General features: G+C 52.8%; 36 protein-coding genes, 1 tRNA gene and 2 rRNA genes (1 of these 39 running past the window's edge). 24 read left to right on the forward strand and 15 right to left on the reverse strand.

Annotated features, from left to right (window positions below; translation table 11 throughout):
- Positions 1–143 precede the first annotated feature (143 nt).
- A complete protein-coding gene (locus OU789_RS16595) occupies positions 144–614 on the forward strand; it encodes a tyrosine-type recombinase/integrase (protein WP_446719196.1) in 471 nt (156 codons plus the stop codon).
- 438 nt (positions 615–1052) lie between these two features.
- Here OU789_RS16595 and OU789_RS16600 read toward each other — a convergent pair whose 3' ends face one another.
- Complete coding sequence (locus OU789_RS16600) at positions 1053–1955, reverse strand: LysR family transcriptional regulator (RefSeq protein ID WP_274656891.1); 903 nt, start codon at positions 1953–1955, stop codon at positions 1053–1055.
- A 137-nt stretch (positions 1956–2092) separates the two neighbouring features.
- Here OU789_RS16600 and OU789_RS16605 point away from each other — a divergent pair, with 137 nt between their 5' ends.
- From OU789_RS16605 to atzF, 5 genes are read left to right on the forward strand one after another with little or no spacing between them, the layout of a single operon-like run.
- Positions 2093–3715: an ABC transporter substrate-binding protein gene (locus OU789_RS16605; protein ID WP_274656893.1), complete on the forward strand. Its 1623-nt coding sequence runs from the start codon at positions 2093–2095 to the stop codon at positions 3713–3715.
- Positions 3715–4734 carry an ABC transporter permease gene (locus OU789_RS16610; protein ID WP_274656894.1) on the forward strand — a complete coding sequence of 340 codons (1020 nt, stop codon included), beginning with the start codon at positions 3715–3717 and terminating at the stop codon, positions 4732–4734. Before OU789_RS16605 ends, OU789_RS16610 begins: the two co-directional genes overlap by 1 nt.
- A complete protein-coding gene (locus OU789_RS16615; protein WP_274656896.1) occupies positions 4734–5627 on the forward strand; it encodes an ABC transporter permease in 894 nt (297 codons plus the stop codon). Before OU789_RS16610 ends, OU789_RS16615 begins: the two co-directional genes overlap by 1 nt.
- A 3-nt stretch (positions 5628–5630) precedes the next feature.
- On the forward strand, positions 5631–7259 hold the full coding sequence (locus OU789_RS16620) for a dipeptide ABC transporter ATP-binding protein (protein WP_274656898.1): 1629 nt from the start codon (positions 5631–5633) through the stop codon (positions 7257–7259).
- Between the two features lie 19 nt (positions 7260–7278).
- On the forward strand, positions 7279–9045 hold the full coding sequence (gene atzF, locus OU789_RS16625) for an allophanate hydrolase (RefSeq protein ID WP_274656899.1): 1767 nt from the start codon (positions 7279–7281) through the stop codon (positions 9043–9045).
- 1361 nt (positions 9046–10406) lie between these two features.
- Here the strand turns inward: atzF and OU789_RS16630 are convergent.
- The 9 genes from OU789_RS16630 to OU789_RS16670 all read right to left on the reverse strand — a co-directional run bounded on the left by OU789_RS16630 (position 10407) and on the right by OU789_RS16670 (position 20093).
- Complete coding sequence (locus OU789_RS16630; protein ID WP_274656901.1) at positions 10407–10931, reverse strand: LamG-like jellyroll fold domain-containing protein; 525 nt, start codon at positions 10929–10931, stop codon at positions 10407–10409.
- Between the two features lie 467 nt (positions 10932–11398).
- The gene (locus OU789_RS16635) at positions 11399–12124 is read right to left on the reverse strand and encodes an SDR family NAD(P)-dependent oxidoreductase (protein WP_274656903.1); all 726 of its coding nucleotides are present in this window, start codon (positions 12122–12124) and stop codon (positions 11399–11401) included.
- The gene (locus tag OU789_RS16640) at positions 12121–13794 is read right to left on the reverse strand and encodes an SMP-30/gluconolactonase/LRE family protein (RefSeq protein WP_274656905.1); all 1674 of its coding nucleotides are present in this window, start codon (positions 13792–13794) and stop codon (positions 12121–12123) included. The genes OU789_RS16635 and OU789_RS16640 overlap by 4 nt, the downstream gene beginning before the upstream one ends.
- Positions 13795–13801: 7 nt before the next feature.
- Entirely contained in the window at positions 13802–14923 is a 1122-nt protein-coding gene (locus OU789_RS16645; RefSeq protein ID WP_274656906.1) for an ABC transporter ATP-binding protein, read from the reverse strand.
- Positions 14924–14935: 12 nt separating this feature from the next.
- Positions 14936–15769: a carbohydrate ABC transporter permease gene (locus OU789_RS16650; protein ID WP_274656907.1), complete on the reverse strand. Its 834-nt coding sequence runs from the start codon at positions 15767–15769 to the stop codon at positions 14936–14938.
- Between the two features lie 11 nt (positions 15770–15780).
- Complete coding sequence (locus OU789_RS16655) at positions 15781–16674, reverse strand: carbohydrate ABC transporter permease (protein WP_274656908.1); 894 nt, start codon at positions 16672–16674, stop codon at positions 15781–15783.
- 71 nt (positions 16675–16745) lie between these two features.
- Positions 16746–18008 (reverse strand): ABC transporter substrate-binding protein, encoded by a 1263-nt coding sequence (locus OU789_RS16660; protein WP_274656909.1) that lies wholly within the window; start codon positions 18006–18008, stop codon positions 16746–16748.
- A 20-nt stretch (positions 18009–18028) separates the two neighbouring features.
- Positions 18029–19198, reverse strand: coding sequence for a mandelate racemase/muconate lactonizing enzyme family protein (locus OU789_RS16665; RefSeq protein WP_274656910.1), 1170 nt, complete (start codon positions 19196–19198; stop codon positions 18029–18031).
- Complete coding sequence (locus tag OU789_RS16670; RefSeq protein ID WP_274656912.1) at positions 19188–20093, reverse strand: dihydrodipicolinate synthase family protein; 906 nt, start codon at positions 20091–20093, stop codon at positions 19188–19190. The genes OU789_RS16665 and OU789_RS16670 overlap by 11 nt, the downstream gene beginning before the upstream one ends.
- A 91-nt stretch (positions 20094–20184) precedes the next feature.
- Here OU789_RS16670 and OU789_RS16675 point away from each other — a divergent pair, with 91 nt between their 5' ends.
- The 18 genes from OU789_RS16675 (at position 20185) to OU789_RS16760 (ending at position 38275) form a co-directional block, all read left to right on the forward strand.
- The gene (locus OU789_RS16675) at positions 20185–21096 is read left to right on the forward strand and encodes a 2-dehydro-3-deoxygalactonokinase (protein WP_274656913.1); all 912 of its coding nucleotides are present in this window, start codon (positions 20185–20187) and stop codon (positions 21094–21096) included.
- Positions 21093–21479: a VOC family protein gene (locus OU789_RS16680; RefSeq protein WP_274656914.1), complete on the forward strand. Its 387-nt coding sequence runs from the start codon at positions 21093–21095 to the stop codon at positions 21477–21479. Before OU789_RS16675 ends, OU789_RS16680 begins: the two co-directional genes overlap by 4 nt.
- Positions 21476–22924 carry a sulfatase-like hydrolase/transferase gene (locus OU789_RS16685; protein WP_274656915.1) on the forward strand — a complete coding sequence of 483 codons (1449 nt, stop codon included), beginning with the start codon at positions 21476–21478 and terminating at the stop codon, positions 22922–22924. Before OU789_RS16680 ends, OU789_RS16685 begins: the two co-directional genes overlap by 4 nt.
- A complete protein-coding gene (locus tag OU789_RS16690; RefSeq protein ID WP_274656916.1) occupies positions 22924–23796 on the forward strand; it encodes a DMT family transporter in 873 nt (290 codons plus the stop codon). The genes OU789_RS16685 and OU789_RS16690 overlap by 1 nt, the downstream gene beginning before the upstream one ends.
- Complete coding sequence (locus tag OU789_RS16695; protein ID WP_274656918.1) at positions 23793–25238, forward strand: sulfatase family protein; 1446 nt, start codon at positions 23793–23795, stop codon at positions 25236–25238. Before OU789_RS16690 ends, OU789_RS16695 begins: the two co-directional genes overlap by 4 nt.
- A 775-nt stretch (positions 25239–26013) precedes the next feature.
- Entirely contained in the window at positions 26014–26424 is a 411-nt protein-coding gene (locus tag OU789_RS16700; RefSeq protein WP_274656920.1) for a hypothetical protein, read from the forward strand.
- Positions 26421–26804, forward strand: coding sequence for a hypothetical protein (locus tag OU789_RS16705; RefSeq protein WP_274656921.1), 384 nt, complete (start codon positions 26421–26423; stop codon positions 26802–26804). The genes OU789_RS16700 and OU789_RS16705 overlap by 4 nt, the downstream gene beginning before the upstream one ends.
- A gap of 285 nt (positions 26805–27089) precedes the next feature.
- A complete protein-coding gene (locus OU789_RS16710) occupies positions 27090–27296 on the forward strand; it encodes a helix-turn-helix domain-containing protein (protein WP_274656923.1) in 207 nt (68 codons plus the stop codon).
- A gap of 164 nt (positions 27297–27460) precedes the next feature.
- On the forward strand, positions 27461–29161 hold the full coding sequence (locus OU789_RS16715) for a tyrosine-type recombinase/integrase (protein WP_274656924.1): 1701 nt from the start codon (positions 27461–27463) through the stop codon (positions 29159–29161).
- On the forward strand, positions 29158–30207 hold the full coding sequence (locus tag OU789_RS16720; protein ID WP_274656925.1) for a hypothetical protein: 1050 nt from the start codon (positions 29158–29160) through the stop codon (positions 30205–30207). The genes OU789_RS16715 and OU789_RS16720 overlap by 4 nt, the downstream gene beginning before the upstream one ends.
- The gene (locus tag OU789_RS16725; protein WP_274656926.1) at positions 30204–31847 is read left to right on the forward strand and encodes a recombinase family protein; all 1644 of its coding nucleotides are present in this window, start codon (positions 30204–30206) and stop codon (positions 31845–31847) included. The genes OU789_RS16720 and OU789_RS16725 overlap by 4 nt, the downstream gene beginning before the upstream one ends.
- A gap of 189 nt (positions 31848–32036) precedes the next feature.
- The gene (locus tag OU789_RS16730) at positions 32037–33221 is read left to right on the forward strand and encodes a tyrosine-type recombinase/integrase (protein WP_274656928.1); all 1185 of its coding nucleotides are present in this window, start codon (positions 32037–32039) and stop codon (positions 33219–33221) included.
- Between the two features lie 860 nt (positions 33222–34081).
- Positions 34082–34579 (forward strand): hypothetical protein, encoded by a 498-nt coding sequence (locus OU789_RS16735; protein ID WP_274656930.1) that lies wholly within the window; start codon positions 34082–34084, stop codon positions 34577–34579.
- Between the two features lie 86 nt (positions 34580–34665).
- Positions 34666–34905, forward strand: coding sequence for a helix-turn-helix domain-containing protein (locus OU789_RS16740; RefSeq protein ID WP_274656931.1), 240 nt, complete (start codon positions 34666–34668; stop codon positions 34903–34905).
- Between the two features lie 122 nt (positions 34906–35027).
- The gene (locus tag OU789_RS16745; RefSeq protein ID WP_274656932.1) at positions 35028–35246 is read left to right on the forward strand and encodes a hypothetical protein; all 219 of its coding nucleotides are present in this window, start codon (positions 35028–35030) and stop codon (positions 35244–35246) included.
- Positions 35247–35421: 175 nt separating this feature from the next.
- The gene (locus OU789_RS16750; protein ID WP_274656933.1) at positions 35422–36570 is read left to right on the forward strand and encodes a hypothetical protein; all 1149 of its coding nucleotides are present in this window, start codon (positions 35422–35424) and stop codon (positions 36568–36570) included.
- A gap of 107 nt (positions 36571–36677) precedes the next feature.
- Positions 36678–37715 (forward strand): hypothetical protein, encoded by a 1038-nt coding sequence (locus OU789_RS16755; protein WP_274656934.1) that lies wholly within the window; start codon positions 36678–36680, stop codon positions 37713–37715.
- Positions 37712–38275 carry a hypothetical protein gene (locus OU789_RS16760; protein ID WP_274656936.1) on the forward strand — a complete coding sequence of 188 codons (564 nt, stop codon included), beginning with the start codon at positions 37712–37714 and terminating at the stop codon, positions 38273–38275. Before OU789_RS16755 ends, OU789_RS16760 begins: the two co-directional genes overlap by 4 nt.
- A 142-nt stretch (positions 38276–38417) precedes the next feature.
- Here OU789_RS16760 and OU789_RS16765 read toward each other — a convergent pair whose 3' ends face one another.
- From OU789_RS16765 to OU789_RS16785, 5 genes are all read right to left on the reverse strand, one after another.
- Positions 38418–39137: an HNH endonuclease gene (locus OU789_RS16765; RefSeq protein WP_274656938.1), complete on the reverse strand. Its 720-nt coding sequence runs from the start codon at positions 39135–39137 to the stop codon at positions 38418–38420.
- A gap of 1 nt (position 39138) precedes the next feature.
- On the reverse strand, positions 39139–40257 hold the full coding sequence (locus OU789_RS16770; protein WP_274656940.1) for an SH3 domain-containing protein: 1119 nt from the start codon (positions 40255–40257) through the stop codon (positions 39139–39141).
- 173 nt (positions 40258–40430) lie between these two features.
- Positions 40431–40507: transfer RNA gene (locus OU789_RS16775), tRNA-Met, on the reverse strand.
- Between the two features lie 99 nt (positions 40508–40606).
- A 5S ribosomal RNA gene (rrf, locus tag OU789_RS16780) occupies positions 40607–40721 on the reverse strand.
- Between the two features lie 131 nt (positions 40722–40852).
- A 23S ribosomal RNA gene (locus tag OU789_RS16785) occupies positions 40853–42500 on the reverse strand; it runs 1182 nt beyond the window's last position.

A 42500-nucleotide genomic window follows, 5' to 3' on the forward strand; every position in this document is an offset into this window, starting at 1 on the left:
CTTCGTTCGGTAGACGATTAATTTCACGTACACCGGCCGCCAACACTAAAGCGTAAAAGATGTCCGGTATGGGCTCAATGCGGACCTAGGAGGCGGCGCAGCATCCCGTGATATGGTGGCCAAGTCAACGTCGGGTTGTCGCTGTGGGAGGGAGTGGCGGGTCGGAAGATCCACCATGCAAACACCAAACTTACCTGCCATTCGCGCATGCCGCCCTGCCTGAAACAAAGGTCGCATTGTCGTACAGAAACGTCCGATTTTGTCAAAGCAAGACACAGAAACCTGTCCGCTTCGAGATTACCAAGGGTGCGCGGCAATCGCTTTTAAGATGGATGGAGGAACCACTAATGGTCGGCTCCGAATTCCTTTGGCCAGGGCGCTTCCACGAACGGCTTCACATTTCGACGCGGCAATATGTGCGTTTGGTGCGAGACTGGGTGAAATCAATCGGTCTGGAACCGAGCGCGTATGGGACACATTCAATGCGGCGGACGAAGGTTGCGCAGATCTACCGGAAGACCGGCAACCTGCGTGCTGTTCAGCTCCTGCTTGGACACACCAAGATGGACAGCACAGTCCGTTACCTCGGTGTCGAACTGGAAGACGCGTTGTAGATCGCTGAGGCGGTAGAAATCTGAAGGCAAAGGGCCGTCTTCGAGGGCGGCCCAGAGCGGACTTTCAACCATTGTAAATGGGAACCCGAAAGCGGCCCTTCGTGCTCAGCGCAGAAAAATCGGTCTAGCACTTTGTGAGTTGGCTAAACTATTGTAATTGTTACTGTGACTTAATTGCTGAAGCAGCATTCATTTGCTCTTGCAGCAAGATCATCTATGGCTTGCGGTCTCTGTAGCGAGAGCGGTCATTCAAAACTGGTCCGACAATTCATACCGCCTTTTCACCACCAGTTCGTCAATCTAGGACGGAGCTGTCGTCAGCTTTTGCTTTGTTAAGTCGGGTGGCTACTTTAGGTAGTTTTCAGCAGTCGCTTACGCTGTTTGTATTCATAATGATTAGGTTAATGATCGACGTTCGCTTACAGAAATGGATTTGGCTTACATAGATACTTGCTGCGATAAGGCTGTGCAGACTTGAGTGGCGAATTTCAGAGCCGCTACAGGCAATGTCCGGCCGCGAAGATGGCCGAGATACAGCTCTCCGCCCGAAACGTCTCTTTCACAGATGGGGACAAATGCCATGTCGGGGCGAGCCAAAGCGTCTAGACCAACCGGAATCTGGAAACCGATCCCTTGCCCATATGAGGCAAAATGTCGAACCATATCGAAGCTGTCGGTCTCGAGCACGGGTTCAAGCTTTCTTCCCAGCCGTGCCGCCGACTGATCCAGCAAGACGCGCACCCCAAATTGGGATGCAGGGAGCACGAGATCGTACTCCAGGCAGTCACGAAGTCGAAGACTATCCCTGTCTGCCAAAGGATGCGCCGCCGACATCACCGCCATCACGGGCTGATGGACAGCATGCAAAACCTCAAAATCCACCAAGTGAGCGGGTTCGAAAACCAAAGCCAGATCGCTCTCGAAACTGACCAGATCGCGCTCAGCCTGAATGCGGTCACGCACGTTCACCGTGAACGTCACGTCGGGAAACTCGGCGCGATACTTGGAAATCTCGCGCGGCAGGAAATAGGGCAACAATGCTTGGGAGCAGGCAATTTTGACCTGCCCGCGCCGAATACCTGAAAGATCTGCTACCTGCCCGTGGACCCGCGCCATATCCTGACGCTGGAGACGTATATGATGGAGCAAAAGCTCTCCTGCCGGATTGAGGCGCATCCCGCGCGGGAGGCGCTCGAAAATCTCAGAGCCGAACTCTTCTTCGAATGCCTGAATGCGTCGGTTGAGTGCAGATGCCGTGATGTTGGTATCTTCAGCTGCTTTGCGGATCGAACCGGACCGGTGAACCGCTTCGATCATGTCGTAGATTAGGAGATGTCGCATGGCATTTTGGTTGCTCTACAAAGGATTAATTTGACTGCTGCAAAAAATGCAGCACTACGCTGACTTATTAACATTTGTTTGCATCACTTTGTAGTGGCAGGATTTGGAAAAGTTTTCCTCCGAAAAAAGGACATGCCATGACAGACACTTCCCGCCGAAATTTCCTGAAACTGACCGGCGGTACGGTCGGTGCGGCCATGCTGCCGTTCCTCAAGGCTATGCCAGCACACGCACAATCAAAAGGCCGTATCGTTGTCGTGTCCGGTCAGACGATCAACAGCCTTGACCTGCATCGCACCGGGACGAACCGGGCTTCTTACCAGGTTGCCGTGAACTGTTATGACCGCCTCGTCAGCTTTGGCACGAAAGATGCGCCCGGAGGCGGGCTCTCGTATGATTACTCGGTGATCAAGCCAGAACTGGCCGAGAGCTGGACCATCTCCGATGATGGCCTGACCATGACCTTCAAGATTAAGTCGGATGCTACGTTCTGGGATGGGCGCAAGGTGACAGCCGCAGACGTGAAATGGTCGTTCGACCGCGCCGTGTCCTCCGGTGGTTTTCCAACTGTTCAGATGAAGGCTGGTGGGCTTGAGCGACCAGATCAATTCGCGGCCGTGGATGAGGAGACTTTCGTAATCACTCTCGACAAACCTTCCAAGCTGACGTTGCCTGATCTGGCGGTCCCGGTGCCGTTTATCATCAACTCGGAAGTCGCCAAGGCGAATGCGACCGATGACGACCCTTGGGCAATGGAATACCTGCATACGACGCCTGCAGGGTCTGGCGCTTTCAAGGTTGTTCGCTGGGATCAAGGTCAACAGTTGGTCTATGAACGCAATGACGCGTGGGTCGGCGGTCCTCTTCCAAGCTTCGAGCAAGTGATCGTTCGCGAGGTGCCTAGCCCAGCAACACGACGCGCGCTTGTTGAACGCGGCGACGTGCAGATGTCATTCAACATCCCCAACAAAGATGCGTCGGAACTGGACGCAATGGACGGAGTAGATGTCTATTCCACGCCGATTGAGAACTGCATCCACTGCCTTTGCCCGAACTTCAACTTCGAGCCGTTCCAGGACGCAAATGTCCGCAAGGCGTTGGCTTATGCCATCCCGTATGAGGCAGTTTTCCAGGCGGCAGCCTATGGTCGTGGCGTGCCGATGTGGGGTGGAGAGGCTGAAATCAATGATATCGCATGGCCGCGTAAATCGCCCTTCTTGACCGATATGGCCAAAGCCAAAGAGCACATGGCTGCGTCTGAGTTCGCATCCGGCTTTGAAGTGCCGCTCTCGATCAGCCTCGGGTTGGCAGACTGGATGGAGCCAACCGCGCTCTTGATACAGGAAGCCTTTGCCGAGATAGGGATCAAGACCGAAATCGAGAAGATCCCTGGGGCCAACTGGCGTTCTGCCGCGCTCGTTGAAAAACGCCTACCGCTGCATCTTGAGAACTTTGGCGGCTGGCTTAACACGCCGGACTACTACTTCTTCTGGGCATACAAGCACGGTCACCTGTTCAACTCTTCGAACTATCTCAACGAAGAAATCGAACAGCTAATCGACACAACGCTTCACATTCCGATGGATGATCCGGCCTACGCGCCCAACATCAAGCGGATGTTCGAGATTGCCTTTGAGGACCTACCACGCATTCCGCTTTGGCAACCCGCGCTCAACGTCGCCATGAATGGTGCGACCGGGTACGAGTTCTGGTTCCACCGGCAGCTCGACGTGCGTCCGCTTACTACGGCATCGACCTGATGAGCACCCGTTCGAAAATGATCCTGGGTCGTGTGGCCCAGGCAATCCCTGTGGTGATGGGCGTCGTGGTGATCTCGTTCCTGCTTACCCGCGCCTTGCCCGGAGACCCTGCGGCCTACTTCGCTGGCCCGGCAGCGGATGAAGCATCTATTGCCGAGATCCGCGAAGCGCTTGGCCTCGACAAGCCTCTCTTCCAGCAATTCTTCTACTACGTTGGAGATCTGGCGCGCGGCGACTTGGGAACCTCACTCACAACCGGTCAGACCGTCATGTCCGACTTGGCAGCGCGTTTGCCTGCATCACTTGAATTGACACTCGTCGCACTTTTGTTGTCCTGCGCGATCGCCATTCCCTTGGGCGTTCTCGCCGCAACGCGACCAGGAACCTGGGTGGATCATCTATGCCGCGTTCTCGTGACCGCAGGCGTTTCGATGCCAACCTTCTTTACCGGGATCATTCTGATCTATGTTTTCTACTATCTGGCCGGACTTGCACCATCCCCACTTGGGCGACTCGATTTCATCTATCTCTCGCCACCGCATGTCACCGGGTTTTACCTTATTGATGCATTACTTTCTGGGGACTTGGAAACATGGTTCGGAGCGTTAAAGCAACTGATCCTACCCGCCACGACTCTCGCGCTCTTCACCCTTGCTCCAATCGCCCGGATGACCCGTGCTGCCATGCTGTCGGCCCTCTCATCGGACTTCATAAGGACCGCACGCGCTGCAGGTCTTGGGAGCCGCAAAGTTCTTTACGGCTACGCCTTTCGCAACGCGCTTTTGCCAGTTGTGACCACGCTCGGCATGGTTTTCTCCTTCACACTCGGCGCAAACGTGCTCGTTGAGAAAGTCTTCGCGTGGCCGGGGATCGGCTCCTATGCCGTGGAGGCGCTTGTGGTGTCTGACTATGCCGCGGTCCAAGGCTTCGTCCTCGCCATGGCACTCCTGTTTGTCGTGCTGAACCTCATCATCGACATCGCTTACGCGCTGATCGACCCACGTATCGGATTGAAGTGATGGCCGATATGACAGCTTCTCAACCTCCCCGCACCGCCGCGCAAAAAGGCGACACGACGCTTGGGCACTTCGTCTACGTGCTCAAAGACAACCCGGTCACAATGCTCGCCTTTGCGATGCTGGCTTTCTTTCTGGTTTGCGCTTTCTTCGGCCCAGCTCTAGTGTCCTATGACCCGCTGGAAACCAACGCGGCACGCGCGCTTGAGCCACCCAGCTGGGATCACTGGTTTGGCACCGATAATCTTGGCCGCGACGTGCTCAGCCGGGTCATCGTTGCAACCCGTCTCGATCTCACCATATCCGTCGCAGCCGTCGCTCTTAGTTTCTTGATCGGCTCGATCCTCGGGTCCATCGCAGGATACTGGGGCGGCTGGCTTGATGCGGTGCTTAACCGGTTCCTCGACACGATCATGGCCTTTCCGCTGTTTGTTCTTGCCATGGGCGTTGTGGCCGCCCTCGGCAACACCGTCGCAAACATCATCTACGCCACCGCCATAATCAACATTCCCTTCTATGCGCGCCTCGTGCGGGCGGAGGTCAACATCCGCCGCAATGCCGGATTTGCCCAAGCGGCCAAACTGGCCGGCAACAGCGATCTGCGCGTCTTGGCAGTTCACATCTTCCCCAACGCGCTTCCGCCCATGATGGTGCAGGTCTCGCTCAATCTGGGCTGGGCGATCCTGAATGCGGCTGGCCTGAGCTTCATCGGTCTGGGAGTGCGTCCGCCGACCCCGGAATGGGGGATCATGGTGGCGGAAGGTGCGAATTTCATAGTCTCTGGCGAGTGGTGGCTCGCGGTCTTCCCCGGCCTGTGGCTGATGCTGGCGGTCTTTACCTTCAACCTGCTTGGCGACGGTCTGCGTGACATCGTTGACCCTCGGAAAAGGACCTGAGCAATGCTTTCCATCAAAGATCTCACTGTCTCATTCAAGACCCGCAAGGGCGAGGTGAATGCCGTGCGCGGCATTTCACTGGACGTTGGCAAAAGTGAAACCCTCGGGATCGTGGGCGAAAGCGGCTCCGGCAAGTCCGTCACATCCTATGCGCTCATGCGCATTCTTGACGAAGGTGGAGATATCCGAAAAGGCGATGTGATCTACGGCGGGATTGATCTACGCGCGGCGCCTGAGAAGGACATGCGCGACATCCGAGGGCGGGAAATCTCGATGATTTTCCAAAACCCGCGCGCCGCGCTGAACCCGATCCGGCGGGTTGGCCATCAGGTCGAAGATATTCTAATCCGCCATGCTCAAGCCACCCGGCAGGATGCTAAGGCAAAGGCGATTGTCGCACTTGAGGCGGTCAAGATCAACGACGCCGCCGCACGCTACGAGGCCTATCCGTTCGAGCTGTCGGGCGGGATGTGCCAGAGGATCGTCATTGCCATCGCGCTGGCGTGCAAACCACAGCTTTTGATTGCAGATGAGCCAACGACAGGCCTCGACATCACCACCCAGAAAGCGGTGATGGACCTTGTCGGCGAGCTCGCACAAGAGCGTGGCATGGGAATGATTCTGATCACCCATGATCTCGGGCTGGCCTCGCAATACTGCGACCGGATCGTGGTCATGAAAGATGGGCTGATCGTCGAGGAGGGCGAACCATCCAAGCTCTTCACCGATCCTAAACATCCCTACACACGCAAACTGGTGGATGCGACACCCCGGCTTGGTGCATCGATCCGCAACCTTCTGCCGCCGGAGGTGCGAAGTCCGGAACCAGTCCACACTGTACACACGCGCCCCTTGTTGGAAGTGCGCGGTCTGGTGAAGACCTATCCAGGCAAGGCGGGCCCTGTGCAAGCCGTTAAAGGCATTTCGTTTGACATCAATGCCGGACAATCACTCGGTCTTGTCGGTGAAAGCGGCAGTGGCAAATCCACCACGTCCGAGATGGTCGTTCGACTGCAAGACCCAACGTCGGGCCACATTTTATTTGATGGACACGACATCACGTCAACGCCCTCGGGACAGTTCATGCGTCACGCCGCCCGCCGGGACATTCAGATGGTGTTCCAGGACGCCACCGACAGTCTAAACCCACGCGGCACAGCAGCATCGGCGATTGCGGAGCCCCTTGCCCGTATCGACCGGATGCGGGGGGCAAAGTTGCAAGCCCGCGTCTCGGAACTGGCCGACCTTGTTGGCTTGCCGCAAACGCTTCTCAGCCGGTTTCCGCATCAATTATCCGGAGGTCAGAAAGCGCGTGTCGGCATCGCCCGTGCTATTGCTTTGGAGCCGAAACTCTTGATCCTCGACGAACCCACAGCGGCGCTGGACGTGTCCATCCAAGCGCTTGTGCTCAACCTGCTTGTGGACCTGCGTGCGCAGATGGGCATGTCGTACTTGTTCGTCAGCCATGACCTTAACGTTGTTCGGCTGCTCTGCGATGAAGTCCTCGTGATGAAACAGGGCGAAATCGTGGATAGCGGCCCCACCGCTACCGTGATGGACAATCCCAGCCACCCTTATACCCGCGCATTGATTGAGGCGGCCCCGCAGCCCCCCGAACCTGTTGCCGCTTGAAACTGGAAAGACCAAGACCATGACAAAAGATAAGGCACTGACACTCGACGTTGTACGCAATGCCTACGACTCCGGCGCAACCCCCGCAGACATTGTGCGAGAAGTCTACCGGCGCATCGACGCCGTCGCCGACCCGGCGATATTCATTCACCTACGGCCAATGGATGACGTGATCGCCGAGGCCGAGGCGTTGCCCGCACGGTCTGATGCTCAACCGCTGTGGGGCGTACCCTTCGTCGCCAAGGACAATATCGACGTGGCTGGCATTCCCACAACCGCCGCCTGCCCGGCCTATGCCTACACGCCCGAAAAGGACGCGTTTGTTGTGGCGAAGCTACGCGCAGCAGGCGCTTTGGTCATCGGCAAGACCAATCTGGACCAATTCGCAACCGGGCTGGTAGGCGTGCGCTCGCCCTACGGCGTGCCGAAAAACGCCGTTGATCCCGAAATCGTGCCTGGCGGATCGTCAAGTGGTTCGGGCGTAGCTGTCGGCCATGGCTTTGTTACGTTTTCGCTTGGTACGGATACGGCAGGCTCAGGTCGCGTGCCCGCAGCTCTTAACAATATCGTTGGCTTGAAACCCTCACTGGGGGCACTATCCGCGACGGGCGTTGTTCCCGCTTGCCGCACGCTGGATACCATTTCGATCTTTGCAGCCAACGTGTCCGACGCCTTTGCGGCCTTTCAGGTTGCCTGCGCTGAAGATCATGAGGATGCCTATTCCAAGAAGATCGCAGCCGGGTCGCTGGATGCCGTCCCCGCAGATTTTAAAATCGGCGTCCCAGACGTCAGATCCCGCATCTTCTTTGGCGATGAGGTGCAAGCCGCAAGCTTTGCAGGCAGTCTCGACACGCTAAAATCCCATGGCGCCACGATTGTAGAGCTCGATTTCTCTCCTTTCTATGCTGTGGCAGAGATGCTGTATGAGGGGGCTTGGGTGGCAGAGCGCTACGCAGTTGTCGAAGATCTGATGCGGGACGAACCCGATACATTGCACCCGACCACAGCGAAAATCATCGGAGCTGCCGAAAAGCTTTCTGCCGCGGATGCGTTCCGAGGCATCTACCGCCTCAAACAGCTCGAAAGCGCCGCGCAGGACCTGATGGGTCAGGTGGATCTGCTCTGTGTTCCGACAATCCCGACCTTCTATTCGGTCGCCGATCTTGAAGCCGATCCAGTAACCCCAAACTCGAACCTTGGCACTTACACGAATTTCGTGAACTTGCTGGACATGTGCGGTATCGCCGTTCCGTCAATGCGCCGCAGCGACGGACGCCCCGGCTCGATCACGTTGCTAGCGCACAGTGGTCAAGACGCGCTGGTGGCTAGCATCGCCGCAAACTTCGCTGGTGAAACCATTGCTGCGGCGCCAAATAGCGCGACTGACACCGAAATCGCTCTCGCAGTCTGCGGCGCACACATGTCCGGAATGGCCCTTAACCATGAGCTGACGTCTCGTGGGGGTCGGTTGCTTGAGGCGACACGTACTGCGCCGCGCTACCGCCTCTATGCTTTGGCTGGGGGACCACCGCAAAGACCAGGACTTCTTCGGATCGAAAAGGGAGCGAAGATCGACCTTGAAGTATGGGCGCTACCGAAATCAGCTGTGGGTTCATTTCTTGAGGGAATCCCCGCACCGCTTTCGATAGGAACGGTGGAGCTTGAAAATGGCTCAAAAGCGCATGGCTTCCTTGTAGAGACCACCGGTGTTCAAGGTGCGGACGACATCACTCATATCGGTAGCTGGCGAAAGTATCAGAAGCTCGAACATCAAACAGTGGATTAATGCTCGCGCACATCCACCGTGCGGAATTAAGACCAGCAGTCCGTTTAATCTGCATGCCTTTTTGCCGTTTGGAACCTTTTGCGACGTTATAGGTTATCCGAGTATATGCGTACTCGCAGCGCATAGATGGTTTTTGTCCTACGCCTTAACAATGACCGTATTTCCCGCCACATTGCCGTGCCATGAACCGAGCAAATGCAGCAATTTTGGTGCTGCGAGCGCGCGCAGCGAGAGAATGCAATGACCGCTTTGGGCTCAAGCCGACATTCGAGGCAAAGAGTACGAAGGTCGGGAATGGGCCGTTTTACCTGTCTTTACTAGGTTATACTTTTCTCTCTTGCGTAGCACCAAGTGTAAACAACAACGCGAACGGCCCCGTGAGCGGGGTTCGTAAGTTATTGTGATTATAGTGTTTTGTTTGGTTGCGGGAGGGCGCAACCACCGTTGTCGAACAGAACTGTCCTGTCGGGTATGAAACCTCTCTGCTCATTTGGCGAAATGGGAGGAAAGCATGACTACAGCCTCAAAGTAAAAAACGTGATAAGATAAAAAATTCATCCCACGCCTTCAGGCTATTCGATTTGCCCGTTTCGATCCTGATCCATCTCACCGTAAACTTGGCAGCAAACCTGGCCATATTTGCAGGGTTCCGGGATCCAAATTCGTGCTTCAGTTGTAGCCTTTTGCCATACACCGTCATCGCCGTAGTTGCGGTCGGATTTGTATCCTTTAGGACCGGTCAGTCCGGCGTGAATTGGCTGGATTTTTAGAAGAGGCCCTTCGTGTCTCACGCAGTATCAGTTCCTTTGAGCTCAAAGCCGCCGACCTCCGCGTCGCAGCGATCCGCGCTGTCCTAGTCATGCACGACCTTCATCGGCCCGAAGCCGGCATTCGTCTCACCTCGCAATGCTGCTGTCTGCTTCCACAAAGCAGACATTAGTCTAGGCCTGCAGCAATTTAGCAAAACAAGGTTTGCTTCGTGGGACTTTTCTTGCAGTTCGCCGCACCTGTTTAGTTTGCCCGCACGAGCGAAATTACATCGAAGGAAGGGCGCAGAGATGATTTGCAATATTGCAACTATGTTACTGAAGGAGCCATACGCGAATGGCCGTTCATCTTAGGTGCAACGTTGATTTTCGATTCCGCTGCTCGTATTGGATCGAAACCAAACAAAATGAACACCAATAAGGGAACTAGGCTCACCAGTGTTGAGCGGTTTCGGGCCAAGTAAGACAAAAGTCTACGTCAGGTTCGCCTCTCGGTTAATGGCTGTCACAGTTTCCTTTTTCTTGCCCCGTAAGCGAACCAGGCCGGCAATGCGCCGGCCTGCTCAAGTCGTAATTGAATGTCACACGATTGCGTCACGAGCCAGCCAAAGAGACGAACACTTCGCCAAGATTACCTTCGAAGTCAAACGGTTCACTGTAGTCGTAGGTTATGGGCGCACCGATGTCCTGGTTCTCAGACAGCGAGAACTTCATCGGTACCGTTTGATCCACGGTGCCAGTTCCGACTTGCTGACCATCCACGTACAACGTGATAGTGCCGCTCTTTCCGATCTCGCCTTCGCCTCCGTCATAGGCTAACTCCATCTTTAGTTCATGCTCTCCTGCCGCGATAGCGTCATCGCTTGTCGCCGTATACCGAAGGATGTCCAGATAATTTTGGGTCGCTGCTAGCTTGCCATCGAGCAGATAAAAGCCCCAACCGTCCGTATTTCCGCCTTGAGTGAAGATCATGCCGTGTGCATTGTCATCGATCGTGACCTTCGCCGTGATCGAGAACGACTTGTTTTTTAGGTCACGCGCAGAGGCTTCAGGGAGTCCCACAATTGGCTGGGAGTACACGAACTCAGAACGGCCTGCGGCAAGATTAGGCTTTCCCATCAGCGCTTTACCTGTCTAACGTCAGGACCCTTGGGACAGAATTGTTGATTTGAGTGAGGAGGACTTCCGGTTCATCGAAGCCATTATGGAGCGAAGATAAACAAGAAATCCGGAACATCAACGGACGCCGCAGACAAACTGGTCAGAGTTATCAAGCGCAAGACGCGGAAATCTGTTCGTGGCGTGCCCCATCTGGTAGTCAAATTTAAGTGTTAGCGCATAATGCTCTAAGTTCCGTCCGGATGAAGGCTCCCTGAGTTAGCGGGCTGTTGCCAAAGGCACAATGTGGCCTTTTTTGAACAGTATTGTTTCCTACATTGTTCGATTTGGTTTTGTGTCTGCCGCAAGCTGCAGAGGACTTCGCCATCGAGCAACTCGTCGCAAAACCTTGCGTCGAGGTTTTCAGAGAAACGGTATAATCAATCCAAGGAGCGTCTTCCGAATAACCGCAGCGTTCCCCATGGAACCTAAACGACGCCACCATCCACAACGAGCGTTTGACCGGTGACCATCCGTGATCCCTCTGATGCCAGCCACATAGCTGCTTGTGCAATATCATCGGCTAGGGCCAACTCGGGAATACACTGCAGTGTTTTCGTCTCGGCAACCCAGTCTGGGTCATCGACATTTGTGCGTTCTGTTACCACCCGTCCGGGTGCAATCGCATTTACGCGAATACCTTCTTGGCCAAGGTCGCGCGCCATGCCGCGCGTTAACCCCATGATCCCTGCTTTGGCAGAGTGATAAGCCGTCAGATTTCCTGCCATTTTCATCCACGCACTGGAGGAAAGATTAATGATAGCCCCGCCACCCGCTTCGATCATCGCAGGACGAACAGTTTGCCCGAACACTGGAAAATGCGAGATGTTGACGTCCAACATCCAACGCCAGTCCTCTTCGGTCATATCGCCAAAGGCAATGCGTTGGTCAGAGCCGGCATTATTGATCAGCGTTGTGATTGGCCCGTGTTCTCTTATCAAACCACTCACAAGGTCTCGGACCTTTTGGGTATCAGTTACATCGCATACAAACTGGCGGACACCTTGATCAGCTTCGCTTATAAAGCTGAGGTCCAGTGCAAAGACTTCAGCGCCGGCTTTGGCAAAACCCTGAGCAATAGCAAGCCCAATACCGCGGCCGCCCCCGGTGACAAGAACACGTTGACCGCTGAAATCATAAGAAATGTTATTCATAGCTTAACCTCAACAGTTTGCTGGCCGGGGACATCAACTTCGACACTAAACAAACCGCCGGAAAGTGGCGCTTCCTCAAGAACATCCGCAGGAAGGCGGATTGAGGCGCTTGTAATATAAAGTGTTTTCAGGTCCTTACCACCGAGGCAAACAGATGTAGGGCGCGGCACAGGCATATCAATTTCGCGCAACAAATTCCCATTCGGGTCGTAACACGCGACGCGCCACCCATCCCAGAGCGCAACCCAGATATTACCTGCGCTATCAACGCAAAGCCCGTCTGGCTTGCCCTCGTCTGGCGGAAAAACAAGAAAATTGCGTTTGCCGGTTATGCCACCGCTCTCGAGATCGAAATCATAGGCGAAAACCGTCCCCAACGCGCTATCGACAAAATAGAACGTCTTGTCATCCGGACTCCACCCCATGCCGTTTGAAACCTGCATTCCTCCATCCATCGCTCTTGCGGATGAAACATTGTCAAAGCAATAGAGTGATCCAGACGGCATCGCTGCATCAAGGCTCATTGTCCCTGCCCAAATGCGACCTTTTCGATCTGTTTTTGCGTCGTTAAACCGGTTGCTCGGCATATGGGCTTCAGGGTCATATATCTCTTGCAACGAGTTGGTAATCGGGTTGTAGCGCTCTACACCGTTCTGCGAAATCGCAAGCATACCTCCGCCCTCACATGGCAGAACCGCACTGACAAGGTGCGGTGAATTGGCCGTGTGGTCTTTGCCTGTTTCCGGATCGAACACATGGAACGCGGGCGCCGTCACATCAACCCAATAGAGCAAATTGGTGCGGTGATCCCAGACCGGCCCCTCACCTACGATTGCGCCGACTGGGCAAACACATGTCAAAGCTTCATCAACATGTCTACTGCGGCGCGGGTTGGGTGTAATACTCACTGGAGCGCTCCCGATATTGCCCATCACACGACGGGCGGCTTCCATTAAATCGCGGCCGATTACATGCCGCCGCTCAAGAGGGATACGATCGGCCAGAGCGGTTACGACGATTGCGCCATTCCCCATCTCGCTTGGCCCGAAAACAGGCACCGCAATAATCAACACGCCTTCGATGGTTTTACTCTCTGAAATCGTATAGCCGCGTGCGCGACTTATTGCGAAACTGGCGAGCAATTTCGCACGCTCGTCTTCGGGCATTCCAGCTAGGAACGGGTTCACTTTGTGTGGCGGCAATGACGCGAGAATTGCCTGCCCCGAAGCCGAACCGACAGCCGTAAAATTTCGCCCGATGTCGATCTTGACGGCCAAAGGGTTTTCCGGCTGCCGCACGTCAACATGGATTGTACGATCTTTCTCCATGACAGCGAAACTGACGGTTTCGTTCAATTCTTCTGCAAGCCGCGAAAGTTCGTATTCGGCAGCACTACGCAAATCACGTGCGCCTGCGGTTTCTCGGCCCAACTCGATCAGACGATGCCCGAGCGCATAGACTTTGTTCTGTTTGTCATGCCGAACAAATCCGAACTCAACCATTGCACCGAGTAGTCGATAGAGCGTCGCTTTCGGCAACTCGGTTTGCTTAAGCAGTTCTGTCGACGTACAGGGCTGTTTTCTGGCGGCAAGGTACTCAAGGATTTGGATACCCTTTACAAGAGTCCCCGCCCCCGGAAAACGTTTTGCGACATCATCGAATTGACTCATACAATATTCATTTCACTGCATTATGCGTTTCAACATCGAATACATGAATTTTCGTTGCCGGAAAATCCATTTGCACAGCTTCACCGTCGCGATACTTCTGATCGTCAATAATGCGTGCGCGCATCCCTTGAACATCGCGCCCGTCGTCATCGTCGACTTCGACTTCGGCGTTATCGATCCACTGACCGTTCGGAATCTGGAAGTGCAGGATTTTCTCAGTGCCAAGGCTTTCAACCAGAGACAGGCCAGATTGAACCGGACCCACCCCCACGCGGATGTGTTCCGGCCGGATACCAAAAATTGCTTCTGAGCCAGCACGGCTTGCGAATTTCGGCTCTAGCGCGATCTCCGCGTCGCCGAATTTTGTAAACACACGATCTCCGCTGCTTTGAATGGTCCCGCGGAAGAAGTTCATTCCGGGCGATCCGATAAAACCAGCGACAAAGAGATTGCGCGGATTGTCAAACAATTCTTCGGCGGTGCCAACTTGCTGGATAATGCCAAGCTTCATGACAACGATTTTCGTCGCCATCGTCAGCGCCTCGACCTGATCGTGGGTCACGTAGACCGACGTCACACCCAGCCGCTTCTGCAGTTTGACAATTTCGGATCGCGTGTGCACACGCAACTTCGCATCAAGGTTAGACAGTGGTTCGTCCATCAAGAATGCTGCTGGTTCGCGCACAATTGCGCGGCCAAGCGCCACACGCTGCCGTTGCCCACCAGAAAGCGCACGCGGTTTACGATCAAGGTAAGGCGTGAGTTCAAGGATTTTTGCCGCCTCTTCTACCTTTTGATTGATCTCATTCGCAGGATAGCCCCGCATTTTGAGACCGAACCCCATATTTTTGCGCACGCTATAGTGTGGATAAAGCGCATAGTTTTGGAACACCATTGCGATATCACGTTTGCCTGGCCCAAGATCTGTGACATCCCGCCCGCCGATGTGAATTTCACCAGCCGTTGTTTCTTCTAGGCCAGCGAGCATCTTGAGCGCCGTAGACTTCCCGCAACCGGAAGGTCCAACAAAAACACAGAACTCCCCATCTTCTATTGAAAGGTTAAAGTCCTTGATTGCCTCAACGGCACCGTATGACTTGCCCACTTGGTTGAATTCGATAGTAGCCATTGTACAAGCCCCTTATTTTTCTGCGCCAGCGGCAAGCCCGCCAACCATGTAACGTTCGAGGAAAAGGAAGACGACGATAATCGGGAGTGACGCCATCAATGACGCGGCCATCACGATATTCCAGTCGGTTATCCATTCCCCTTTGAAAGAAGAAATGCCCAGATTGAGTGTCCAGAGACTTTCTGACGTCACTACAAAAGTCCGAGCAAAGAGAAAGTCTGACCAGCTTAGGACAAAGCTATAAAGACTGGTCGCAGCAAGTCCTGGTGCCGAGACGGGCAAAACAATCCGAAAGATAGTTCCAATTGGCGAACACCCATCAACGATTGCGGCTTGTTCAAGTTCAACAGGAATAGTGTCGAAGTAGCCTTTGAGCATCCATGTCGCAAACGGGATAATCATTGTTGCTTGCGCAATAATCACCGACCAGAGAGAGCCAATCAGCCCCATCGAACGGAAAATCACAAAGAACGGAATGATGATCAGCGTGCCAGGCAGCATTTTGGCTGTCAGGATAAAGAGCCCCATCCCTTGCCCGCCCTTGAGACGGAACCGCGAAAGCGCATAGGCCGCCAAAACCGATACCGTAAGCGAGATGATAAGAACAGCAATCGCTATCTTAAGCGAGTTCATGAACCAGACATCAAAAGGATGCTCGGCAAGAAGTTGTGAGAACGTTCCCCACTGCGGGTCTTTTGGAATGAACCGCGGCGGGAAACTGCGAAGCTCGGTCGACTTCGAAAGAGACGTCAGGATCATCCAGTAAACAGGGAACAGGAAGATACAACCGAGAGTGATGAGCGTCCCGTAAAGGGCAACTGAGTTGAGTGTTTTTCTTTTTGCCATTTCTTAAACTCCTAAGCCACGGATTTCGCAAAGCGGCTCACGAGAGCCCGGCTAAGAATTGCGCAGATCACAAGTGTTACCACCCCGACTGCCGCACCACGGCCCATGCGGAAAAATTGGAAACTCTGTTCGAAAGTCATGATCGCAAGGGATTTTGTCGCCCCGATTGGCCCGCCTTCGGTCAGAACAAAGATGATTGCAAAGTCACGGAACACCCACAGTGCTGTCATTACGAAAGACACACCAAGCACTGGCAGCATATTCGGAATTGTCACGTGCCAGAAGCGGCGGAAGACATTGGCACCATCGACACTTGCCGCTTGGTATTGCTCCGAAGGGATAGACTGAAGACCAGCAAGTAGCATGATGCATATGAATGGGTAGCCTTTCCAGATCATTACCGCACACACAGAGTAAAAAGCGGCAGTCGGATCAGCGGAAAAAGCAATCGGCTCACTGATGATATTGGTGCGTTGCAGCATCCAGTTAAACACACCGAAGGAACTGTCGAGCATCCAAGACCAGATCACAACGGCAACAACTTCTGGAACAGCCCAAGGGAGGATCATCAACAGGCGGGCAATCGACCGTCCTTTGAACCTCTGGCTCAGCAAAAGCGCGGTGCCAAAACCAATGACCAGAGCCGCGCCGCCGACTACAACAAGCAGCTTAACCGTGACCCAAAGCGACTTATAAAATTCAGCAGAGCTGAACAGCCATATATAGTTTTCGACGGTCGTTGGCTTACGATCGCCGCCGACACGCGCAATTTTGACATCCTGAAAACTTATGTCGACAGACAGGATAATCGGCAAAACGATGATGAGGGCCATCATAATCAGCGCGGGCGCGATCAATAGATAGCCGAGTTTGTGGCGATGACGCGGAGAGCTGAAATCGATCATTGGAGGCTCCGGATTAACGTGAAGGGTGGCGCCATAGAACGAGCGCCACCCAATTATTTGCTATTGCTCGACTAGTCGAACGCCAGCACTTTCTCTTGGATTGTCGCGGCCACTTGTGCCGGATCAAGATCCTCTGCGAGCATGCGCTGTGTCTCGGTAAAGATCACTTTGGAAAGCTGGCTATTGTAGAGCTCAAGCCCCTTTGGAAGACGGTCAACCTTGGCTTCCGCAGCGCGGCGTGTGGCCTCGATAAACGTCTCGAAGGTCGCATCAGCTTCAATATTATCAGCATAGTCGAGGCCAGGGCGCGGTGCCGGGTTGCCCGAATAATCCGCAAATTTATTCTGGAAATCTTCGGATGCGATAATCTCAATGAAGTCCCAAACAAGCGCTTTGCGCTCATCAGAAATTTCGCTAGGCATCGTGATGATATTCGATGTTCCCCCAAGTGGTGGGCTGAGTGGCGAATATGTGATCTTGAGTTTCGGGCGCATTTCCTCGCTGGCTTTGTTCAGGACGCCATAGATCCAAGGGCCGTCAATATACATACCGAGGTTGCCTTCGATCATAAGCTGGCGCAGATCGTTGCCTTTAGCTTGCTGCGGTGTCAGGCCCGCTTGCACGATGGATTTCCACTTTGCAAAACCTTCAACCGTAGCAGGATCATCAATGATCGGCTTGCCGTCGCGCGTCCAATCACCACCGCTATCAAGGGCAAAACCCTGAATTTGGTGCATAACGGTCGCTGGTTCGGTCATCGACAAGCCAACACCGTATTTATCAACAATGCCGTCACCATCGGAATCGCCAGTGATCGCTTCAGCGGCCGCGATATATTCTTCGAAAGTTGTTGGTGGCGTATCCCAACCCGCAGCCTTTAGAAGCTCTTCGTTATAAGCCATCACAAAGCCAGCATAGAATAGCATCAAACAGTAGGTTTCACCGTTGCGCTCACACGTGGGCTGCCCTGCCCACCCCGTTAGATCAAGTCCGCTCTTCTCGATCCAAGGACCAAGTGGTTCAATCCAGCCCTCTTCTGCGAACGGTTGATACTCAAATGCTGCGAGATGCACGATGTCAGGCGGGGTGCCACCCGCGAACATGGTGAAGAGTGTATCGGCATATTCCTTACGGCCAACCTGTGTCATCTCGATCGTCACACCGGGATGCTGGGCTTCAAAAGTCTCAACTGCTTCTGCCCACCATGCGCCATAGGCGGCGTCGGTTTTTTGCCATGTAACAAAGCTCAGGGTCTCGGCGGATGCCGTAGTAGCGGCAACTGCTGTCCCGAGCGCCAGCGCACTTGTCAGCGCTGCTTTCTTTAGTTTTAGCATGTTCTCCTCCATTGGTATTGCTAAGTTTTTATAGGTGTCAGGTATTGGAAGGCATCGTCGTTTGGCGTGACGCCATGACCGGGGGTATCAGGAATTTCGAAATACCCGTTTTCACAGCTTGCTGCCCCTTCTAGCAGCGCTGCGTTTCTGTGGTAAATTGTGTGCTGGAACTCATGCGACGAAGCGCCCGCGGCTAAGGAAGCGCGCAAACTGGCTGCCATGAATATGCCAAGACCGATTGTCGCGTGCGGGATAATCTCTGCACCGTGTTCCTGAGCCATGCGTCCCATGCGCATGAATTGCGTGATACCGGTGTGGCCCATCTCCGGCTGGATAATATGGCATGCATCGGTCCGATAACGGTAATCCCACTCCGTGCGCCACTCCTCCCCTAACGCAAGCGGTGCCTTAATCGATTGCGCAATCTCCTGTTGCGCAGCGATATCTTCCGGCTTGGTTGGCGCCTCAAGAAACCAGGGATTCATACCCTGCAGCGCTGCATCTAATTCGATCGTTTCCTTCGCCGTTTTCGTCCAGTGGATGTCGAGTGAAATCCGGTGCTCATCACCAAGCGCATCACGAAGTGCATTCATCTCGCCAACGACATCGCCATCATCCACAGCGCCGATTGGAAGCTTCACACTGTCAAATCCGCGCTCTTTCCATGAAACAGCCAAGTCCACGCGCTCCTGACGGGTCTTAGGTGGCAAACCTGAAACATAACCTGCGAGCTGCCCGCCTCCTTTGCGGCCAAGTGCAGACTGGATGCTTTCCCCTTTCGATTTTGCAGCTAAATCCCATAAGGCGATATCAAGCGCCGCAAGCGCATCACCAAGGAAACCACCCCAGTATCCACGCACACGTTGCAACTCATAAAGCTTATCCCAAACCTGGTCGGGGCGGTCAGGGTCGAGCGTTTTGAGATAGGAACCGAAAAGGTCATCGATCAATGCAACAACGGCCTTTGGAGCAACCAATCCATAGGTCTCTCCCCATCCTTGTGCACCGTCACTATCCGTAAGGCACACAACGATTGAACGATCCCGTTTCGGATAAATCGTGCCATTGAATTGCCGCACGAAATAGTCAGGACCAAGATCAACGACCCCGTTTGCAGTATCCCCGAGATAGGGGCGATCAGTTTGACGGTCAAAGGCAAAGACCTCTAGTTTTTCGATCCTACGAGGCACAGGACATCTCCAGACTTTGGTTAAGTAGGGCATATTGCTCAAGCACAAGCGCTTGCAATTTAGCATCAAGCGCTGGCAGCGGTTCACGTGTAAAATCGCTCTTGATCATGCCGCGATGCTTAAGGATTAGCTTGGTCATCCGCATGCGATACGGTGCCTGAATTAGCAGCAACGGCAGCGACCTTGTATAGAGCTCGAGCGCCTCGGCGCGACGACCAGCTGCATAGGCGTTCATGAGCTGAACGTGTGTCTCAAGCAATTCAATCGCAGGCATAGTGGCCACGGCACCGCGCTCCAGCTCCTCAAAGAGATACCGCGCACCGCCCCCGCCAATGACCGCATCCAAATCCGCTCCAACCGCCGCCACGAGCTCGCTTACGCGCTCACCAGACGGAATGCACTCTTCCTTTACAAACCGGACAGCCGGCACAGCATTCGCAAGAGCGATCATTTCTTCCGCCGACAGATCCGCACCGCGCGGCGCAAAAAGGTTCTGTAGAACAATCGGCAAGCCTTCGGTCGCATCCGAGATGCGGTGGAACCACTTGCTCCAGTCTCCACCCATATCTGGAATTGCCATTGCCATTATCATATCGGCCCCAAGGTCTGCGACCTGTTCTGCCATTTGCACCATGCCTTCAGCGGTTGTGGCATTCACACCGCCGATAACTGGAACCCTGCCCGCATTCTGATCGACAACAGCGCTCAGGCACGCTTTGCGTTCTTCCGAGCTGAGCTGAACATCTTCGCTGGCAACGCCGGGATAGACCAACGCACCAACACCTGCATCCACGCTGAAATTCACAAGATTACGCAGCGATTCAATATCAACCGCACCATCTTCGAAAAAGGGCGTGGGAACGACAGGAAGAACACCTGAAAGCTTCTGTTGCATTCTATTCCCTATATTTGAGACTTGTGTAACATAATTGAAACCTACACTCGGCTGTGCTAACTTGTCAACAGGTTCAACAATGGAGATCATAATGACCAGCAATTCACAGACCCTTGCGTTTCATTGGGGCGGCAAATCCTTAAGAGGTTGGGCAATTGCCGAAGGCGGAAAAATTGTTGAAGAGTTCCAAGCAGATACTGCACTCAATGACGCAAAAGAGAGAGGCTACGCCTCAACTTTTGAAGATATTACAAGTACTTTCCTATCAAACCACCCACATGCAGAAATCGTAATCGCCGGCATGGCTGGAGCCAAAGGCGGCTGGATTGAGGCTCCATATGCGCCCTGCCCGATCTCGCCAAAAAGCTTAATCCGCGCGGCAGTCAGATTTGACGTTTGCGGGCGCAAAGCAATGATTCTGCCCGGAGCAACCTATAGAAATTCACAGGAAAACTCTGATGTAATGCGCGGAGAAGAGGTCCAGCTTCTCGGGGTTTTGCATTTATTGGGAATGAGTGAAGCAGTTGTCAGCATTCCAGGGAAACACTGTAAGCAGGCAATTCTTAAATCCGGACAACTCGATCACTTCCGCAGCTTTGTGACCGGCGAACTGTTCGAGCTCCTGCTGGCGAATAGCCTCGTGGGTGCGCTCGCCGAAGGGGATGAATTCTCACCTGCCGCTTTTGAAACAGGTGTGGAGCACGGCGCGGCGACTCCGCTTGCCAATGCGGTATTCGCAAGTCGTGCCAACACCCTTGCCGGTGATTTGCCGCCTGCGCATGTTTCGTCTTTTTTGTCCGGCGTCTTAATCGGCCACGAAGTTGCGCAACTGTCACCAATTGAAGGCGCACCTGTGGTCTTGATGGCCTCCGGTGTGCTTGCAGATCGATATGCGAGCGCGATGAAGACTCTGAACATTCCGTTTCAAGCAATAGACGCCAGAGACTGTATGCGCGCGGGCTTGAGCGTCATCAGCGAAGCAATGGAGCCCGCATTCGAATGAGCCAAATACCACCCATCAAAATCATACATGCCGCGCTTCCGGTTTCCGACATGGCGACAGCTCGGAGCTTCTATATCAAACTTGGGTTGAAACCAAAGTTCGAGCGACACGACCCTGATACAGGTGAGCATCTACTTCAACTCGCCTGCTCTGACGGCAGTTTTGTCGAGCTCATTCGCACCTCAGAAAAGCAACCACACCCACAGTGCCAACATTTAGGATTTCAGGTCTCTGACATCCATACCGCCCACGAAGCCCTAAGCAAAAGCGGCATTCCACCTCAAACCGAACCGAATAGGGGCGCTTCAGGCGTTGATTGGTTTTTCGTTTCCGATCCCGACGGCAACCAACTTGAATTCACATCAAAGGTAACCGCAGAATGAGCAAGGCACGAAATATACTTGTGATTTGCTCGGATCAGCATCGGCGCGATGGAATGGGCTGTGCGGGGAACCCGCTTGTCGACACACCAAACCTAGACGCCCTTGCGGCACGTGGCACGCGCTTTTCACACGCATATTGCAATGCCCCGATCTGTGTCCCCTCCAGAGCGAGCTTTGCGACCGGATTGCAGATTCACGAGATTCCGTCATGGGATAACGCTGACCCTTACCATGGTCAGCGCCGCTCCTTCATGCACCGTTTACAAGATGCGGGATTACATACGGCGTCTGTTGGTAAACTACATTTCCGCGACACAAAGGACGACGTTGGCTTTGACGAGCAAATCATTCCCATGCATGTGCGCAACGGCACCGGAACATTCTATTCCCCACTCCGCTCTCCGATTCCGCGCATCGTTGCAGGACGGAAAACGCTGGAAAAGGCCGGCGCAGGCGAAACCGAATATACCGCATATGACACGGATATCGCCGAACACGCGGTTCAGTGGATTTCCGATTATTCCGGCAAAGGCGACCGAAAGCCATTCTTGCTAAATGTCTCTTTCGTAAACCCTCACCCACCCTACGTGGCACCAGATGAGCTTTTCCATAAGTACATGGCAAAAGAGCTTCCTATGCCCGAAGCCGAGGATTGGTTTGAGCATCGCTCTCTGGAAGGCGTGAGAAAATATTTTGATACGGAAAGTATGCTCCCCCGTGAACGGCACAAAGCGGTGATTGCCGCTTACTACGCCAACATCGAGTTCTTAGACCAAAAAGTCGGCATGGTTCTGCGCGCATTGAGAGATGCTGACCTCGAGAAGGAAACGCTCGTTCTCTATTTTTCTGACCACGGAGAGTCTCTGGGCGAGGCCGGGCTCTACGGCAAATGCAACATGTTCGAAGGCTCGGTGGGCGTGCCACTTGTTTTGGCAGGCCCTGGCGTGGCCGCCGAAAGTGTTTGTCAAACACCTGCACAACTCACCGATATCTACCCTACGGTACTCGACGCGGTCGGCGCCTCTCCCAAACCGTCTGATACTGCCCGAAAAGGAGAGTCCTTGATCAAGATCGCCAGCGCGCTCACAACCGATCGTTGGATATTGATACAGAACCATTGTGCTGGCGCTGAAACGGCGACATTCACACTGACGAATGGTCGCTTAAAATATGTTCATCATCTCGATTTCCCGCCACTTCTATTTGACCTTGTAAAAGACGCAGCCGAGCGGGACAATCTCGCAGACCAACCAGAATACGCAAAAGAGGTAGAACGTCTGCGAACGCTGTTGCATGACATGGTTGATACGACAGCAATCGATCAGGCCTGCCGAACCTCTCAAGAAGCGCGCGTTCAGGCACAAGGTGGCTATGACAAGATCATGGCAAAAACGCAAACCCGCGCATACTCACCACCACCCGAAAAAACTCCAGCATCCAAATGATGCACGCCTTAACAAAAAATGGCTCTCTACTCGCCGCAATTTCGATCTTCTGCGGCGTAGCGGGCGGCGTGACCCTCAAGCTCGCCGGGACCAACTCAAACGCTCTCGCAGTCGCACTGCGCTCGATCATCGTCGTATGTCTTGTTTTCCCTTTCGCAGTTTGGAACCGTGAGAGGTTTACGAGGGCTTTGAACCGTAAAATGTTCCTGCGGTCGTGCCTTGAGGCGGCGGCGATCCTTACGCTGGCCCTAACCTTTTTCCAGCTTCCAATCAGCCTCATCATGGCCGCCCTTGCCGCACTGCCTGCGTTTTCAACATTCGGGGCGGTGAAACTTTTGGGCGAACAAACAAACCGCACCGCTTGGATTGGCGTTGCAGGGGCGTTCGGTGGCTGCATACTCATTATCAAGCCTGCCATAGAGGTATCGGCATTAGGTGGCGCGCTCTTGCTCTGCGCCATTTTCTTCTATGCAGCGCGCGACATTTACACACGGAAATACGCCGCCAACTTGGATGCCGGCGTTTCTGTCGCTGTTTCGAACACAATCGTAGCGATATTGTCTTTGCTTCTAGTGCCGGCTGCCGTTTGGCAAGCGCCTGATCTTGGAAATGTTGTGATGCTCTTGCTTTCGGGTCTGGCGGCAACGGGGGCGGGTGTCATCATCTTGCGTGCGCACCAATTGGCGCCGGTGTCAAAACTTGCCCCCTTACGCTTTACGAGCATCTTATGGGCGCTTGCATTTGACTGGCTCGTTTGGGGCTTTGTTCCTGATCCACTTGCGTGGCTCGGCATAGCTATCATCTCTTTTTCGGTGCTCTTGATTTTCAAGGCTGGCCGAAGCAGCAACTTTCCTAAAGGACCAATAGGATGACCAAGAAACCAAACATACTTTTCATTCTTACAGATCAGCTCCGGTATGATTTTCTCGGCTGCTATGGTGCCCGCTTCCTAAAAACTCCGACAATTGACAGTTTGGCGGAACAAGGAACACGGTTCGAGACCTGTATCTCTGCGTCACCAATCTGTGTGCCCGCACGGGCGTCGATGTTGACGGGATTAGATGCGCATGTGAGCGGCGTCGTTCACAATCTTCAATGGCTACGGCCCGACCGGAAGGAAATGGGCGTAAAATCATGGCCTGAACACCTGAACGATGCCGGATATCGCACCAGTGCAATTGGCAAGATGCACTTTTATCCTTGGGACGCCTCGGAAGGATTTCAAGACCGGATAATCGCCGAAGACAAACGGCATATTCATATCAAGGATGACTACCACGATGCATTGGTCGACTCTGGCCGTGCCAAACAACACGCGTCTACCCTTGAGGGATATCATGAGAACAAAGGGGCGTGTTTTTCCGACCTGCCCGACGACCTTCAGGTTGATCGCTGGGTGGGGAAACAATCCGCCAATTACGTGCGGAATCATACATTTGATCAGCCCCTCGCCCTTATGGTTGGCTTTCCGGGGCCGCATTGCCCGTATGACCCACCCAAAGAAGCAATTCGCAGTATAAACCCTGATCAGCTTCCAGAAGCGATCCCCGAAACAGCTGAAAGCAAAACGCATCAGGCAGATTTTTTGGCGGCTTACAAACGCGAATGGGCCGCACTTGATTACGAAGGTTTCAACGCTTCCCACGTCAAGACCATCAGACAATATTATGCTGCCGCCGTCGAACGCATTGATGCCGATGTTGCCGCTATACTTTCTGCCTTTGAGGAGCAAGGCGAGCTCGACAACACCATTGTCATTTTCACTTCGGACCACGGCGACTATCTCGGAGATTTCGACAAAGTCGGAAAGGCAACATTTCACGAACCTTCGATACGTGTCCCCATGATTGTCACAGATTTTCGCAAGACAGCCGGTGATGTCTCCAATGAGTTGACGAGCCTAATTGATATCTATCCTTCAATTCTGCGTTGGGCAGGGGCAAACCCAGATCCGAATGCGCGCGGCGTTGCGCTTGGAGAAGCAACCGAAGGACGAACAATTGTCGGCACCACCAGCCAAGGCTCAATGGTTCGAAACGCCAGATGGAAACTCGTGAGTTACACCAACGGCACAACCGCCCTATTTGATTTGGGTGCCGACCCAACAGAGCAAACGAACTTAATTAATGAAGAACCAAAAGTAGCGACGCAGCTTTTCAATTACCTCACTTCATCCTTAGTCGATAGCATCGCTGCAGGACACTCCGACTTATTGGTGAACGAAGTAAAGGAAACTCCCCCCCATCCATTCTTCAATCGCGATTGGAAGCGCCAGTATCCAAGCAAAATGGGGCCCCCAAAGTACGGAAAGTAAAGCGCCTACAAAGCTATAGGCACCTCAGCCAACAATGCTTTCTTGCTGTGCGCGACGGAACGATCCGAGGCAACGGAGCGGAAGTTCGATCATTCGACGGTGATCGTGTCAGGCGTATCTTGATCGGGGAAAGCAAAAATTCAGGCACCGCCAAGACTGGTCTTCAAATCATCTATTCGGCGAAGAAGATCATTAACCCGGCACTGAAAGCCCAATACACGTCAACCAAATTATCTCTTCGCCATACCACTGACATCGATACTTTAGAGTATGCGTGCTGTGAGGAGCGGCATTCGCAACAAAAATGATCTCGTATGGGAAGAAAGTCAGCCAACCATCCTGCAATAATGAACTCTACTCTATCGTCTTCACAACAGTTTAAACACCAGCTGTCTATAAGAAATTAAACGAGAAATCGAAGATCAGCGGAAACCCGATGTGCAAGATGTGGACCAAAGCGATTTAGAATGGACGAACATTTTACCGATCCTCTTGGACCTGGCAACCATGAACTTCTACTTCGACTATCAAAGCAGACATTGAAGACTTATGCAGCGAATGTCCGCTTTCCGCCCATAATTTATCAGTTTCATTTTATTGCCACTTCGGGCGCTCAGCGCGGCGAGCGTTCGGTACCTTTCGCCGTGCTCATCAGGATTGATAGGAATCCAGACACCTCACATGGGCAAAATAATCTTCCCTCGTTTTCCTATTTCGCCGCACAAGTGTGTTTTCGCCATTTACGCTGTTTTTGTTTTTCACAAAGGAACAGAGTATGGCCAAACGAACGCCACCAACCACTTATACCACCCCGGGCCTTGACCTAGACTTCGCACCGTATAGCAGCATCCTGCAGGAGATCATCAAGCAGGTGGGGTTCCCGGCCTCGAATGCTGAACGGGCGTATCTGGATGGTATCATCACCCGCCTCAACGCCGCTGCGACTCTGCATCGATTTGAGTTGGACCGGGCCTCTGAGCCAACCGATCACATGAATGAACGCGTTCTTAAGCAAGTCGCGCGGGTCACACAATCGCTCCACAGCCTTCTCCCCATAGTGTCTGATGAAGGCGGGTTTACGGAGGACGCTTGCAACCCGTGTGTATCCGACGGCATAGCACGGTTGCTGGAGCCTAGCCTAAGAACCGCCTTGTCGCTATCAATAATGAGCAAGCGGGAACGGTGAGCGCCGAGGAACTCTTCGGAGCGCGTTCCCCAGCAGAGATCCTACTTCAACTGTCAGAGCATTGCGCCCTTCTTGCGGAGGCTGCGACCTATCAGCTTAAGCAGAACCAAACTGACGCAGACCCAGACAATGCAGGCGACGAGAGCCCTGATGCAGATACCAACCAAATCGCAAATGCAAAATTCACCTTCGAGCTGATTAAGGTTTATGTCGACCTGTTCGCGCGTTCACCTGGCGTTTCTAAAAGCTCAATCGATGGCAAGCCCTCAGGTCCACTCATTCGTTTTTTGCGCGCTTGCTTTAACCATATTCCAAATCAGTCCCCTTCAGATGAGACCTTTGTCAGGTGGATTCGTGAAGCCAAGACAAGGTCTGCCTGAAGCGCGTTTGTGTCGTGATGCGCGTAGAGGTGAGGCCAGCAAAATCGAGCACAGCGGCGCGGGGTCACGGCAGATACAAAAGTTTCTGCGCTGACCATTTAGCTTTTGGGCGGAGTGTCCTTCAGGGTTCCTGTATGGACCGGAAGCCCCAACATACCCCTGCCAATGCCTTCAGCAAGAAGCCTCCTCATGTGGGGTTACAGGCTCTGGTTCGGCTTCTTGCTCGCCAAGCTGCGCGAGACGCTATGGCCTCTGGTCTCTCTCAACAAGAGGATAGCTCAGACCATGCAGACCAAGACCAAACCCCGCATTCCAAATGACCCGCTCTTTACCGTGGCCGAGATCGCAGAGCGTGATCGGTGCTCACAGAAGACTGTGCGACGCGCCATCGCCATTGGCTATCTCAAGGCTATCAGAGTTGGCCCGGGACGGCGCTCCATCCGCATCACAAAAAGCGCCCATGAGCGCTATCGCCACCTGATGTCCTCCTGACCTCAGGCGTCACAAATAGTCCACTAAATCAATACTTTATCAATATGTCGGGAACACCTCTGCCCTGCAACAGCAAACTATACTGTGGCGATGTAATCCCGATTCGACCCCCCTGTCTCACGGTGTCCACCCGAGACCATTTATGCACAAAGGACCGTAACCCGATGGCTTATTTCGAGCGCAAAACACTGGAAACCGCATTTGTAAAACCAGGAACGCCAATGCTGTCGGACTGCTTGGAACGGCTGCAACATGACGCCGAGCTATCTCCCACCAGAGCGCGGGATTTAGCCTCGGGCCTGCGCGGCATTGGCAAAGCCCTCAACCGTCCTCTCAACGAGATCCCCGCAGATCCGATGTGGCTGCAACCCCGCCTTGGCCGCATTGAACCTGCCGCCCTCAGCCTGTCACCCAAGTCTTGGAGCAACACCGTCAGCAATGCCCGCGCAGCGCTTGTGCGCTGCGGCATCGTGCAGAAGCGGGATAGTCGACGCTCCGACCTTTCGCCCCCTTGGCGCACAATCTGGGAAGACGTCCTCGCCACGAAGAGCCAATCCCTCGCGCCTGCTTTGGGCCGGTTCGTACATTTCCTCAACCGCCTCGGAGTTGCCCCCGCGGAGGTTTGCGATGCACACACCGAGGCCTATCGTCAGGCGCTCGCCATCAATGAACTGCGCAAGAACCCCGAAGACGCCATGCGTCAAGCCATCTATGGCTGGAACCATGCGGTGGGGCGCCTGGAGGCGTGGCCCAAGCAGAAGCTCACCATGGTTAACAAGAGCAAGGGCTACGCCTATGCGCTGGAAGATTTTCCGCTCACCTTCCAACAGGGCGTCGCCACATTCATCAACAGAATGCAAAACCCAGACCCACTTGACCCCAAGGCCTTACGCGCACCCTTGCGGCCTGCAACCATTCGCCATCATCGCGCCCAACTCCTTCGGTTTGCCACGGCTCTTGTTTTGTCCGGCTTCCCAATTGAAGAGATGACGTCTCTTGATGTGTTGGTCAATCCCGGCAATGCACGGCAAGGTCTCACATGGATGCTGAAGCGCAATAATGGGCAATCCTCCCCCAGCATTTTCAACACCGCTCTCATGCTCAAAGCCCTCGCCAAGTATCACCTTCAGGTCCCTGACGCGCAGCTCGAAGAGACTGCAGAACTTGCGCGGCGTCTGACGCCTGAGCAGAACCGAGGCATGACCCCTAAAAACCGGACCCGCCTTCGTCAGTTTGATGATGCCAATGCCATGCGCAAACTCGTGGTGCTGCCTGATACCTTGTTTGCAGCTGCAAACCCAATGACCAAACTCAAAACGGCTCTGCTTAAGATGGAGGTCGCAATTGCGATCGACATCTTGCTCGCCTGCCCCATCCGCCTGCGCAACCTCGCGGAACTGCACCTCGAGACCAATCTCAAGCGTATTGGCGATGAGCGGGTGTTTTTGGTCTATGACAGCGCAGACGTGAAGAACCGCCGAATGATTGAGTTTGAGCTCCCCGCATCGCTCATCAAGAAGATCGAACACTACCTTGCTATACGCTCTCCGATTATGTGCCCTGCTGGAACGCCGTGGTTGTTCTCGCAACGACGCGTCGCGCGTTCGGTAAGCACGTCCGATCTCTCAAAAAGGGTCAGCAAGGCTATTCGCAAGGAAGTCGGTGTCGATATGAACGTCCATTTATTCCGCCACTTCGCCGCCAAGCTTTGGCTAGAGCGATACCCCGGACAATATGAAGCGCTGCGCCGCATTTTGGGCCACGCTGAACTCTCATCTACCCTTAATGCTTATGCCGGCTTCGAAGCGGGCACCGCCTCACAGTTGTTTGCAAACATTATTGAGCAAAAGCGAGGTTCAAAATGAGACGGTTATCACTGCGTTTTGAAGAATGGCCTGAAGCGGATCGCACCATGTGGGCAGAACTCACCACCAAATCTGGCCCACTCGATCCGCGTGGCGCGCTCAGCCATTTGGAGGAGCCCTCGCGCGGGAACCTTGTCACTAGCTATGGCTATTGGCTGGGCTGGCTTAATGCCAATCATCCCGGGGCCTTCGTTGAATCGCCGGTGGAACGGGCCACGCCAGAACGTGTAACTGCTTGGATGGCAAGTGCATCGCATCTCAGGCCTGATACACGCCTTGCACGCTTGGAAAAGGCCCTGCGTGTCCTTAAAGCCTATGCGCCTGACCACGAATGGACAATGCAGATCAGGTTAGCGTCTCTCCTACGCCATGAGCTTCACACCTCGCCAAGTACACGCAAGCGAGGGCGGATCATTGCAAGTGATGTACTGTTCCAAGCGGGATTATCTCTCGTCGAGGATCTTAATTCCGGCGGCGCCCCCGCCAGCCTCAAAGAAGCGCAGCAACGCCGCGATGGCGTCATGATCATGATGTTGGCGGTACTTCCCATGCGACGCAGATCCTTTGTGGCTCTTGAACTGGATCAGACCCTGATTGTATCTGGCGATCGCATTTCGGTTGTTCTTGAGACGCCAGATACAAAAAACCATCGCGTTTGGGAGACGGAAGTTCCCGCAAATCTCGCGTCTCCGCTTCTTAGCTATATACGAGACGTGCGCCCATGGTTTTTGACGCGGAGCGACACCCAACACATGCGGCTTTGGTCCAACGACAGTGGTCGTCCGTATTGCGCCATACATCTCGGAGCACGGATAACGCGCCTTACAGAGAAGTACGTCGGGGCGCGCGTCTGCCCGCATTTGTTCCGCGACTGTGCGGCAACAACTTTGGCTTACGATTCACCAGACGCCGCCCGCCTTATCCGCGCTCTGCTCGGGCATTCAACCTTCCGCACCGCAGAGCGTCATTACAACCAGGCCCGCGCCATCAATGACGGGCGCACATACGTCAGCCTGCTTGAGGACATCAGAAAGGGTACAAAATGACACGCGCTGCTATCTACGCAAGATATTCAACAGACCTGCAAAGCGATGCTTCGATTGAAGATCAACACCGCCTTTGCGGACGTCTCATTGAGGCCAACGGCTGGAGTGAATCCAAAATCTACGCCGATCGCGGTTTAAGCGGCGCCACCCTTCTTCGCCCCTCCTATCAACACCTGCTACAAGACGCGCGGGATGGGACGTTCGACGTGGTTGTTGCAGAAGGCCTTGATCGCCTCAGCAGGGACCAGGAGCATATTGCAGCCTTCTATAAACAGATGCGGTTTTTGGGGATACCGATTGTCACAGTGGCAGAGGGAGAAGTGTTCGAACTGCACATTGGCCTCAAAGGGACCATGAGTAGCCTCTTTCTTAAAGACCTTGCGCAGAAGACCCACCGCGGCCTTGAAGGGCGTATCCGCAAAGGCAAATCCGCAGGCGGCATCACATATGGCTATGACGTGGTGCGTCAGGTTCTGGCTGGTGGCGAGATGTCCACAGGGGAACGGATCATCAATAAAGCGCAGGCCGCGACAGTGCGGGGCATCTTCAAGGATTATGCGAACGGCCTCAGCCCTCGCGCCATCGCATCCGCCTTAAACAACGACGGGATCGCAGGGCCACGCGGCACGAGTTGGGGATCGTCTACCATTTACGGCAATCACAAACGTGGCGCAGGTATCCTCAACAATGAACTCTATATTGGACGTCTCGTCTGGAACCGACAGCGCTTTGTCAAAGACCCGACAACGGGCAAACGACAAGCGCGTATGAACCCAACAGAAGACTGGATCATTGAAGAGGTTCCGCAACTCCGGTTCATTGATCAAGACCTCTGGGAGGCGGTGAAGGCCCGGCAGAAGGCGACCCGTAACGACATGATCCGTGATGGGCTCAACCGTCCAGAACGCGCGCACCGAGCCAAACACCTGTTCTCCGGAATGTTGATCTGCGGAGCTTGTGGCGGTGGCTATACCATTGTCGGCAAAACACGGTACGGCTGCGCCAATACCCGCAACAAAGGCACCTGTACCAACCGCCTCACAATCAAACGGGAAGACCTTGAAGCGCGTGTGCTCTTGGGGCTCAAAGATCAATTGCTTCACCCTGATCTGATCGCCGAGTTCGTTTCCGCTTTTCAAGCAGAGTTCAACCGCCTCGCAAACGAGTCCTCAAAAACCAGATCACAGACAAAACAGGAATTGAACAGGGTTTCTAAACAAATCGACAAGATCATAGATGCGATCACTGAGGGGATGTTTCACCCAAGTATGAAGGCCAAGATGGATGAGCTTGAAGACCGCAAACTAAAGCTTGAAGCCGAACTGGCCACTGCAGAACCGGACAATCCGGTTATGCTGCATCCGGGGCTTGCAGAACTCTACAGTACAAAAGTCGCCAATCTAACAGAATCGCTGAATGATGCTTCAAGCAAAGCCGAGGCAACCACTCTCATTCGCAGCCTTCTCACGGAGATACGTCTGATCCCAGAAAGCGACAGTCTTGATATAGAACTTGTTGGCGAGTTGGCGGGGTTGTTGGCATTAGGCCAAACAAAAACGGCCTCTGAAGCATTTGCTTCGGGCCGTTCTGTAACAATGGTTGCGGGAGTAGGATTTGAACCTACGACCTTCAGGTTATGAGAGAGGCTCAGGGAGCTTGCATGATCTACGCCATGTTGCGCCACACTACCCTATCTTATTGATTCACAACATTTATTCTTGACGCAACCTGCACTCTCTTTCTATCGCTTACCCTAAGATTTGCTTCCAGTTGCTTCCACAGTGCTTCCACAAAGGTTTCACGTAGCGGCAAAATGAAAGGGTAAGACAATGACAAAACTCACCAAACGCAGCGTCGATACGCTTTTACCCAAAGAGAAAAGCTATTTCCTTTGGGATCGAGATGTGAAGGGCTTTGGCGTGCGGGTGATGCCTTCCGGAACTAAGACTTATCAAGTGCAGTATCGCAAGGGCGGTCGCACACGGCGCATTTCCTTGGGGCGGCATGGCACGATAACGGTCGATCAAGCTCGGCTTATAGCCAAAGAGGTTCTTGGCGACGTGGCAAAGGGTGAGAATCCCGCCGAAGAGATATCACAGCACCGCAAAGCACCAACTGTTGCGGCTCTCTGTGAACGGTTCTTTGAAAGCCATGTGAAGGAACGCTGCAAACCCACGACCCAAGGGGAGTATCGCCGAGCGATTGATCTGTTTATCAATCCTGCGCTCGGCAGCTTTAAGGTTGTTGATGTGGAAAGGAAAGACATTGCCGAGCTACATCACAAGTTCCGTGACAAACCCTATCAAGCCAACCGTACACTTGGCGTTCTGTCCAAGATGTTCAACTTGGCCGAGGTTTGGGGCTTGCGCCCTGATGGCTCCAACCCATGCCGCCATGTTCCGAAGTATCGGGAAGTGAAGCGCGAGCGATACCTAAGCCGCGATGAACTGCATCGATTGGGCGATGTTCTAACCGCATGTGACGCCGATGGATCAGAAAGCCGATATGTGATCGCGGCCTTCCGCTTGTTGATCCTGACTGGATGCCGTCTTGGAGAAATCCAAACGCTGCAATGGTCCTTTATCACCGATGACGGAATGGAGCTTCCTGACACCAAAACAGGCGCTCGGCGCATACCGTTACCTGATGCGGCCCGAGCCGTGCTAAGCGCCCTTCCCCGCGTTGCTGGCAACCCTTACGTTATCATAGGTAAGGTTGAGGGCGGATTTGCCACGGATTTGCAGCGCCCTTGGCGGCGCATCCGGAAACTGGCTGGACTTCCAGATGTGCGCATTCACGACCTTCGACATACCTACGCCTCAAATGCGGTTTCCTCTGGGATGCCCATTCAAATGGTGGGGCGCTTGCTTGGACACACGCAACTGCAAACCACAATGCGCTACGCGCATCTTGCGGATGATCCGGTCAAACGTGCTGCCGAGGAGAACGCCGCACGCTTGGAAGCCTTGGTGAATGGCGGACAAACAGGGAAGGTTTTGAGGGGCGTTACGTAGGGCCGAAACCCCTTATATGTAACCTTAGCGACGACACAGCCCAAAGTTGGGCATTCGGCCTCTTTGGCTAAGCTATAGGAAAACACCTATTCGGTTCGCAAGATTAATTTCACTTAATGGAAACAAAGTGTCCAATCCGCACCGTTTACTATCACTTTGATAGTAAATGAGCGCATTCCCTTGCATATGTTATTCGTTAACGTTTTGTTAACCTACATTAACAAATCATTAACGAGGGATTTTAATATGAAACTTATCAAAGGGCTATTGCCCGCGTTAGCACTCGCACTTGCAACACCAAGCTTTGCGGGTGTGGCATTTACAACTTCACCTGTCTTCTCATCTCAAGAAGTACAACACGGTGGCGGTTGCCGCAAAGACTCTCCACGCGGCCAGTGCTGCCACGCCGGCTCAAAGCCGTATCACTGCCACTAACATCAAGGGCGTTCAAACCGAACAATACGCGTGTAACGTCCCGTAACCTTACATAAGGGGCGGCGGCTTGATATTTGAGCCTATCGCCCCTTACGTAAGGTATAGGTATTAGCTAAGGTTATCTTTGGAGAATAGATGAGAAAGCACATGTAATGCGCTCCGAAGACTATCGGCACGGTTTACACAAATCGCTCTACAAAGAGACCTACTCTGACACTGATATTGACCAACTGTGTTTACTTACCAGCGTCACGCCGCCAGATAAGGCTGCGCTTCGATCCAGTCTTGAGGTTTGCGCCGCAATCTTTCGCAAGCAAAACGACCAATTCAAACCAAGGCAAAAATCGAAGGAAACCGCGACTGAGCTAACCAAGATTGCAAAGCAGGCGCGTCGACTTGCGGATTCTCTTGAGACTCTCGATCCCGTGGCGCGCCAAGCTTTGGTTAATCAAATGATTGGCGATGGCGCTCGGATGATCACAAAAGGAGAAGGCGCTCCCAAACACCCCTCCACTTTCCTTGCATTTGACGACCTTTGCGACAACGAGACCGAAGAAGGCACAATTGGTTGTGACGTTGAACTCCCAACCTTCGTTGCACTCTTGGGAGGCTTAGAAAATGCCGCGACGCGCGGAAAAGGTCGCACTTCAAAACTCCCAACCGGGAAAATACCTGACTACGCGTTAATGCTATGGTTCTCAAACATCGAAAAGCTTTGGTGCGAAATTAGCTCCGATCCTTTTTCCAGAGATATCACCAGCACGGGCGAACCAATTACAAATGCGAGCCGTTTCTGTGTTCTTGCGTTTCAAAAAATAGACCCGAATTACACTGAGTCTCGCATTCTCAATGGCATGAAAAAGTTCATAACAAAACGCCGCAAAGAAGCTACTGGCAAACTTAGGGAAAAAATGACTCCCTAAGTTTGCCAGCGCTTTCGCTCGCATTTCGCAGGTGAGCGTTGCTAGACATATTCCATCGACAACAATCAACGATGATGGAAATTAACATGCAAACACAGGTACTTGCGGAAACGCAAAGCAAACCCACCTCAACCTTTTGGGACGGGTTCATTACAGAAACAGACGCGGCGGATTATCTCTGCCAGAGCATTCGCACATTGCAGAAATGGCGCGTCACGGGCTTTGGGCCGCAGTTCTACAAACCGGGGCGCTCCGTGCGCTATCGTCGCCGCGATCTGCGCGATTGGGCCGAAAGCCGGATGCGTCGCAACACCTCTCAGATTTGAGTTTTGCCCGTTTGGGCTTGGCAGCACCATGCGGGATTTTGGGGCCGGATGGCTCACAAACGGGGCGCAGGCGAAACAGTTCTGCGCCCCAGCTTCAAACACTTTGGAAATGGATAACCACTATGAGCAATCAGCCAGCGCACAAGATCAAGCTTGGGCTAACGACAGCAACGATTTGGAACAATGATGGAAATTACTCCGTCGACATCACACGGTCCTATCGGGACGGGCAGGGAGAGTGGAACAACACCTCAAGCCTGTTCCATTCCGACCTTCTAAATGCCGCCAAATGTGCGGAGCGGGCGGAAATATGGATCAGCCGCCAACATGCAACGCGCTAAGATCACATGGGGTTGGACATCACTGTCCGGCCCCAAAATATAAGCTGCCCCGCCGGAGGCACCACTTCTGGCAAATCTCCAAACAATCTGAATCCAACCGCCGCAAAAGACTGCGGAGCCTAGGGGGGTCTTGTAACACCCCCCTCTACGAATACGAAAACGTAAGAGAGAGTAGATGACAGCAGATATCCTTCATGCGGGCTTTGATGGGCTGAAGTTCACTGTTCAAACCGATATTCCGGCGGAACTGCGCAGGGAATTGGCTTCCGCGAAACATTACGCAAAGGACACGCATAGCGACTGCATCGTCAAATATGGCGACGTGGCTCTAAGCGTTACCCACAAAGGCGCGCGGGGCTTTACTTGCCATACGGGGGATCATGGTGCGGTTTGGCTGTTCCAAGACCCAGAAGACCCGATTCCGAATAATCCCAACATAACAGTAGACTTCCGCGCCTTTGGATTGGCAACGGGTGGCCTTGAGGGGGCAGAAAAGCACTTTCGGGAATGTATGGAAGCATTTGCCATTCCCTATGTTGAAACCCAGCTGCGCGTTGCCCGCGCGGATTTTGCCGTGGATATCCTCGCACCGTGGTTTGAACCGAACCGCTCCGCTCTTGTAGTTCCCCCTAAGACTAAAATTACTGAATACACAGGCGTTGATGAAACTGCGACAGTCGCAAGCGGCGCAAGAGTGACAGGACTGCGCGCCGGAGCCGTGGCCAACCGACAGCTTGCAATCTATGACAAACGCGCGGAAGTGCTTCAAACAAACAAAATGGGGTGGCTTACGATTTGGAATGCCGCACGGGAAAAACTCGACAAACCGCCATTAGACTTAACCGATAGAGAGGCCAGCCAAGTTTGGCGTTTTGAATTGCGCCTCGGCTCAAGACAGTTGCGCACACGCTACGAGATGCGGAACTGGAAGGATGTACGCGACATGATCGGAGACGCCTTCACAGACGCGTTAGGACGTATTCGCTACACAATCCCCACATTAGACTCCAATCGCGCTCGCTGGCCCGCTCACGAGCTTTGGGTGCTGGTTGTGCGCGCAATCAAGGATAGGATTTATTTCTACCAATCCGGTGTCGAGCCAAGTGATGTGATCTTTGCCAACCGCATTGCCAAACAGCGAGAGCTGGACGCGCAAATCGCAGGGTTGTTCGTGACCCGCGCAGCGATATCCTATGTGACGGGCGATGAGTTCGGAGACTTCTTAGAGCAGCATGTGCAAACCATAGAGCGCTTTGTGAGCGAGCATAAGTCACCAGTGGCAGAGAGGATTAGCAAGGCAAGGGCGAGGTATCGGTTAGAGTAACCTAGGCGAAGGTTGTGCACTAAATGCTAATTACTCGATGCTTCAGTTGTTGCCATTGATATTTCGGCCCGAGTTTATCCATCCTAAGATTGCTACTGCAGGGTTCTTTGGACATCCATGGAAAAATTAGTTTCAAATCATTTCATTTAAGCCGAGATAGCAAAGTTTCAAAGAAAAAGTCGCGCAGAGCTAAACGCCCACTTGCATTATACAACCCAAAGCAGCAAATTCTTCCGGAAACACAGCGAATTAAGAGGTTTAGTGTGCAAATCGGCCTACGCATTTACAAAGTTCAAGTTTACCACAACCATAATTCCGAAGTACTAACTTCTGACAGCGGTCCCGCTGATCTGCTAAATTTCGTCAAAGTTTGTTGTAGTGCTTTCTCAACTAACCAGTTGGATGATGGGACTTCAAAAGTAGTGCGGTTTGAGCCAAAACCGGATTGCACCAACGGCGCTCACGGCCTGCTGAAGTACGGGAAGTACGGGTATGGTTCACAGGTAGAAGATCGTACTTCCGGCATAATTCAACATACGCGAACAGTGGATCAGGCAGACACTATCCCGTTATACTATCGCTTTTGGTTTGCTCCGGGAAAATCCTATGGTCTCTTGGCGCTGCAATCTTTTGGTGGAAACTCCTGTGTCGATATCGTGAACCGAGCATTGGTTGAAGCGCACAAACAAATGTACGAAGACTGGCAATTGACGATGGCGAAGGTGATGCCCAATGACGTCAAATTGTACGGCGACAAAGACGTCCGCTCGATTCAGATGGTTGCAAGGAATACTGACCAAAATCTTATAGAAAAAGCATTACGGCCCACAGATTCTGAAACTAAAATTGATCTCGAGTTTTCTTTGAGAGCAAAAGGGAAGGGAAGCTTCGGAAAATTGAAAGATATTAATAAAAAGATTGCTGACCATCTGGAAATTGGGGGAATGGGATTTTCTGGCGCCTACGCAAGTGTAAAAGTCGGGTCCTCATTTAAGAAGATCGGTATTATTGGGGTTTCCAGTACCGCAGGTGTCATTGACTTAACGGACGATGTTGTATTGGACGCAAACAAACACCCGACTTTTGATAGTATAAGCAATGTAACACATGTTCAAATTATTGACTTTGCAAGACTACTAAAATGAAAGGACACCTCAACATAGTTTGCATTTATAACGATTTTTGGGCAGCACTTGCTCGGAATTTGTCAAAATTGCAGTTTCTTTTAGTTGTTGTTTCATTTTTCGTTGCCCCTATCGGCGTTGGAGTAATTACTCACGAACTTTGTATTACTATTCCCGCGGAGCAATTTTCCTCTTTGATCTCAACATACGCAATATTCTCAGCCCTTCTTTTTGGGGCACAAATTTCTGCATTCTCCATTTTCAGCAGCATGACGGATTATCAGAAATCAAGAATCGAACAGGATGAGCCAGATCAAGTTTTGAAAGCTTCTGTTGAGGCTGATGCTACACAGAGGATTTCCGACCTTAAAATGGCGTTCAAAGACATAAATGCAAATATATCATACTTAATACTTACCTCCGTGGTATTGTTAAGTATTCTAATATTTTCAGCCATTGCTGAAGCCGCAAACGCGCTTGTGAGTGCTATAGTAATATCGCTCACTGTTCACTTGGTTCTAGTACTGACAATGGTTATAAAACAGTGCCATTTGATTTTTGGTGCTGCTTACTCCGATTAGTACTAGTTCCCTGAGCTATCAGCTTTGCCAAAGAAAAGTGATTTCAAATCGAACAAACAAGTCTCGCTAAACTACTAGCTAATCACACGTAAACATATTCAAGTTGAACGCATTCTATAGCAGCAGCTTAATAGAAACGCTTTTATCTACTGAGTATTTCCCGCAACTCCTCTACCGAGAGCCAAGGTCTTTTAGCATGAACCATTCGATGGCAATTCGCACAAAGCAAGGCCAACTCATTTAGCTTTGTCTTGGCGGCCGCCTCCATCTCAGAAACTGGTAAGGTATGGTGACATTCAATGAAGTGCTCGCCCCGCGCACCATAGACGGTTTCAAAATTGAACCCGCAAGCTTCACAGAACAACGCCCCGTGTTTTGCATGAAAGGAGCGCTTTTTTTCATGCACGATTTTCTGACTTCGTTCGCGATATCGATGTACTCGCGAAGCCAATCTACCCTCTAGCGCTTCCGTTTCGTCATCATCGCCACCATTGAGTTCTTCAACAGTGATGCCTTCAAGGTTGAACAGGTCCATTGTTTCGCGAATACGCTGGGCCGCTTGTCTTAGTACGAGATCACTCAAATCCCAACATTCCTTTTCAATCCTACGCTGCTTGCGCCCTAATCCTTTCCCTAGATACCCAGGGTCGTACTTACGTAGCTCCATTAACTTCATGTATACGCCAGCAGCGTTGCGGAAGGTTTCTCCACCTCTCAAATTCAAGCAGCTAGCGACTGCTCTTATCTCTTCAGATAGTGCAATCAATTCTGGGTGAGATTTTCCGGGAATAGAAGGCCTGTGCTGCTTGTAGAACTGCGTTGCAAGAATGAGTTCGTCTCTTGTCCAATCTGGGTTTTTCATATCATTGGCACCAATTTCCGGGCCTTGGAGGACAACTCGTCCGTCCGCAAATATAGCGAACAGCAAGGCCCTCAGAGATTAATGTTTTTCCTACGTCTTTTCCATCCACATAGAGGATGCCACATTCACGCCCATAGTTGCATGCTTTCGTCCCTTCGGTTCCCGGACGACAAGCACAAGCCACACGTTGAAATTCTATTCTCTGCCCACTCCGAACAATTTCATTGAGTCTAGCGGTAGCACGTTGACCTTGAACATATTCTTGATTGCAGGCTGCCGAACCAACTTCGGGAGTATTAAACCCGACAAGGCGAACGTTAGCGTCTACCCCGCGAATAGTTACTGTATCACCATCAATCACCTTTACCGCCCCCGCACCGATCAATCTACCATTCGCGGCAACCGATTTATAACCAGTCTTCGGAGGTTGAGTGGAAAGATATTGGGAGGTCATCCAACCGATACCGAGCGACGACTGAATTTGCGTCCACCCTCCTTGTGTGCCGATTTTTTTGACGTCGGTTCCCCTTGAAAGGGTTCCCATCACTTGATTACTCGTACTTGGCCCAACCCGCTGGTTCACTGCAAAACCTGTTACATAAAGTGTTGGATTGCCTATCTTAAAGCTCTGAGTCCTGTGGTTCTGCAAAGTAGTAGTTGTTTTGTTCGGGGAGATATCAGATAACCCACCAAACAATCCAATTGCCCCCACAACAATGAAAATAGGCAGAACGAATTTTCTTTCTATTCTTCTAATCGCCCGTCTTGGTGCGTAGATTGATTTTATTGGCGAGGTAGGCCACCGATAATGCTTAGACCTATGACTAGATTGATTTTGGGTTGTTTTTGAGGTGCTATTAAGTTGACGCTTAGGTGGTTTGTACTCTGGCCCGCGTAAGGCATTCGCACCTAGGGACTTTTGTACTTCATCCGATAAACTTAACAACGAGTGCAGCTTTTGATATTGGCGGGCACTAAGACGTGTTCGCGCGCCATACAGGGAAAATCGTTTCTCCATATCGGTAAGAAAGGACCGCTCCCAATCGTTTAGATCATCTCTCGAAAGTCGTTCAGTCAACCGATTCTGAATGAGCTCAGTACGTTCTTGAGAAAAGGGCATTTCAACCAATTTTTTTGCTAACTGTTTATAACAAAGAAATTCGATCTGTATCCGCTATGCAAGGGCGAATATGCGCCACAATCGCTTCCACATTGCTTCCACAAGAGTTGCAGGCAACACTAGCGACCGCCCAGAGGTGGCGTGCAAGTCACTGCAAAATATAGTTATTTGTTTGGTTGCGGGAGTAGGATTTGAACCTACGACCTTCAGGTTATGAGCCTGACGAGCTACCGGGCTGCTCCATCCCGCGCCACTTTGGCGTATTTGCCAAGTTACGCGCCCCGGCGTTTTAAGTTTTGCGGGGCTTTTCTCGTTTGAGAGATACGATATTGTTTGTGTTTCTTACTAGGTTTGGCGGCGACCTACTCTCCCACGCCTTAAGACGCAGTACCATCGGCGCAACAGTGCTTAACTGCCGAGTTCGGGATGGGATCGGGTGTTTCACTTGTGCCATGACCACCAAACCGAGAAAGAAACACCAGCGTGCTTTTTTGAAGCACGCTGTACATCAGTTTTCCAAGTGTTTTCCGCTGTTTGTGTAAAAGTGTATGCTTTTGATTTTGTCAGTATTAGCGATGTCTCGCTTCTACTGGATCAAATCAAGCCTATCGAGCAATTAGTACCAGTCAACTGAACGCGTTACCGCGCTTACATCTCTGGCCTATCGACGAGGTGGTCTACCTCGGCTCTCAGGGAGATCTTGTTTTGAAGGGGGCTTCCCGCTTAGATGCCTTCAGCGGTTATCCTGTCCGATCATAGCTACCCAGCACTGCCATTGGCATGACAACTGGTCCACCAGTGGATCGTTCACCCCGGTCCTCTCGTACTAGGGGCAACTCTTCTCAAATCTCCTACACCCACGGCAGATAGGGACCGAACTGTCTCACGACGTTCTAAACCCAGCTCACGTACCTCTTTAAACGGCGAACAGCCGTACCCTTGGGACCTGCTCCAGCCCCAGGATGAGATGAGCCGACATCGAGGTGCCAAACACTGCCGTCGATATGAGCTCTTGGGCAGTATCAGCCTGTTATCCCCGGCGTACCTTTTATCCGTTGAGCGATGGCCCTTCCACTCGGGACCACCGGATCACTATGGCCGTCTTTCGACTCTGCTCGACTTGTCAGTCTCGCAGTCAGGCTGGCTTCTGCCATTGCACTCAACGAGCGATTTCCGACCGCTCTGAGCCAACCTTCGCGCGCCTCCGTTACTCTTTGGGAGGCGACCGCCCCAGTCAAACTACCCGCCACACAGGGTCCCGGATCCGGATAACGGACCGCGGTTAGACATCAAACAGAATTAGGGTGGTATCTCAAGGGAGGCTCCACCGAAACTGGCGTTCCGGTTTCAAAGCCCACCACCTATCCTGCACAAATTGTGTCTGATGCCAGTGTGAAGCTGTAGTAAAGGTGCACGGGGTCTTTCCGTCTAACCGCGGGAAGCCTGCATCTTGACAGGCAATTCAATTTCGCTGAGTCCACATTTGAGACAGCGGGGAAGTCGTTACGCCATTCGTGCAGGTCGGAACTTACCCGACAAGGAATTTCGCTACCTTAGGACCGTTATAGTTACGGCCGCCGTTTACCTGGGCTTCAATTCGGAGCTCTCACTCCTCCTTTTAACCTTCAGGCACCGGGCAGGCGTCAGACCCTATACGTCGTCTTGCGACTTCGCAGAGCCCTGTGTTTTTAGTAAACAGTCGCCACCCCCTGGTTTGTGCCCCCGACCAAGACTTGCGTCCTAATCGGGCCTCCTTCTCGCGAACTTACGGAGGTATTTTGCCGAGTTCCTTAAATGTGGTTCTCTCAAGCGCCTTGGTATTCTCTACCAGTCCACCTGTGTTGGTTTAGGGTACGATCTAATGGAGGGCTATTTCCAGGAACCTCTAAGCAGCCCATTCAATCCAATAAGGATGAACTACCTTCGAGATCCGTCACATCCTCCTGGCCCAGGAATATTAACCTGGTTCCCATCGACTACGCCTTTCGGCCTCGCCTTAGGGGTCGGCTTACCCTGCTCAGATTAACTTTAAGCAGGAACCCTTGGACTTTCGGCGACAGGGTCTCTCACCCTGTTTGTCGCTACTCATGTCATCATTCTCACTAGTGATCTCTCCACCGGATCGCTCACGCGCCGGCTTCACAGAAAGCTCCTTATCCTCCAAGGCTTTCCGAAGAAAGCTAAAGAGGATGGGAACTATGTCACACTACGCTCTGCTACCATGCAATAAATGCATCCTAAGC

Source organism: Halocynthiibacter sp. C4 (assembly GCF_028823805.1).
Taxonomy (GTDB): Bacteria; Pseudomonadota; Alphaproteobacteria; order Rhodobacterales; family Rhodobacteraceae; genus Falsihalocynthiibacter; species Falsihalocynthiibacter halioticoli.

Excerpts from the sequence above, each read along its gene's own strand:
- OU789_RS16600 (WP_274656891.1), bottom strand. The coding sequence starts at position 1,955 with ATGCGACATCTCCTAATCTACGACATGATCGAAGCGGTTCACCGGTCC.
- OU789_RS16605 (WP_274656893.1), top strand. The coding sequence starts at position 2,093 with ATGACAGACACTTCCCGCCGAAATTTCCTGAAACTGACCGGCGGTACG.
- OU789_RS16610 (WP_274656894.1), top strand. The coding sequence starts at position 3,715 with ATGAGCACCCGTTCGAAAATGATCCTGGGTCGTGTGGCCCAGGCAATC.
- OU789_RS16615 (WP_274656896.1), top strand. The coding sequence starts at position 4,734 with ATGGCCGATATGACAGCTTCTCAACCTCCCCGCACCGCCGCGCAAAAA.
- OU789_RS16620 (WP_274656898.1), top strand. The coding sequence starts at position 5,631 with ATGCTTTCCATCAAAGATCTCACTGTCTCATTCAAGACCCGCAAGGGC.
- atzF (WP_274656899.1), top strand. The coding sequence starts at position 7,279 with ATGACAAAAGATAAGGCACTGACACTCGACGTTGTACGCAATGCCTAC.
- OU789_RS16630 (WP_274656901.1), bottom strand. The coding sequence starts at position 10,931 with ATGGGAAAGCCTAATCTTGCCGCAGGCCGTTCTGAGTTCGTGTACTCC.
- OU789_RS16635 (WP_274656903.1), bottom strand. The coding sequence starts at position 12,124 with ATGAATAACATTTCTTATGATTTCAGCGGTCAACGTGTTCTTGTCACC.
- OU789_RS16640 (WP_274656905.1), bottom strand. The coding sequence starts at position 13,794 with ATGAGTCAATTCGATGATGTCGCAAAACGTTTTCCGGGGGCGGGGACT.
- OU789_RS16645 (WP_274656906.1), bottom strand. The coding sequence starts at position 14,923 with ATGGCTACTATCGAATTCAACCAAGTGGGCAAGTCATACGGTGCCGTT.
- OU789_RS16650 (WP_274656907.1), bottom strand. The coding sequence starts at position 15,769 with ATGGCAAAAAGAAAAACACTCAACTCAGTTGCCCTTTACGGGACGCTC.
- OU789_RS16655 (WP_274656908.1), bottom strand. The coding sequence starts at position 16,674 with ATGATCGATTTCAGCTCTCCGCGTCATCGCCACAAACTCGGCTATCTA.
- OU789_RS16660 (WP_274656909.1), bottom strand. The coding sequence starts at position 18,008 with ATGCTAAAACTAAAGAAAGCAGCGCTGACAAGTGCGCTGGCGCTCGGG.
- OU789_RS16670 (WP_274656912.1), bottom strand. The coding sequence starts at position 20,093 with ATGCAACAGAAGCTTTCAGGTGTTCTTCCTGTCGTTCCCACGCCCTTT.
- OU789_RS16675 (WP_274656913.1), top strand. The coding sequence starts at position 20,185 with ATGACCAGCAATTCACAGACCCTTGCGTTTCATTGGGGCGGCAAATCC.
- OU789_RS16680 (WP_274656914.1), top strand. The coding sequence starts at position 21,093 with ATGAGCCAAATACCACCCATCAAAATCATACATGCCGCGCTTCCGGTT.
- OU789_RS16685 (WP_274656915.1), top strand. The coding sequence starts at position 21,476 with ATGAGCAAGGCACGAAATATACTTGTGATTTGCTCGGATCAGCATCGG.
- OU789_RS16690 (WP_274656916.1), top strand. The coding sequence starts at position 22,924 with ATGCACGCCTTAACAAAAAATGGCTCTCTACTCGCCGCAATTTCGATC.
- OU789_RS16695 (WP_274656918.1), top strand. The coding sequence starts at position 23,793 with ATGACCAAGAAACCAAACATACTTTTCATTCTTACAGATCAGCTCCGG.
- OU789_RS16700 (WP_274656920.1), top strand. The coding sequence starts at position 26,014 with ATGGCCAAACGAACGCCACCAACCACTTATACCACCCCGGGCCTTGAC.
- OU789_RS16710 (WP_274656923.1), top strand. The coding sequence starts at position 27,090 with ATGCAGACCAAGACCAAACCCCGCATTCCAAATGACCCGCTCTTTACC.
- OU789_RS16715 (WP_274656924.1), top strand. The coding sequence starts at position 27,461 with ATGGCTTATTTCGAGCGCAAAACACTGGAAACCGCATTTGTAAAACCA.
- OU789_RS16720 (WP_274656925.1), top strand. The coding sequence starts at position 29,158 with ATGAGACGGTTATCACTGCGTTTTGAAGAATGGCCTGAAGCGGATCGC.
- OU789_RS16725 (WP_274656926.1), top strand. The coding sequence starts at position 30,204 with ATGACACGCGCTGCTATCTACGCAAGATATTCAACAGACCTGCAAAGC.
- OU789_RS16730 (WP_274656928.1), top strand. The coding sequence starts at position 32,037 with ATGACAAAACTCACCAAACGCAGCGTCGATACGCTTTTACCCAAAGAG.
- OU789_RS16740 (WP_274656931.1), top strand. The coding sequence starts at position 34,666 with ATGCAAACACAGGTACTTGCGGAAACGCAAAGCAAACCCACCTCAACC.
- OU789_RS16745 (WP_274656932.1), top strand. The coding sequence starts at position 35,028 with ATGAGCAATCAGCCAGCGCACAAGATCAAGCTTGGGCTAACGACAGCA.
- OU789_RS16750 (WP_274656933.1), top strand. The coding sequence starts at position 35,422 with ATGACAGCAGATATCCTTCATGCGGGCTTTGATGGGCTGAAGTTCACT.
- OU789_RS16760 (WP_274656936.1), top strand. The coding sequence starts at position 37,712 with ATGAAAGGACACCTCAACATAGTTTGCATTTATAACGATTTTTGGGCA.
- OU789_RS16765 (WP_274656938.1), bottom strand. The coding sequence starts at position 39,137 with ATGAAAAACCCAGATTGGACAAGAGACGAACTCATTCTTGCAACGCAG.
- OU789_RS16770 (WP_274656940.1), bottom strand. The coding sequence starts at position 40,257 with ATGCCCTTTTCTCAAGAACGTACTGAGCTCATTCAGAATCGGTTGACT.